This window comes from Kordiimonas laminariae, from assembly GCF_023008165.1.
GTDB lineage: Bacteria > Pseudomonadota > Alphaproteobacteria > Sphingomonadales > Kordiimonadaceae > Kordiimonas > Kordiimonas laminariae.
In genome coordinates, this window is record NZ_JAKQZA010000012.1 from 1 (window position 1) to 57,671 (window position 57,671).

49 protein-coding genes are annotated in these 57,671 nt (G+C 45.3%); 39 read left to right on the forward strand and 10 right to left on the reverse strand.

The features are described from left to right. The coding region (locus MF542_RS17005; protein WP_247021691.1) for a DUF4347 domain-containing protein at positions 1–1,949 on the reverse strand (1,949 nt) is incomplete at its 3' end. Between the two features lie 67 nt (positions 1,950–2,016). After that, on the reverse strand, positions 2,017–2,901 hold the full coding sequence (locus MF542_RS17010) for a sulfotransferase family protein (protein ID WP_247021693.1): 885 nt from the start codon (positions 2,899–2,901) through the stop codon (positions 2,017–2,019). Between the two features lie 497 nt (positions 2,902–3,398). Between MF542_RS17010 and MF542_RS17015 the strand changes: the two genes are divergently transcribed. The 4 genes from MF542_RS17015 to MF542_RS17030 all read left to right on the forward strand — a co-directional run bounded on the left by MF542_RS17015 (position 3,399) and on the right by MF542_RS17030 (position 5,618). Continuing rightward, entirely contained in the window at positions 3,399–3,929 is a 531-nt protein-coding gene (locus MF542_RS17015) for a phage tail protein (RefSeq protein WP_247021695.1), read from the forward strand. Positions 3,930–3,940: 11 nt separating this feature from the next. Next, positions 3,941–4,474: a phage tail protein gene (locus MF542_RS17020; protein ID WP_247021697.1), complete on the forward strand. Its 534-nt coding sequence runs from the start codon at positions 3,941–3,943 to the stop codon at positions 4,472–4,474. Positions 4,475–4,485: 11 nt separating this feature from the next. Beyond that, entirely contained in the window at positions 4,486–5,064 is a 579-nt protein-coding gene (locus MF542_RS17025; RefSeq protein WP_247021699.1) for a phage tail protein, read from the forward strand. Positions 5,065–5,132: 68 nt separating this feature from the next. Beyond that, entirely contained in the window at positions 5,133–5,618 is a 486-nt protein-coding gene (locus MF542_RS17030; RefSeq protein WP_247021701.1) for a GNAT family N-acetyltransferase, read from the forward strand. A gap of 61 nt (positions 5,619–5,679) precedes the next feature. Here the strand turns inward: MF542_RS17030 and MF542_RS17035 are convergent, their stop codons facing one another. Both MF542_RS17035 and MF542_RS17040 read right to left on the reverse strand, forming a co-directional pair. Next, complete coding sequence (locus MF542_RS17035) at positions 5,680–6,195, reverse strand: hypothetical protein (protein ID WP_247021703.1); 516 nt, start codon at positions 6,193–6,195, stop codon at positions 5,680–5,682. A 141-nt stretch (positions 6,196–6,336) separates the two neighbouring features. Continuing rightward, positions 6,337–6,813, reverse strand: coding sequence for an Lrp/AsnC family transcriptional regulator (locus tag MF542_RS17040; protein WP_247021705.1), 477 nt, complete (start codon positions 6,811–6,813; stop codon positions 6,337–6,339). Positions 6,814–6,956: 143 nt separating this feature from the next. Here MF542_RS17040 and MF542_RS17045 point away from each other — a divergent pair, with 143 nt between their 5' ends. After that, positions 6,957–7,238, forward strand: a complete 282-nt coding sequence (locus MF542_RS17045) for a hypothetical protein (RefSeq protein WP_247021707.1) — start codon at positions 6,957–6,959, stop codon at positions 7,236–7,238. Positions 7,239–7,242: 4 nt separating this feature from the next. Here MF542_RS17045 and MF542_RS17050 read toward each other — a convergent pair whose 3' ends face one another. Beyond that, positions 7,243–7,668 (reverse strand): Lrp/AsnC family transcriptional regulator, encoded by a 426-nt coding sequence (locus MF542_RS17050; protein ID WP_247021709.1) that lies wholly within the window; start codon positions 7,666–7,668, stop codon positions 7,243–7,245. Between the two features lie 146 nt (positions 7,669–7,814). Here MF542_RS17050 and hglS point away from each other — a divergent pair, with 146 nt between their 5' ends. The 13 genes from hglS to MF542_RS17115 all read left to right on the forward strand — a co-directional run bounded on the left by hglS (position 7,815) and on the right by MF542_RS17115 (position 26,304). Next, positions 7,815–9,215 carry a 2-oxoadipate dioxygenase/decarboxylase HglS gene (gene hglS / locus MF542_RS17055; protein ID WP_247021711.1) on the forward strand — a complete coding sequence of 467 codons (1,401 nt, stop codon included), beginning with the start codon at positions 7,815–7,817 and terminating at the stop codon, positions 9,213–9,215. 2 nt (positions 9,216–9,217) lie between these two features. After that, positions 9,218–10,639 (forward strand): FAD-binding oxidoreductase, encoded by a 1,422-nt coding sequence (locus MF542_RS17060; protein ID WP_343265089.1) that lies wholly within the window; start codon positions 9,218–9,220, stop codon positions 10,637–10,639. Between the two features lie 217 nt (positions 10,640–10,856). Then, complete coding sequence (locus MF542_RS17065; protein ID WP_247021715.1) at positions 10,857–11,948, forward strand: saccharopine dehydrogenase; 1,092 nt, start codon at positions 10,857–10,859, stop codon at positions 11,946–11,948. Positions 11,949–11,970: 22 nt separating this feature from the next. Beyond that, positions 11,971–13,125: a saccharopine dehydrogenase family protein gene (locus tag MF542_RS17070; RefSeq protein ID WP_247021717.1), complete on the forward strand. Its 1,155-nt coding sequence runs from the start codon at positions 11,971–11,973 to the stop codon at positions 13,123–13,125. 32 nt (positions 13,126–13,157) lie between these two features. After that, complete coding sequence (gene amaB, locus MF542_RS17075) at positions 13,158–14,669, forward strand: L-piperidine-6-carboxylate dehydrogenase (RefSeq protein ID WP_247021719.1); 1,512 nt, start codon at positions 13,158–13,160, stop codon at positions 14,667–14,669. 242 nt (positions 14,670–14,911) lie between these two features. Beyond that, on the forward strand, positions 14,912–15,820 hold the full coding sequence (locus MF542_RS17080; protein ID WP_247021721.1) for an ABC transporter ATP-binding protein: 909 nt from the start codon (positions 14,912–14,914) through the stop codon (positions 15,818–15,820). Positions 15,821–15,844: 24 nt separating this feature from the next. Beyond that, positions 15,845–19,438 (forward strand): ABC transporter permease/M1 family aminopeptidase, encoded by a 3,594-nt coding sequence (locus MF542_RS17085; RefSeq protein WP_247021723.1) that lies wholly within the window; start codon positions 15,845–15,847, stop codon positions 19,436–19,438. Between the two features lie 122 nt (positions 19,439–19,560). Further along, positions 19,561–19,893 carry an ArsR/SmtB family transcription factor gene (locus tag MF542_RS17090; RefSeq protein WP_247021725.1) on the forward strand — a complete coding sequence of 111 codons (333 nt, stop codon included), beginning with the start codon at positions 19,561–19,563 and terminating at the stop codon, positions 19,891–19,893. A gap of 12 nt (positions 19,894–19,905) precedes the next feature. Then, positions 19,906–20,976, forward strand: coding sequence for an ACR3 family arsenite efflux transporter (gene arsB, locus MF542_RS17095; protein ID WP_281501760.1), 1,071 nt, complete (start codon positions 19,906–19,908; stop codon positions 20,974–20,976). 26 nt (positions 20,977–21,002) lie between these two features. Continuing rightward, positions 21,003–21,722 (forward strand): arsenical resistance protein ArsH, encoded by a 720-nt coding sequence (arsH, locus tag MF542_RS17100; protein ID WP_343265072.1) that lies wholly within the window; start codon positions 21,003–21,005, stop codon positions 21,720–21,722. A 93-nt stretch (positions 21,723–21,815) separates the two neighbouring features. Beyond that, a complete protein-coding gene (locus tag MF542_RS17105) occupies positions 21,816–22,562 on the forward strand; it encodes a substrate-binding periplasmic protein (protein ID WP_247021726.1) in 747 nt (248 codons plus the stop codon). 297 nt (positions 22,563–22,859) lie between these two features. Further along, complete coding sequence (locus MF542_RS17110) at positions 22,860–25,262, forward strand: TonB-dependent receptor (protein WP_247021728.1); 2,403 nt, start codon at positions 22,860–22,862, stop codon at positions 25,260–25,262. Between the two features lie 121 nt (positions 25,263–25,383). Next, positions 25,384–26,304: a diacylglycerol/lipid kinase family protein gene (locus MF542_RS17115; RefSeq protein ID WP_247021730.1), complete on the forward strand. Its 921-nt coding sequence runs from the start codon at positions 25,384–25,386 to the stop codon at positions 26,302–26,304. Here MF542_RS17115 and MF542_RS17120 read toward each other — a convergent pair. Next, on the reverse strand, positions 26,288–26,656 hold the full coding sequence (locus tag MF542_RS17120) for a DUF2794 domain-containing protein (protein WP_247021732.1): 369 nt from the start codon (positions 26,654–26,656) through the stop codon (positions 26,288–26,290). The two genes, MF542_RS17115 and MF542_RS17120, sit on opposite strands and share 17 nt — an antisense overlap. Before the next feature lie 168 nt (positions 26,657–26,824). On the opposite strand from MF542_RS17120, the gene MF542_RS17125 reads away from it, so the two are divergent. The 9 genes from MF542_RS17125 to MF542_RS17165 all read left to right on the forward strand — a co-directional run bounded on the left by MF542_RS17125 (position 26,825) and on the right by MF542_RS17165 (position 36,427). Beyond that, a complete protein-coding gene (locus MF542_RS17125; RefSeq protein WP_247021734.1) occupies positions 26,825–27,505 on the forward strand; it encodes a head GIN domain-containing protein in 681 nt (226 codons plus the stop codon). Between the two features lie 24 nt (positions 27,506–27,529). Continuing rightward, complete coding sequence (locus MF542_RS17130; protein ID WP_247021736.1) at positions 27,530–28,225, forward strand: head GIN domain-containing protein; 696 nt, start codon at positions 27,530–27,532, stop codon at positions 28,223–28,225. A 314-nt stretch (positions 28,226–28,539) separates the two neighbouring features. Continuing rightward, positions 28,540–29,229 carry a glutathione S-transferase N-terminal domain-containing protein gene (locus tag MF542_RS17135; RefSeq protein ID WP_247021738.1) on the forward strand — a complete coding sequence of 230 codons (690 nt, stop codon included), beginning with the start codon at positions 28,540–28,542 and terminating at the stop codon, positions 29,227–29,229. Positions 29,230–29,319: 90 nt separating this feature from the next. Next, complete coding sequence (locus MF542_RS17140; RefSeq protein WP_343265091.1) at positions 29,320–30,255, forward strand: ABC transporter ATP-binding protein; 936 nt, start codon at positions 29,320–29,322, stop codon at positions 30,253–30,255. 2 nt (positions 30,256–30,257) lie between these two features. Further along, a complete protein-coding gene (locus MF542_RS17145) occupies positions 30,258–30,992 on the forward strand; it encodes an ABC transporter permease subunit (RefSeq protein WP_247021742.1) in 735 nt (244 codons plus the stop codon). Between the two features lies 1 nt (position 30,993). Next, positions 30,994–32,817: a Gldg family protein gene (locus tag MF542_RS17150; protein ID WP_247021744.1), complete on the forward strand. Its 1,824-nt coding sequence runs from the start codon at positions 30,994–30,996 to the stop codon at positions 32,815–32,817. Between the two features lie 22 nt (positions 32,818–32,839). Then, the gene (locus MF542_RS17155; RefSeq protein WP_247021746.1) at positions 32,840–33,859 is read left to right on the forward strand and encodes a DUF4340 domain-containing protein; all 1,020 of its coding nucleotides are present in this window, start codon (positions 32,840–32,842) and stop codon (positions 33,857–33,859) included. A gap of 121 nt (positions 33,860–33,980) precedes the next feature. Next, positions 33,981–35,873 (forward strand): molecular chaperone HtpG, encoded by a 1,893-nt coding sequence (gene htpG, locus MF542_RS17160; protein WP_247021748.1) that lies wholly within the window; start codon positions 33,981–33,983, stop codon positions 35,871–35,873. 131 nt (positions 35,874–36,004) lie between these two features. Then, entirely contained in the window at positions 36,005–36,427 is a 423-nt protein-coding gene (locus MF542_RS17165; RefSeq protein WP_247021750.1) for a BLUF domain-containing protein, read from the forward strand. A gap of 3 nt (positions 36,428–36,430) precedes the next feature. Here MF542_RS17165 and MF542_RS17170 read toward each other — a convergent pair whose 3' ends face one another. From MF542_RS17170 to MF542_RS17180, 3 genes are read right to left on the reverse strand one after another with little or no spacing between them, the layout of a single operon-like run. Further along, complete coding sequence (locus MF542_RS17170) at positions 36,431–37,717, reverse strand: HlyC/CorC family transporter (RefSeq protein WP_247021752.1); 1,287 nt, start codon at positions 37,715–37,717, stop codon at positions 36,431–36,433. Positions 37,718–37,746: 29 nt separating this feature from the next. Then, a complete protein-coding gene (aroB, locus tag MF542_RS17175; RefSeq protein WP_247021754.1) occupies positions 37,747–38,886 on the reverse strand; it encodes a 3-dehydroquinate synthase in 1,140 nt (379 codons plus the stop codon). After that, on the reverse strand, positions 38,887–39,465 hold the full coding sequence (locus MF542_RS17180; RefSeq protein WP_247021756.1) for a shikimate kinase: 579 nt from the start codon (positions 39,463–39,465) through the stop codon (positions 38,887–38,889). A gap of 149 nt (positions 39,466–39,614) precedes the next feature. Here MF542_RS17180 and MF542_RS17185 point away from each other — a divergent pair, with 149 nt between their 5' ends. From MF542_RS17185 to MF542_RS17215, 7 genes are all read left to right on the forward strand, one after another. Continuing rightward, positions 39,615–40,823: a CaiB/BaiF CoA transferase family protein gene (locus tag MF542_RS17185; protein ID WP_247021758.1), complete on the forward strand. Its 1,209-nt coding sequence runs from the start codon at positions 39,615–39,617 to the stop codon at positions 40,821–40,823. Between the two features lie 161 nt (positions 40,824–40,984). Continuing rightward, positions 40,985–41,125 (forward strand): hypothetical protein, encoded by a 141-nt coding sequence (locus MF542_RS17190; protein ID WP_247021760.1) that lies wholly within the window; start codon positions 40,985–40,987, stop codon positions 41,123–41,125. Then, positions 41,106–43,124, forward strand: coding sequence for a hypothetical protein (locus MF542_RS17195; protein WP_247021762.1), 2,019 nt, complete (start codon positions 41,106–41,108; stop codon positions 43,122–43,124). The genes MF542_RS17190 and MF542_RS17195 overlap by 20 nt, the downstream gene beginning before the upstream one ends. 5 nt (positions 43,125–43,129) lie before the next feature. Then, on the forward strand, positions 43,130–44,029 hold the full coding sequence (xerD, locus tag MF542_RS17200; RefSeq protein ID WP_281501761.1) for a site-specific tyrosine recombinase XerD: 900 nt from the start codon (positions 43,130–43,132) through the stop codon (positions 44,027–44,029). A gap of 181 nt (positions 44,030–44,210) precedes the next feature. Continuing rightward, complete coding sequence (locus tag MF542_RS17205) at positions 44,211–45,164, forward strand: acetyl-CoA carboxylase carboxyltransferase subunit alpha (RefSeq protein ID WP_343265094.1); 954 nt, start codon at positions 44,211–44,213, stop codon at positions 45,162–45,164. A gap of 354 nt (positions 45,165–45,518) precedes the next feature. Beyond that, positions 45,519–47,351, forward strand: coding sequence for a ribonucleoside-diphosphate reductase subunit alpha (locus MF542_RS17210; RefSeq protein WP_247021766.1), 1,833 nt, complete (start codon positions 45,519–45,521; stop codon positions 47,349–47,351). Positions 47,352–47,703: 352 nt separating this feature from the next. Next, entirely contained in the window at positions 47,704–48,315 is a 612-nt protein-coding gene (locus MF542_RS17215; protein WP_247021795.1) for a response regulator transcription factor, read from the forward strand. Here the strand turns inward: MF542_RS17215 and MF542_RS17220 are convergent. Next, positions 48,312–49,781, reverse strand: coding sequence for an esterase/lipase family protein (locus MF542_RS17220; protein WP_247021768.1), 1,470 nt, complete (start codon positions 49,779–49,781; stop codon positions 48,312–48,314). The genes MF542_RS17215 and MF542_RS17220 overlap by 4 nt on opposite strands. 325 nt (positions 49,782–50,106) lie before the next feature. Between MF542_RS17220 and MF542_RS17225 the strand changes: the two genes are divergently transcribed. The 5 genes from MF542_RS17225 to MF542_RS17245 all read left to right on the forward strand — a co-directional run bounded on the left by MF542_RS17225 (position 50,107) and on the right by MF542_RS17245 (position 57,318). Next, entirely contained in the window at positions 50,107–51,093 is a 987-nt protein-coding gene (locus tag MF542_RS17225) for a ribonucleotide-diphosphate reductase subunit beta (protein ID WP_247021770.1), read from the forward strand. 208 nt (positions 51,094–51,301) lie between these two features. Beyond that, positions 51,302–52,594, forward strand: a complete 1,293-nt coding sequence (locus MF542_RS17230) for a tyrosine-type recombinase/integrase (RefSeq protein WP_247021772.1) — start codon at positions 51,302–51,304, stop codon at positions 52,592–52,594. A 17-nt stretch (positions 52,595–52,611) separates the two neighbouring features. Then, complete coding sequence (locus MF542_RS17235; protein ID WP_247021774.1) at positions 52,612–54,447, forward strand: hypothetical protein; 1,836 nt, start codon at positions 52,612–52,614, stop codon at positions 54,445–54,447. Further along, a complete protein-coding gene (locus MF542_RS17240) occupies positions 54,447–56,864 on the forward strand; it encodes a hypothetical protein (protein WP_247021776.1) in 2,418 nt (805 codons plus the stop codon). The genes MF542_RS17235 and MF542_RS17240 overlap by 1 nt, the downstream gene beginning before the upstream one ends. Continuing rightward, positions 56,851–57,318 (forward strand): hypothetical protein, encoded by a 468-nt coding sequence (locus MF542_RS17245; protein ID WP_247021778.1) that lies wholly within the window; start codon positions 56,851–56,853, stop codon positions 57,316–57,318. The genes MF542_RS17240 and MF542_RS17245 overlap by 14 nt, the downstream gene beginning before the upstream one ends. Positions 57,319–57,671: the final 353 nt, after the last annotated feature.

The following is a 57,671-nucleotide window of genomic DNA, read 5'->3' on the forward strand; positions in this document are numbered from 1 at the left end:
GTTCCTGCGGAAGCCGTGAGTGTTACGGTAATGCTGGCGCTGTCTATATCACTTAATACTGTAGTGCCTAGATCGATGTTGCTTTGTGTATCTTCTGTAACGGTGACTGCAGCAGGCAGAGTTGCAACAGCAGGGTCATCATTTACCGCTGTTACATCAGCGTTAACCGTACCGAGCGCTACATCACCGGAACCATTTCCATCGTTTGCTGTGAGGGTGAAAGTGGACGTATCGCCACCATTGTCATTAAGGGCTGGTGTCCACTGAATGTTGGATGCCGTATCCAGATAGGTATCAATATCATCTGGTGCACCAACCAGTGTAATAGTGGTTGAGTTTACAAGTGTTTCTACAACACCGCCGCCAACGCCAGCACCATCACCAGGGGCGCTGAACGTACCTTCGCTGGCTGTGATGGTGACTGTGATGCTAGCACTGTCAACGTCTGTGAAATCCACAGCGGACAGGTTTACATTAGATGCTGTATCTTCAAGGAAGCCAATATCGCTTGGGATACCTATGGCGGTTGGATCATCATTTACTGCACTGATGGTGATATTCACCGTATCTGCAGTGCCATTTTCAGTACCATCATTTGGCGTTACTGTAAGAGTGGCCGTTGTTGTGTCATTGGATGCAGTTGTGAAGGTAATATGTGATGTATCATTCAGATAGGCATTAAGCGCTGCTGCTGATCCCTGAAGGGTCATGGAAGCTGTACCAGAATTTGTAATGGTCACACTGTCGAACGTCCCGTTTCCATCAACTGATGCAAGCGTACCGCGATCAACAGCGAGTGTTATTGTAATCGGGTCATCGCCGTCTGCATCAGAGATGTTATAGGCGGAAAGATCAATCGCTGTTGCTACATCTTCTGTCGCGGTATCATCCGCTGGCGTACCACCTAGTGCCGGAGCGGTGTTAGCTGCACCGATAGCGCTAATGTTTAAGTTGTCAACCGAAAAGTAACCACTGCCATCATTAACAGAAACATACAGTGTGGTTATGTTTGATGAAAAGCCGGATAGATCAACTGTCACGCCCGTAAAATTGGCAATTGCGCTTGTTGTAATAGTGTCGCCAAGATTTGAGGTAATGGTAAAGGTGTCGGATGCTCCAGAAACGTTGAAAACATATATACTTGTTCCAGTGAAGGTGTAACCACCACTAAAACTGAGAGCAGCCTGACTTTCTCCTGCGCTGGTGTATATGCGTCCGACTGAGTAACCTGTACTGAAATCGCTGCCATCAACAACAAGTGTATAACCGCTGTCTGTTACCGTGGCGTTGATGGTGTTTGATCCGCCACCATAGCTACCTGTCACTCCCGCTGTTGAGAAATCGATGGTACCGGGAACCGCAAGTACCGACGAGAAATCTTGCAAGGCATCGCTATCAATAGCGAGCTCCGTTTCTACTTCACCAACTTTGATTTCCAAATCCCAGTCAGCATCATTTGTGGCTGAACCAGTTAAATCATCAGAAGCGGCAATATCTGCGCCTGTTAGTGTTGAAAGTGTGTTGAGAAATGTTGTTCCTTCGCCGCTATCACCAATGCGGCAGCCATAAAGTAGCAGATCTGCATTTTCTCCGAGCGAAGACCGAATGCTTGATAGAAGGTCTGTATGCTCACTAAGTGTTGTTTCATTTATGACGTCATCGCCTAATAAGATTGTTCCAGAACCACCGTGGGAAACAATCTGAAGTGACGTGATATTTTCAAAGGCAGATAAAGCGTCTGCCAGAGCATCTGCACTATCTACCAGAATAGCTTCTGCTTCAGGTGCAATATTTGCTGCGAGGTCTTCCCAACCATCAACCGTGGTATCGATAACCACAACTGTTTTACCCGTATTGTGAATTTCAAGCTCTGTAGTTTCAGAGATGAGTGGGTTCGTAGTTTGATCTAGGCCGTTATTGTTACGGTTGAAAATAGAGGTATCAGGCATCGTGTCCTCGTGGAATTAAATCTATCAACAATTATAAAATGAACTAAAACTCAGATTTGCTAGTGGTTCAGCCAGTATCGACTTGTTGTTTCAAGGGAATGGCGTCATTAGCGTTGGTTTTTGCGCTTATAACATTTGCTGCGCTGCCTGCTGGTTCGCGCCAAAAACTCATGCCTTCATATTTTTTAAAAACATCTGGCGGCAAAATGGTGCGGCGTGGTTTGAATTCAACTTTTGGCTGAACAGTATGTAAGCCTTCCATACCGAGCGCCTGATCGAACTGAGGTGCATCAAATTGTACGTCTTCAAAATTATGACCTTCAAACCATTCTTCACCAACAAAGTTGTAAATGAGCCGTAAAGTTTGTTCCGGCGCTTTGGTCAACAGCTCATAATCTACTACGAGCAAACGTTCGGCTTGTTCTCCGTAATAGGCTTCCTTAAGGGCCGTCCAAGCATGACCAACAAGCCTGTTATGCTGAGATAACGCTTCTGTTCGACTATAGACCGTGGCCCGTTCGGCATCGTTGGCAAACATCTTGGTGTTTTCATAGGGGTTCTTACGGAAAACTCTTTCAAGGCTATCTAGCACCCAAGGCACATCTCGTACGCAGGCTATTACTTTAGCGCGCGGAAATATATCTGCGATCAAGGGCATGCGAGCTGTCCAGGTTCGGTTGGTGTCAAAGAACACTTCTCGGTCAGTGGTAGTTTCGCAGAAAGTTTTGATAACAGATTTTAAAATTGCAGGGCGTTGTTCTTCACCGAGTAGAAGAGAGACTTCTGTGCCAGTGCCCATAAGGGCTAAGTTCGAAGAAATAAGAGGCGCCAATGCGCTCGACATTGAAGCGTGAAAGTTCGGGTTTTGACGTAATAAAGCTGAAAGCAGTGTGGAGCCTGATCTGGGCAATCCTGCAATCAGATGTATCGATTTATCTAAGTGATCCGACACAAATATTCCTATCCATACATCAGCATGTTTATTGATATACCCCGAGGTATATGGGTTTTTCAAAGATAGGGTTTTACAGAGAATAAGGTTGCAAAATAAAATGCAAGTTAAGTAGCGAAGTTAAAATATCTCGCACACTGTGTACTTCTAATCCAAGTTCCCCCATCACATGAACTATTTTCATATTATGCTCAAATGAGCGGTATTGAAAGAGCTAATTAACATTAAACTCAAATTAATGTGAGGCCTCGAGATTATGGGATTTTGTATGGAATTTAATCCTTGATCATGGACGCTGCGGCTGAAATGGAAAAACATTTAGAGGATTTTTTTCTGCCGAAATAATTGCTTGTCGGAATTAATAAAATGCATCATAAAGATGTTTGGTAATCGGTATAATTGTGTATCGAGAGTGTACCACCCTTGTTTCCAGTAGTGCTTCTATATTTTAAAACACGCTGTTTGGCGTGTTGTGAATGCTTTCTTGGAGAATTTTCATGGCAGAACCATTTATCGGGGAAATTCGCCTCTTCCCCTTCAATTTTGCGCCAGAGGATTGGGCGCAATGCGATGGCCAAATATTAGAAATTTCAGATAATACAGCTCTTTACTCGCTAGTTGGTACTAAGTATGGCGGGAATGGCACGACCACGTTTGCCTTGCCGGATTATCGAGGCAGGGTACCGTTTAATTGGGGAAACCCCGGTTGGGCCGCTTTCCCTCACGGTGCAAAAGGAGGTGTGGAAACGCATACTCTTTCACAAGTGCCGGTGCACAACCACGACATGTATGTGCAGAGAAAAGCGGGGGATGAAAATGAACCCGAGGGCAACATGATTGCGTCTGAAATTGAGATAACTGCTTCCGATACAGAAGTTCCCTTTGCAGGTACCTCGGATACCCATATGCACCCGGGTATGGTAGCAAATACAGGCAATATATCTCCTGTTCCGTTCAATAATATTCAACCCGTAACCGCCCTGAATTTCTGCATTGCGCTGAAGGGCATCTATCCACCACGCAGTTAGGGAGAGGTGAAATGGCAGAACCATACCTTGGGGAAATTCGCTTGTTTGGAGGTATCTATGTTCCAAAAAATTGGGCGTTTTGTAACGGGCAGATACTCGCTATTAATGAGTTTGATGCTTTGTTTTCATTACTTGGGACTACATATGGTGGGAATGGTAGAACAACCTTTGCTGTGCCTGATATGCGTGGTCGTGGCCCGATTCATTATGGTCAAGGGCCAGGGTTGGAAAACTATCCACTCGGCCTGAAAAAGGGTGAAGACCGAACTGTTCTTGAAATCAGCAATATGCCTGCCCATAACCATGAAATTGAAGCCGGAAGTCTTCAGATGGGTCAAGGGGGGGCAACGAATGGCTTTTTTGGCCCCGCTTCTGAAATGGACCCAAATTTTCGTGTTTATGAGAATAGCCTGACTAATGTCGCTGAGCTTGATGAGCATACATTAGCACCCTCGGGAGGCTCTAGACCCGTCGAAAACAAAGCGCCTGTTCAGGTGATTAATTATATTATCGCCCTTAAGGGCGCATATCCACCACGCAGTTAGGGAGAGATAATATGGCAGATCCATTCATTGGTGAAATCCGCATGTTTAGTGGAAATTTTGCTCCTCGAGGGTGGTTTTTTTGTGCGGGACAGTATCTGGATATAAGCCAATTTACGACGCTTTTTTCGATAATTGGCACAACTTATGGCGGCAATGGGCGGGTAGATTTTGCACTTCCTGACCTTCGAGGGCGTGTTCCTATCCATTGGGGGAATAGCCAAGGCCCGGGCCTTGATCCTTACTATCTTGGAGAGAGGACAGGTTACCCTGAACGAGCGGTTACGGCCTTAAGTATGCCGAAGCATACTCACTCGGTTTATGCTTCAGTTAATGATGCTGACCAAAAAGCCCCTACAACTGAAAGCTTGCCTGCAAAGGCTTATAGAGGGGTTGGTCCACCTCCGGCACGGGCAAAGGATATGTATGCGGTATATGATGAAAATGCTTTAACGCCTTTAAACCCAGCTGCTGTTAGTGTTGCCAGAGCGCAGAATGGTGTACAAAATACACAGTATTTTGATGCTTATCAACCATTCCAGACATGTAGCTTCATAATCAACTATGACGGCATTTATCCTCCTAGAAGCTAAGTAATCAGATTTTGTGAGTGGCCTGTGGGCCTCTCACTTTTTTGGGTAAGGAAGACATGAGATTTTAGATGTGTTTCAATCTTAGAACAGAAAACTTTCTCAAAGACGAAAGCTTTCTTCTTCAGCTGTTTATAGAGGCTCGCGCCCATATTTTCGGACCAATGCCATTGGCTCCTTCACAGAAGGAAATGCTTATACACCAGCAATTTCATACTCAACGCTTTTCCTATCAGGCAATGTTCACAGAGCCGGCGCCTAAATTCCAGATTTTAGAAAGCGATGGTAAACCAATTGGCCGACTCTATACTCATGAAACCAGTGACCGCGTACATATCATCGATATCGCTATTAGTGAGGGTGAGCGGGGTAAAGGGGTAGGTTCAAGAGTGTTATGTAGATTGTTGAAAAAAGCGCAGAAGCAAAAGAAGATGGTCTCATTGACTGTAGAAAAAGGCCGGCCAGCCATAAGGTTATATAAAAGGCTAGGTTTTGATGTAGCTTCTGAAGAAAATGGCTTACTGCAGATGCAAGTAAGACTGTCTCGCGATGAATAATGTAGAGAAATATTCAAGAAGGGGCCAAAGTAATGTGGAAGGCCTTATAGGGTTGGCTCCTCTAGAGTTTGGTTGGATCATCCATGGGGCGTAGCCATCTACGCATCGTAGGGAAACAGGCAGGGTCGTGTACATCAGGTTGTGTGTGATCTTGTTGCTTGGTCATGTCAAACCATTGGAGTAGAGCTACACCATTCATTCCCCCTGTTTTATAGTGATGACAGAGTGTTTCTGCGCTTCCTTTATACCCCTTTTTATGAAAGACAACTTCAGGAGGAATATCGCATGCCACCGCTGCGGCATATGACCAGGCTTGGCTGGCTATTTCTTCACCCATATCGTCACCAGCATCGGCAAAAGCCTCTGCTCGTCTCGTAGGTGGCATGCAGGCGATATGGCCAGCTTCATGTAGAATGTCCCCGGCATAAAGCAGTTTTCTCTTATCAATGGCTAGTTTGCTGTACTGTATCTGGATGCCGGGTAGGAAGGTATCTTCTGGCAGTGTTTTATGAATTACGGAAATGTCGATTTCTTTTAAAAACGATAGAATTTTTGTAAGATGTTCTTCATCAAACATTATGCTGTACCCGATGAAATGTTGCTTCTTTAAATTCTTAAGTATTAATCAATAAATTTCTTTATGCTCTTATAATTTGTATTTCTTTGTTTGGTATTTTTCAACCGTTTAAAGCCGTTTTTCATTTTTGACGACAGGTAATTATGCTTCAGGCGCAACATAGGTGAGCGGCAGCGCGGTGGACGACATATTGTTGACCAGACAGATGTTTGAGTTGATTTCCCGAACGCCTTTGGCCTTTGAAAGACTCTCCCAAAAGAACTCCTTATAATCAGCCACTGAGGGCACCACGATCTTGAGGAGAAAATCATAATCTCCCATCATGGTATGGCATTCAAGAACCTGAGGGTATTGGTAAGCGTAATCCGCAAAGCTTTCCAGTGAACTGCTGTCATGCTTGTTCATTTTCACATGTGCAAAAACGGTAATCCCAAGCCCGATTTTCTCCTGATCAACGATTGCAACTCTATCGCGGATATACCCCTCATCCACCATATGTTGGATACGCCTGCCACATACGGATTTGGATGATCCTATTTTCTCTGCAAGCGCACTGAGCGAAATCATGCAGTCTTGCTGTAGTTCTTCTAGGATTTTGAAATCTATCGCATTAAGCATAAACGTCCCTATTTCCTATAAATATTGGGAAAGTGTCCTGAAACAATAAAAAATACCACGACATTAGGGAAGTAAAATATGCATTTAGGCGTTATAAAATGGCTATCCAATCCAATTTGAACGCTGAGTTAAGGACACGCACAATGGTTATGGTTAGCAAAGATCGGTTTCGTTATACATTTGTCACTGAAAAGTGTGCGGAAGATCTGAATCTGTTGCTTGATAGCATGCGGACCTCGAACCTGTGGCCTTCTAGTTTGGAGACCAACCAGGATTTCAGCGGGCGTACTAAGGTGGAAATTGAATTAAGTGGTGGGCGCAATTGGCATACCATGTTCATGAAATCCATGTTCAAGCGCCGTACCAGCATTCTTTACTTTGAATGTGATGAAGAGGCGGCTCCGGTTATCAGCCTTGCCGCATAACGCCTCAGGTTTCTTTCTTCGCGGATAGCACCAGCGAGGTCGTAGTTTTATTCACGCCGTTAATGGCGCAGATAAAATCAAGAGTCTGGTCAATTTCTTCCAGTGATGGTGCTTTGATAATAGCGATTAGATCATAACTGCCGCTTACCACATAAAGCTTTTTTATCGCCTGATGGGTTTTCATCAGGCCGATGGCTTGCTGCGCATATTTTTGATCTATTGATAAAAGCACATGGGCGGAAATAAGCTTCTGCGCATAATCAGGGTGGTGCCGTACCGTGAAGCCGGAAATGATTTTCCGGTCCATCAAACGGTTGATCCGGTCTTGTACAGTGGAGCGCGAAAGCCCCAACTTTCTGGCAAGGGATGAGGTGGATTCGCGCCCATCAATTGTCAGTAGTTCCAGCAATTTTTCATCTGTAGTGTCCATGTCGTTAAAATGCCGGGTGTGCCGTTAATATGTCAATCAATAGTTTGTAATTTGTACAATATTCTTATTTCTTCTTATGAAACTGCTCCCTAAATTCCTCGCAAACCCATTAGGGGTGTTTCTATTGTTTAGTTCGAGGTTCCGTCATGAAACAACAAGCCTTTGTTCCTGCTCATGAAATTAGAGCATCTTTCACAGCTGCAATGTCTGAAATGTACCGCACTGAAGTGCCGGCATACGGCACACTTGTCGATTTGGTGGAGGAAATTAACAGGGAAACCCTGAAGGGGAACGCTGGGCTAAAACAGTCCCTCAGGCTGTCTGGTGGTCTTGAACGCCTTCAGGATGAACGCCATGGGGCCATTCGTCTTGGGAAGCCGGAAGAGCTGTCTATGATGCGCCGTGTGTTTGCGATTATGGGGATGTTGCCGGTAAGCTATTATGACCTGAGTGTCGCGGGTATTCCTGTACACTCCACAGCATTTCGTCCAGTTGATAAAATTGAGCTCGAAAAGAATCCTTTCCGTATTTTCACATCACTTTTACGCCTTGATATGATTAAGGATGAAGGCCTTCGCTCCGCTGCCGCGGCTGTTCTTGAAAAACGAGATATTTTTACGGACGGCGCATATGCACTCGTAGAAAAAGCAGAAAATGAAGGGGGGCTATGTGCTGAAGATGCGAAAGCTTTTGTTGCGGAGGTTCTTGAGACATTCCGTTGGCATAGTGAAGCTGCTGTAAGCGAAGAACTTTATGAGCGCCTACATAGTGCACACCGATTAGTTGCAGATGTAGTTTCTTTCAAAGGTCCGCATATTAACCACCTAACTCCTTGTACGCTTGATATCGATAAAGTGCAGGCGGATATGCCGAAAAAGAATATCTCCCCCAAAGCAGTTGTTGAAGGGCCGCCATCGCGCAAATGTCCGATCCTGCTGCGCCAAACATCATTTAAAGCACTGAATGAACAAGTGAATTATCAGGAAGAGGATGGTAGCTTTAAAACAGGTTCCCATACCGCACGGTTCGGTGAAATTGAACAGCGTGGCTGTGCGTTAACACCAGCAGGCCGGGCTTTATATGATGAGCTTCTTCTTAAAGCGCGCGCAGAAATTACACCGGATGCAAGTGGTGAAAATGCTGGCGTATATATAGAAAACCTGGAAAAGACCTTCGCTGATTTCCCTGATACATGGGATGAACTCCGCCGTGAAAAACTCGCATATTTTTTATATAGCCTAACTGCGAAGGCGGAAGGAGTGCAGCTAAACACAGCTGTGCCTCTGGAAGATCTTATTGCTGATGGTCTCGTTGAGTTTGCGCCAGTGATTTATGAAGATTTCCTGCCTGTAAGTGCAGCGGGTATTTTCCAATCTAACCTCGGTGATGAAGCGGCCCAGGACTTTGTCGAAGTACCGAATAAAGCGTTGTTTGAAAATGCGTTAGGCGCGAAGGTCTTGGATGAGTTTGAACTTTATGCGTCAATGGAAGAAACTTCGATTGCAGCTTGTTTTGCTGGACTTGGCTTGAAAGGACGAGCAGCATAATGATGCTGAAAGCAGAGCAAAAAGAAGCGCTGATTGGTATTCTGGGCGATACTGGTTTTGTTGAAAATAGAGCGGATAAGGCTGCCTACGAAAATGGTGCTCGTTATGATAATGGTGCAGCACTTTTTGTTGCTCGCCCACAAAATACAGAACAGGTATCAAAGCTGCTTGCTTACTGTGTGGCGGAAGAAATTTGCCTTGTGCCTCAGTCTGGTAATACTGGGCTGGTTTCTGCCTCAACGCCAGACGGCACAGGCGCACAGGCTGTTTTAAGCTTGGACCGAATGAACCAGATTGCTGATCTGGATGTTTACAATCGCAGTATCCATGTGGGTGCAGGGGTCAAACTTTCAGCCCTTAATGATGTGCTTGAGAAAGACGGAATGTTCTTTCCTATTGATTTGGGCGCTGATCCCTGTATCGGCGGAATGGTTGCGACTAACACCGGCGGTACACGTTTCGTGCGGTATGGTGATATTCGACAGAATTTGCTGGGGCTCAAAATAGTACTCGCAGATGCTGAAGGAACGATACTCGATTTCACAAATCCTATTCGTAAGAATAACACCGGGCCAGACTGGAAGCAGATGTTCGTGGGCACAAGTGGTGTGTTTGGTGTGATAACTGAATGTGTTTTGAATGTTGTTTCAAAACCGAAACAATCCTCATCTGTATTGCTTGTACCGACAGGGTTTGAGGCTGTGAATAGCTTACTTGTGAACATGGAGCGTTTGTTTGGTTCGTCTTTCACCGCCTTTGAAGGTATGTCTAAAAATGCCGTTGAAGCAGCCTTTGATCATGTGCCTTCGCTCTCAAATCCATTCCCCGGCGGAAAGGTTCCCGAATATGTCATCTTGGCAGAAGTCTCTCGTGATTGGGAGCTTATAGAAGGTGAATTACCTCTGGACGACATGTTGGAAAACGCATTAGCCAGTATTTGGGAGAAGGATCACGCGCCTCTCGCAGATGCCTTTATGGGACGCAGTGATAACATGTGGGCTATCCGCCATGCGCTTTCAGAAGGTGTGAAAAATCTAGGGCAACTTATTGCTTTTGATGTTTCTTTCAGGCGCGGTGATGTAATGGCGTTTACGGCTTATATGGCAAAGGCGCTTCCAGAAAAGTTCCCGGATGTGAAAATCTGCGATTTTGGCCATATAGGGGATGGGGGCTTGCACTTCAATTTGGTTGTCCCGAAGGACGATACCTACCTTACGTCTGTGGAGTTTGAACGTGAACTTCGGGATTGGGTTTATAGCATTACGGTTGAGAAGTTTGGTGGTAGTTTCAGCGCAGAGCACGCAGTTGGCCCAAAAAACCAGCGATATTATGATCTCTATACACCGAATTCCGTTAAAAAGCTCGCAGCAGCCTTTAAGGAAAACGCATCTGTGTTGCAACTAGGGAATACTCATTTTTCGTAAGCTAACCATATATTATAGAATGATTTTAAGGCTGCATATTGTGTAGCCTTTTTCATTTTTATCGTAAGGGAAAAGCTATTTAGGCGGAATCAAATTGCCGGAAGAAACTTTAGATAAAAACCGATTTAACGGAAATATCCTTCAATATGCCTATTTAGAGCCGACAATATGCTTCGTACACTTGATTAAAGTATAAAATAATCGAAGTGGGTGGATTATGTCAGAGTTTGAGCTGTGGTTGCGGGAAGAGTTTCGTTCAACTGAGCGCCGGACACCGCTTTTGCCTGAGGGAGCAAAAGAACTGGTTGATGCCGGGGTGAAAGTTGTTGTTGAAGAATCTGAAAAACGGATTTTCTCGAATGAAGCCTATGCTGAAGCAGGCTGCGAGCTTGTTAAAGCTGGCAGCTGGCAGCGCGCACCTCGGTCCGCTACTATTTTGGGCTTGAAGGAGCTTCCAAGCCAGCCTTGTGCGCTTAGAAATACCCATGTGTATTTTGCACACGCCTTCAAAGAACAGGCTGGCTGGCAGGATTTGCTAACACGTTTTGAAGTAGGCGGTGGAAACCTTCTTGATATCGAATATATGGTAGATGCAAATGCCCGCCGTGTTGTGGCATTTGGTTATTGGGCTGGCTACATGGGCGCTGCTCTTGCCTTGATGCAGTGGTATGACCGAAAAGCCAGGCGTTCTTCTACGATTGCTAAAGAGCTTCAGCCGTTTAATTGTGCTGATACACTTGATGGAATCATCCGTAATCTGAAAACAGAAGGTGAAGCACCAAAAGCGCTTGTTATTGGCGCAGCTGGCCGTAGCGGTAAAGGTGCTGCTGAAATCTTAGAGCGTCACGGTATTGCAGTTACAAAATGGGGCCGTAAGGAAACTGCTGATCTGGATCGCTCAGTCCTTCTTGAGCATGATATATTAGTGAACTGTTCTTTTGTGGCGGATATGATCCCACCATTTCTGCGTAAAGAAGATCTTGTTGAGGGTATGAAGCTTCAGGTTATTTCGGATGTATCATGTGATCCGTTTAGCGAATTTAATCCACTACCGCTTTATGAAGCGCCAACCCCTTGGGATGTCCCGTTTGTAACTGTAGAAAACGGTTCTGCGTCTCTTGACCTGATTGCTATTGATAATTTGCCGTCGCTTCTCCCGAAAGAAGCAAGTGATGAGTTTGCAGGCCTTCTCCTTCCTTATTTGAAGACACTTGGTAAGCCGGAAGCTGATCCTGTTTGGGCTGCTTCGAAAGCTTCATTTGATGCAGCGTGTGAACAGATGCATGCTGCAATCAAGATTGCGTCTTAAATCGGGCTAAGGAGTTTTGAGTATGACAAAAGCTGTACACTGGATTGGCGCTGGTCTTGCGTCTGCACCTGGTATTGTGTCTTTGGCTGGAAAGCTGGAGAAACTTACCGTTTGGGATATGGATACCACGCGGGCTGAACACCTGAAGGCTAGTGTTACTGGGGGTGAATTATCTGTCGCCAAACTTGATCTTAATGATGATGCATCAGTTTTGAATTTCACCAATCACCTCCATAAAGGCGATGTGGTGGTTTCCATGTTGCCAGCGTTCCTGCATGTAAGAGTGGCTGAGATCGCGCTGGCAAAAGAAGCGAACCTTGTTACATCCAGCTATCTTTCAAGTGAGATGGTACTTCTGGAAGAAAAGGCAAAAAAAGCTGGCGTTGCACTTGTGAACGAAGCTGGGCTTGATCCTGGAATTGATCATCTTTTTGCGCATGTTCTTGTGGATGCAGCGAAGGAAGCAGATGTACTTGGCCGCGGTCATCATGTGGAATTTGTTTCTCATTGTGGCGGTATTCCAGCGGAAGCGACAGAATTTACTTATAAGTTTTCATGGACGCCACTTGGTGTTCTGACTGCACTTAAGAATTCCGCCCGCTACATCTATGAAGGAAAAACCAAAGATATTTCCCGTGCTTGGGAAGCGGTGAGTGAGCTTGATATCTTGGGTGAAGTATTTGAGGTTTATCCAAACCGCAACAGCATGCCTTACATCAAGGAATATGGCCTTGATAAAGAACCGGGGCTTCATACCTTTGTGCGAGGCACTCTGCGGATGGGTGGTTGGAAAAAAGCCTGGGCTGATATTTTCACGCAAGTGGAACACGCTTCTGAGGAAGATCTTAAAGCGCTTTCAGAAAAACTATGGAATGAGCACACATATTCTGATGGTGAAGAAGATCGGGTCGTGCTTTATGTTGGCCTGAAAGTGAAAGATGAAACAGGCAGTGAGTGGCAAGCTTCGCTCGCACTTGATGAAGTGGGTAGTGGGTTAAATACCGCGATGGCACGTACAGTTTCACTCACTGTAGCTGAGGCGGTGAAAGCCGTATTAAGAGATGAATTTGAACCGGGTGTACATGCCGCGACAGAGAATGTAGCGCATGCAAAACTTTGGTTAGAGGGACTGGCTGAGAGCGGTATTAAAACCATCGCTCAGGGCATTGAAATTTAAGAAGAATAAACACTTAATTTAAGGGAAAGATGATGAACATCGAACAGATTTATGCTGATCTGGGCCTTACGGACGCAGACCTGAAAACAGGTAGTTTGAAAGTTGAAAGCCCAATCGATGGTGCTGAAATCGCAAGTGTGAAAACACACACAGAAGCTGAAGCAGATGCGATTATCGCGAAATCAAAAGCTGCGTTCAAAGAATGGCGCAATGTACCGGGCCCACGCCGCGGTGAACTTGTTCGCCTGCTTGGTGAAATTCTTCGTGAGAAGAAAGAAGCACTTGGTGCGCTCGTAAGCCTTGAATGTGGTAAAATTTACCAAGAAGGACTTGGTGAAGTTCAGGAAATGATTGATATCTGTGACTTTGCAGTTGGCCTTAGCCGCCAGCTTTATGGTCTTACAATCGCATCTGAACGCCCAGGTCACAAGATGCGTGAATATTGGCAGCCAATTGGTCCTGTTGGTATCATCAGTGCGTTCAACTTCCCTGTAGCTGTTTGGGCGTGGAATGCTGCCCTTGCACTTGTATGTGGTGATAGCACAATCTGGAAACCGTCTGAGAAAACACCAGTAACAGCTATCGCATGTCAAAAACTGTTTGATGAAGCTGTGAAGCGTTTTGGCGATGATGCGCCTGAAGGCCTTTCTCAGGTTCTTGTTGGTGAGCGAGAAATTGGTGAAGTGCTTGTAAATGATAAGCGCGTACCTGTTATCTCTGCGACAGGTAGCTGTGCGATGGGTCGTATCGTTGGCCCTAAAGTGGCTGCACGTTTTGGCCGCAGCATTCTTGAGCTTGGTGGTAACAATGCAATTATCGTGGCACCGTCAGCTGACCTGAACCTTGCTTATCAAGGCATTCTGTTTGGAGCAGTTGGTACATGCGGCCAGCGCTGTACATCAACACGCCGTATCTTCGTGCATGAAGATGTGTATGACGAACTGGTGCCACGCCTGAAGAAAGGCTACGAAGGCCTGTCTATTGGTAGCCCGCTTGATGATAAAACACTGGTTGGCCCGCTGATTGATGAACAGTCATTTAACGCTTTTGAAGCAGCGCTTGAGCTTGCCCAGAAAAATGGTGGTGAGATCACTGGCGGTGGCCGTGCGCTCGCAAGCGAATACCCGAATGCATACTATGTAAATCCAGCCATTGTTGAGATGACAGGTAACGTAGATAACGTGCAGGAAGAAACATTTGCACCAATCCTTTATGTGTTCAAATACACGGATCTTGAAGAAGCAATTGCACGCCAGAATGATGTGCCGCAGGGCCTTTCTTCAGCGATCTTTACACGTGATATTCTTGAAGCAGAAATCTTCACATCTGAAAGCGGTAGTGATTGCGGTATCGCTAACGTAAACATCGGTACATCCGGTGCTGAAATCGGCGGTGCATTCGGCGGTGAAAAAGAGACTGGCGGCGGCCGTGAAAGTGGTTCCGATGCTTGGAAAGCGTACATGCGCCGTATGACAAGCACACTCAATTACTCAAAAGAATTGCCTCTTGCGCAGGGCATCACATTTGGTGGTGATGACGAATAGTCGCCACCTGAATTAAAGATTCTGCCACTTAAGGCCACTTTCCGATCCACTCTCCGGGAAGTGGCCTTTTTTTGTGAATTGACAAATTATTATTGTTTTACGATAAGGTATTTTAATTGCAACTTTGGTTGTAAGGTTTTTGAAAAACAATAGACTGCTATAGCAGTAGGATGGCCAAGAATAAGTAAAGAGTATGCTGGAAAACCAGCCGCGGCCCGGGCACAGTACAGAGAGGATACAAAATGCTGTCGATTAAAAATTTGAGCCACACCTATCCAAATGGTGTGAAGGCTCTTAATAACTTGAATCTGGAAGTTCCTAAGGGAATGTTTGGTCTGTTGGGGCCAAATGGCGCTGGTAAATCTAGCTTAATGCGCACAATTTCCACCCTTCAGCAGCCAACAGAAGGCAGCATTACATTTGGTGGTGTGGATGTGCTCAAAGAACCTGATGCACTTCGCCGTGTTCTTGGTTATCTGCCGCAAGATTTTGGTGTGTATCCACGTACATCTGCTTATGACATGCTTGATCATATGGCGGTGCTTAAGGGTATCACGAATAAAAAAGAACGTAAGGAAGTGGTGGAAGGTCTATTGAACCAGACTAACCTTTTTGCGGCTCGTAAGAAAAACCTCAGCACTTATTCAGGTGGTATGCGCCAGCGCTTTGGTATTGCTCAGGCGCTGATCGGTGATCCTCAATTGATTATTGTGGATGAGCCAACAGCAGGCCTTGATCCTGAAGAACGTAACCGTTTCCACAACCTTCTTGCAGAAATTGGTGAAAATGTTGTGGTTATTCTTTCCACACATATTGTGGAAGATGTTGCTGATCTTTGCCCGAATATGGTGATTATCAACAGCGGTACGATTGTAGCGGGCGGTAAGCCAGGTGACTTGATCGCAGGCCTTAATGGCAAAATCTGGAAGAAAGCAATCAAGCGCACTGAAGTGGATGCCTTTAAAAAAAGCCATGCAGTTATCTCAAGCCGCCTTGTGGCTGGTGATACGGTTATCCGTGTACTTTCTGAAGGTGAACCAACTGGTGGGTTTGACCAAGTTGAGGCCGACCTTGAGGATGTTTACTTCTCCAAGCTTTATGAAAGCCGTAACGGTAATGCTGGTGCCACACCAGCATCTGCTGCAGCATAAATTGAGCATTTAGGGAGAGTTTCCATGTTGTTGCGAATAGCAGCGAATGAATTTCGCTATATGTTCAAATCACCTCAGACGATTGTGACCTTTGCAATCTTCTTCCTGTTGCCGTTTATGGCGATGGTATTTAGCGATAATGTTCAGATTGGTGCCGGTGGTAATGTAAAGGTGAATTCACCTTTCGCTATCGCCCAGATCAATTTGATCCTGAACTTGTTTTCAGTATTTGTAGCCCCTGCCTTTATGGCAAATGCCGTATTGAAAGACAGTGAAAACAAGATGGACGGCATTTTGTTTTCTACGCCGATTACCAAAGAAGCTTATCTCTTTGGCCGTTTTATCGGTGCGTTTCTTGCGATGTTTGTGGCTATGTCTGGCACACCTATCGGTATGGCGATTGGTAGTGCGTGGCCAACACTTGATCCAGAAACAGTATTACCATTCAGCTTCGGGAATTATGCATATACGTTTTTTGCGTTAACGGGCCCTACTCTTCTTGTGATGGGATCACTGTTTTTCGCTATTGCGGTAATGACGCGTAGTTTGATGGGAACGTACCTGATCGCGATGGGTGTGTTGATCCTCTATTTCATTAGCGCAAGATTTTTCCGTGAGCCTGAGATGCGGGAAATTATGGCGATTGTTGATCCGTTCCTGATCCGAGGTATGCAAGAGGTAACGCGTTACTGGACAGCGGTTGAGCGTAATACCTTGCTGTTAACATATGAAGGTTTGATCCTTACGAACCGTTTAATTTGGTTTGCCGTAAGTGGTGGTCTTGTTGCACTTGCTTATGGCACGTTCAGCTTCCGCAAGCCTGCAAAACTGCCTAAAGAAAAGAAGGCTAAAAAGCAGGATCAGCCGAAGGTTGCTACAGCGCCTAGGCTGACACCTGCATGGACAAGGTCTACCTATTTCTCGCAGTTTATGATGCGGACCAAGTTTGAAGTTGGGTCAGTGGTAAAAAGCTTACCGTTTATGATTATCATTGGCTTTAGCTTATTCATGATGATCTCAGCACTCATTAACAGAAATGTTGGGTATGGTCTCGATGCGCTGCCGGTAACACGGTTGATGATTAATGCCGTACAAGGTGGTTTGGGCGTTGGTTTAATCATTGTATTGATCTTCTATAGCGCAGATATCATCTGGCGTGAACGTCATTCCGGCGTGCATGAAATCGTTGATGCATCACCAATTCCGAGCAATATTTTCGTTGCCAGTAAGCTGGTGTCCCTTGCTGTGGTGTTGGCGATTATCCTATCAGTTGGGGTTGTTCTTGCGATTGGAGTACAGATTCTTTCTGGTTACGGTGAGATTGACCTGAGCCTTTACATGCAACGCGGTATTTACCGAGCTCTTCTTGGGTTTGTTTTGATTGCTGTTCTATCATCATTCTTGCAGGTAATCGCGAAAAACCGTTTTGTTGGTATGATGCTGATGATGCTCTATTTCATCAGTACACTTATCCTGTCCAGCATGGGTTTCGAACATCCACTTTACCTGTTCGGTTCAGGCATAACTGCACCAATGTCGGATATGAATGGTAATGGTCGCTTCCTGAGCGGTGATAACTGGATCAATCTGTATTGGTCGTTCTTCTCGGTTATTCTGATCATGCTTAGTTATATGCTTTGGAACCGGGGTACATTGCAGCCGATCAAACTACGCCTTCGTGCACTTCGCGGTTTCAAAAAACCTGTGCCAGCGGTTGTGGCAATCTTGGCTCTTATCGGTTTTGCGGCATCGGGTAATTATATTTACTATAATACCAATGTTCTTAATGATTACCTGACTGGTGATGATATTGAAGAGCTACGCGCAGCATATGAGGAAAAGTACCGTCAGTATGAAGATCTTCCAATGCCGCGTATTGTCGATGTGAAAATCGATGTGGATCTTTACCCGTACAAGCGCCGGGTGGAAACACGTGGTAAGCAGGTTCTGAAGAACAAAACTGGTGAAGTTATCAACACAGTTCATATGGTGTTCCCGAACGGCTTGGATGAAATTCCGATGGTAGAGCTTGAAGGTGGTTCTATTGAAAGCATCGACGAAGATTATGGTTATTATATCTTCAAGATGGATGAACCTATCCAGCCGGGTGAAGAGCGGAAGCTTGCTTTCGAAACCATCATCCAGCAGCGTGGATTCCGCCATTCAGGTGCGGATGTAACGTTGGTTCGTAATGGTACTTTCATCAACAATGGTAACATTACACCAACAATTGGCTTCAGCCGTGGTTTGATGATTCAAGACCGTAATACCCGCCGCAAGCGGGGGCTTGAACCATTACCGCGTACGCCAAAGCTTGAAGATGAAAGCCAGTATAGCACTAACTATATCTCCAGCGATTCTGATTTTGTGACATTTGAAACAACTGTTTCAACGGTTGCTGACCAGATCGCTGTGGCACCTGGTTATCTTCAAAAGGAGTGGGCAGAAGGTGATCGCCGTTATTTCCACTATACGATGGATGCGCCGATCCTGAATTTCTACAGCTATCTCTCAGCTGATTATACAGTTGTAAGGGATGAAGTAGACGGTGTTGATATCGAAGTGTATCACCATGCACCTCACACCTATAATGTGAACCGCATGATTGAAAGTGTGAAAGATAGCATTCGCTATTTCAGTAAAGCTTTCAGCCCGTATCAGCATAAGCAGCTTCGTATTCTGGAATTCCCGGCATACCGCTCATTTGCTCAGGCATTCCCGAATACAGTACCGTATTCAGAAGGTATCGGCTTTATTGCTGATTTGTCTGACCCGAATGCGATTGATCTTGCGTATTATGTGACAGCACACGAAGTGGCACACCAGTGGTGGGCGCATCAGGTGATGTCTGCCAATACACAGGGTGGTACGGTACTTGTGGAAACACTGGCGCAGTATGGTGCAATGTTGGTGATGGAACAGAAATATGGTCCTCACCAGATGCGTAAATTCCTGAAGTATGAGCTTGATCGTTATCTTCGTGGTCGTTCCAGCGATCCTGAAGGTGAATTGCCGCTATACCGTGTTGAAAACCAGCAGTATATCCATTACCGCAAGGGTTCAGTGGTTATGTATGCTCTTAAGGATTATCTCGGTGAAGAGGTGGTAAACCGTGCACTATCACGTTTGATCGAAGAGCGTGGTTTCAGCGGTGAGCCTTATGCGACAACGCTTGATCTGCTCCGTATTCTCAAGGAAGAAGCAGGGCCAGAACATGAGCAGCTGATTGAAGATCTGTTTGAGAGAATTACTCTCTTTGATTTGAAGGCTGATGGTGTGACGGTTACTCCGATGGAAGACGGTAAGTATAAGGTTGTTATGACTGTTGATGCAGCGAAATTTGAAGCTGATAATGTAGGTAACGAAACAGACCTTACACTGAACGATCTTGTTGATATTGGTGTCTTCACTGCACGCCCTGATGATGAAGGTTTTGGTGCTGAAAATGTGCTTTACCTTCAGAAGCAACGTATTACCGCAGACACCAAGACCATTGAAATTATCGTGGACGGTAAACCAGCATTTGTGGGCATTGACCCATACAATAAACTGGTGGACCGTAACTCAAACGATAACATCAAGGAAGTTGTGGAAGAGCAGTTGGTGGATGCAGGTTAGTATCCTTTCTATATGCTAGAAAAAGAACCCTCGGCCAGAAATGGCCGGGGGTTTTGTATTTTATGGCTGTGCTACAGTTATTTTGAACTTGCATAAATTAATATATCCAATATTCTGGATATATGGATAAAAGTGATTCTTTAAAAGCGTTAAATGCTCTGTCTAACGAGACACGGCTTGATGTATTCCGCCTTCTGGTAAAGGCGGGTGAAGCTGGTATGCCAGCTGGTGCAATTTCGGAAGAGCTAGGTATTGTACAAAACACAATGTCTTCCGGTCTTTCTATTCTCGTCGCAGCAGGGCTTATCCGTGGTGATCGGGAAGGGCGGTCTATCCGTTATTACGCGGAGATGGACGGCATGCGCGGCTTACTCGCGTTTTTGATGGCAGACTGTTGTGGCGGCAATCCAGAAACCTGTGCGCCGCTTCTTAGTGAATTAACCCCCAAGTGTTGATCGGATTTACTCATGGCAACTGATACTGTTATGCCAACTGAAGCGCCTGCTGGCGGCATTGGTTTCTTTGAAAAGTGGCTTTCTCTGTGGGTGGCGATTTGTATTGCTGCGGGCATTGGGTTGGGTAGCTTTTTCCCAGACGTTTTTGAAGTTCTTGCAAGCCTTGAATATGCCTCAGTGAACCTTGTGGTAGCTGTACTTATCTGGGCAATGGTTTATCCGATGATGGTGAATGTGGATTTCGCCAGCCTACGGTATATTGGAGATCGTCCTAAAGGCCTTGTGGTTACTATTCTTGTAAACTGGCTAGTGAAGCCCTTCAGCATGGCAGCCCTTGGTGTGTTGTTCTTTGAAGGCGTGTTCGCGGATATGATCAGCCCCTCGGACGCGCAGGAATATATCGCTGGTCTCATTCTTCTGGGTGCTGCGCCTTGTACGGCGATGGTGTTTGTCTGGAGTCAGATGACAAAAGGGGATGCGACATACACCTTGGTGCAGGTTTCTGTAAATGATGTGATTATGATCTTCGCCTTCGCCCCGATCGTGGCATTCTTGCTGGGCGTGACAGATATCACTGTGCCGTGGGATACGCTTCTGATCTCTGTGGTGCTTTATGTGATTATTCCGCTTGCGGCAGGCGCTCTTACCCGGAAGATGTTGATCAAAGAGGATGGTAATACGTCTGCCGTTGATAAATTCACAGGTTCAGTGAAGCCTTTCTCAATCATCGGCTTATTAGGTACCGTCGTATTGCTCTTTGGTTTTCAGGGGCAGGTTATTTTAGAAAGACCCGTTCTGATAGCCATTATTGCTGTTCCGCTTCTTATACAGTCCTACGGCATTTTTATTATTGCATACGGTGCAGCTTGGTTGTGGCGCATTCCGTTTAATGTTGCGGCACCTTGTGCACTTATCGGTACATCCAACTTTTTTGAACTTGCTGTTGCGGTGGCTATCAGCCTCTTCGGACTTCATTCTGGTGCGGCGCTCGCAACCGTGGTCGGTGTGCTTGTGGAAGTGCCGGTAATGCTGTCGCTTGTTGCACTTGCAAACGCAACACGTGGTTATTTTGCGGCTGAATAATCTGCGTTTTGGTTAGGAGTTTGATCATGTCTGAAGTTGATATGCCGAATATTCACGAAGATAGTTGGAAGGCTATTGATGAAACGGCATTGTTTACTCCTGATCAGGTAGGGCATAAGCCTAGAATTCTGCTGCTTTATGGATCGCTTAGAAAGCGTTCGTTTAGCCGGTTGGTGACAGAAGAAGCTGCTCGCATTCTAGAGCGTTTCGGGGCTGAGGTAAAAACCTTCAATCCAAGTGGGCTACCACTTCCTGATGATGATGTGGATGAAAGCCACGAAAAGGTTCAGGAACTGCGCGATTTGGTGCAGTGGAGTGAAGGCATGGTGTGGTGTTCACCAGAGCGCCACGGCAGCATGACAGGGATTATGAAGTCTCAAATTGATTGGATACCGCTTTCTCTTGGTGCTGTAAGACCAACACAGGGTAAAACATTAGCTGTTATGCAGGTGTGCGGTGGTTCACAGTCCTTCAATGCTGTGAACCAGCTCCGCATCCTTGGGCGCTGGATGCGCATGATTACTATTCCGAACCAATCTTCTGTAGCGAAAGCTTTTCTTGAGTTTGATGATAACGATCGCATGAAACCTTCTGGTTATTACGACCGTATTGTGGATGTGATGGAAGAACTGGTTAAATTCACGCTGCTGACACGTGGCCGTTCTGATTATCTGGTGGATAGATACAGTGAGCGTAAAGAAAGCGCTGAAGAGCTAATGGCTAGAGTGAATCAGCGTAAATTGTAGGCATTTTGCAATCTAAGCCATGTAAACGATCCTTGCATTTCAGGTGTGAGTTAGACAGTATCACGCGGTTGTTCGGTGGTCAGGGATCGTTTCATGTTGAAGGCTTTTCAGCTTTTCTTTTCTATGATGTCTTTGCTTGTGCTGGAGTACACAGCACATGCAGATGATAAAATTACTATCGCTATTGATGGCGGTATCCCTCCTTATGTTTACCCTGATAGTAAAGAGGGTATCGACGTTGATATCATAAGGAAAGCTGCGGAACTTGGTGGGCTTTCAATTGATTTTCTCGTCTCTCCCTATAACCGGGTTGAGCGCCTTTTAATTGATAAGAAGGTGCAGGCTGCTGTTAGTTATACTCCGAATTCAGAGTACGGGGCCGTTTCCATGCCTATTCGGTATTGGCATGATGGGCTTATCATTCGGCGTGGTGTGGATTTCTCCAGAGAGAACTGGGGAAACCTGAAATGGGGAACTTTCCCCGCCGTAGAAGCTTCTTTGGGTGAAGAAATCAGAGAGTTGTTGCCTTACCTAAAAACAGCAGAAATTATTGATAATACTCCGCAAGCCACCCGAATGATGCATGCAGGCCGGATGGATGCATATGTGGGGGATTTGGTGGCGTTTAAACATTATTTTGAAGGCCTGCGATCTGAAGAGGGTGGCGAAGATTTTGAAGTTATCCAGATTTACAAGCCTGTTCCCTATTATCTGATGTTTGTGAAACCTGCTAACAGAGACGCCTTTAACCGTGGTTTAAAAACTCTAAAAGATAGCGGCCAGTATGATTGGATTTGGGCGAAGCATATCTTGTTTGGCATTCAATCGGCGCAATTTTAAGCTCTGTTTTCTCGTAAAAATAGCATTATTTATTGGTTTAAACCCTATAGGTTATAGCCTTAGTGTGATTATATAACCTTTGATTGTGTACTTTGTTGCGCAATTGTCACAAAATGTGAAACATATGTAAAAAACAAGGGTGTATATTCTTATATTGTGTCGTAATTCATTGGCGCTACCTTATTTTCCCTCGCATAGTTTTTCCGTGATGCACCGCTTGGTGGGGAGTGGCCGAATGGCGTGTATCTGTGTGCATAAAAATGAAAAACTAAAAACAAACTAAGAAGGTAGGATCCTATGAAAAAGCATACAGCTGTCTGCATGAAAAGTGTTTCAGCGATTGCGTTGATGGCAACTGGTTTAATAGCCCCCTCTGTTGCCGCTCAGGATGAATATTCGCTCGAAGAAATCGTTGTAACAGCAACAAAACGCGCGTCCAGTATTCAAGACGTTCCATTCTCTATTAATGCCCAGTCACAGGCCGATATTCAGCGTTCCGGTGCGAAAAACATTGAGGACCTTTCAAGGAATATTGCTGGTCTTACGATCCAGAATTTAGGCCCTGGCCAAAGTCAGGTTTCCATCCGCGGTGTATCTGCGGGGCAGATTGTGCGTGACCAACCGGGTGTTAAAGAACAGGTTGGTGTGTATCTGGATGAATCTGTAATTTCACTCTCACTATTTACCCCAGATTTGGATTTTTATGATCTGAACCGTGTTGAAACACTTCGTGGTCCTCAAGGGACTTTATTCGGTTCTGGTTCTATTGGTGGTACGATCCGTTACATCACAAACCAGCCAAATGTTGAAGAATTTGAAGGCAGTGCTGAAATCGACTTGAACCAGGTTGACGGTGGCGGTTTTGGTGGTTCCGCTAAGGGTATGATCAACGTGCCGTTTGGTGATGGTTTAGGTGCGTTCCGTGCTGTTGCATACCACACTGAATATGGTGGCTATATTGATGCAATCCGTGAAGGTGGTACGATTGATGAAAATGTAAACAGTGGCAACCGCACGGGTGGTCGTTTGGCATTTACATTCAAACCTTCAGATACGGTGACTATTACCCCTCGCATTATTTATCAAGAGATTGATACAGATGGCTTTAACCGTCAGGAAGTATTTAATCTCTATGCAAATCCATTCACAGATGCATCTGCTGAAGGTGGCCGCGCACCGGTAACTTTTGAAGAACGCCAGCAGTTCCTTCTGCTTGATGAAGGTTTCAAAGATGAAACATTAATTGCAGATTTGAATATTGAAGTTGGGTTTGATGGCTTTGATGTAACAGCAATTTCAAGTTATACGGACCGTGACATTCTTGTAAGCCGTGATGCAAGCGCGCTTACAGGTAGTGTATCTGTAGATCTTGGTTTCCCTGATGAAGCTGTTCTGCTCCCATCCAACCTTCGTGATTCCACAAAAGTAGAACAGTTCACTCAAGAACTTCGTTTCTCGTCAAATGGTGATGGACCATTCCAGTGGATTATTGGTGGTTTCTATTCAAACACAGACCGTTTCTATCAGCAGTTCCTTCCAACACCAGGCTATGATGCATTCACAGATCAAGTATTAGGTGCTGGTACAGCTGAGGCAACACGTGCTGGCGTTGGCCCTGCGGATTCTCCGTTCTTCTCTGAACTACCGTATACGCTTGAACAAATCGCAGTATTTGGTGAAGTAAGCTACGATGTAACTGACCGCTTAAATATTACTGTGGGTGGCCGTTACTATGATTATGATGAAGAACGTGAAATTGATCAGGTTGGTCTCTTTGGATCTGGAACTGTGGATCAGGTAGATTCTACATCTTCCAATGGTTTTACACCTCGTTTCCTTTTGAGCTATGACCTGACTGAAGAAGTAACTTTGAATGCACAGGCATCTAAAGGCTTCCGTCTTGGTGGTGTAAATGATCCACTGAACACCCCGCTATGTAACCCGGAAGATCTGGATACATTCGGTAGTTTCCAGAACTATGATGATGAAACGCTTTGGAACTATGAAGTAGGTGTGAAAGTTAATACTGGTAATATCTCCTTCAATGCTGCTGCCTTCTATAACGATATCTCCAATCTTCAGGTAACACTTGATGCGGGCTCATGTTCTTCTCGTATTACCTTTAACGTTGAAGAGGCTCACACACTTGGTGTGGAGGCCGAATTCAAGGCACGTCTGTTTGATGGCTTTGATGTATCTTTCGCAGGTAGTGTTCTAGAGGCTGAGTTTGACTCTACTGTAACAAGCGCTGGTGCTGTGCTTGGCGGCGTGCGTGAAGGTAACCGCCTGGCGTCAACACCAGAATATAACTTTGGTACAACAGCAAGCTATACATTCCCGTTCGAGATTGCGGGTGACGGTGTTGAAGCATATGTAGCGGGTACATTCTCTGTACGCGGCAGTATCTTCACTCAGCCATCTGATCAGGAAGCGTCTGGTGATTTCGTATCGAACCTAGCGTTTGGTGGCGCTCCTGGCACGGATGTGACATCCGTAGACCTTGAGCTGGATTCATATAAAACTGCGAACCTGAGCTTCGGTATTTTCAAAGATGAATGGGAATTTGTTCTCTATGTGAATAACATCTTTGATGAAAACGCAAACCTCTCGTTTGATCGTGAGCGTGGTGGCCGTGCCCGCCTTGGCTTCCGTACGAACCAACCACGTACATTTGGTGCAGTTTACCGCATCAATTTTTAAATAGGTTGAATAGAAAAATAAGAGGGCGGTACCAATTGGTGCCGCCTTTTTCTTTTGCCAGTTTCATGCTCATGTAATAGTTGCTTGTATCAATTCAGGAAATATAGATGCGGGAAATACTATGCCCAAAAATCCATATATTGCCGTTATCAGTAATCCTGCCGCTGGACAGCGGAGTGGGCCTTTTCTGTGGGGGGTGATTAATCGCCTGAAGAAGAAAGGCGCTAAAGTTGATCTTATTGTAACTGAGGCGCCAGGCCATGCTGTGAAATTAGCAGCTGATTTGAGTACCGAGGGCAGCGTAGATTTAATAGTAGCTGCAGGTGGTGATGGTACGCTTAGAGAAGTGGCTGAAGGGTTAAACGGTAGCGATGTACCGCTTGGTATTATTCCGGCTGGTACAGCTAATGTAATGGCGCGGGAACTCGGCTATATGAAAAAAGGCATAAAATCCGTTAAGCGCGTTTCTAAAATCCTTCTGAAAAATCGAACACGTCCTGTTTATCCGTTTCAACTTACTCATGAAGGTAAAAGAACCATCGGCCTTTGTTGGCTGGGAGCCGGGTTTGATGCTGCGGTTCTGCAGTATGTGAACCCGTGGATGAAATCAAAGATTGGCAGGGCTGCGTTTGCACCGGCTATGATCACAACCATGATTAAAGAACCTCGTAAGCCTTCGGTGCCGTGGCAATCTAGTGATGTCACTGGGATGGCAGGTTGGATTATCCTTGCAAATATCGCGAAATATGCTGGGCCTTTTGTGCTTACTGAGAAAACGGCGGTGGATCAGCGGGGATTAGCCTGGTTGCGGTTTAAAAAGGCCGGGGCGATTGCTCGTCTTGTTGACCAAATACTATTACCTTTCAAGTCTCTCGATGTTCGAGGTGAAACACAAGAACTGTTGTCAGAGCAGGTAATAATTGGTGATGGTAATACACCTATTCAATTGGATGGTGATTTGATCGGGTTTGGCCCGGTATCGATTCAGCCGCAGGAAAAGCCGATCATGTTCAAGGCAGGGAAAGTTAATTTACGCTCTTGAACAGTTGCCGATCAAAATATTTGAGCATTGTCTTTAAATCTTTACCGCGTTTTAAAATCTGGTTGTTCATCCCCAGGATACGCCACATACCTTGTTTTCCGGCAAGTGCTGGTTCTTTGATAATACGGTAAAGCGGCATTTCACTTGCTCTGCGGTGGATTGAGAAAATTGCCATGTCGTCTAGGTGATCAATTGCATAATCATGCCATTCACAGGCAGCAACCATTTTGCCATACACATTCAGGATTTGATTAAGTTCTTGCCGCATAAAATACACGGTTTTTGAAGGCTTTTTTATCGAGCTATGAGATTGCTCAAAGGCAGGGTGAAATGATGCGCTAGTTTCGTCCATGGATGCTCCTTTGTATTAAATTTGCTCTAAAATGCGATAATACGCAAGAAAACTGCGATAAGTGGGGTTTAAATCCGGTTGACCCATCCCTATCTCAGTGGGATAAATAAGAAGGCCGATAAAAAAAGTAACAGTACGGCTCAAACACATATTGCGAGGATAAGACCCATGAAGAATAACGTATTCTTACGTCGTAGCTTGTTTGGTATGGCTGCAGCTGGTGTAGTTGCCGCGTCATTCATTTCAACAGGTGGTAATGCGACTTATGCCGATATGGCTTCTGAAACCAGAGATCTGGAAGAATTCACAAAAATTACCATCCTTGGTGCTGCTGAACTGGATGTTACAGCTGGCAAAAGCCAGGAAGTAACCGTGCGCACGGAGGATGATTTCCTTAAGGAAGTTCTGACGTATGTGAAGAATGGTACTCTTTACATTGATATGCGGGAGAAAGACCGCCGTCGCCGCTTCTGGGATAATGTTGATGTAGAAGTAAACATCAATGTTGAAAACCTTGAAGGCATTGAAGTGCTAGGCGCGATTGATGGTGACTTCAGTGATATTGATGCTGAAAACTTTGATATTGAAATCAAAGGTGCAGCCGACCTGGATATTGAAGGTACCTGCGGTACCCTTAACCTTGATGTAAAAGGCGCAGGCGACATTAATGCCAAGAACTTTGAGTGTTCAAGCGTTGAAGTGCAGGTAAAAGGCGCTGGTTCTGCGAGCGTTTACGCAAAAGAAGATATTGATGCCGATGTAAGCGGTGTTGGTTCGATTTCTATTTATGGCGAGCCGGCAAAGGTGCGTAAGCACGTTGGCGGTATCGGTTCAATCAGCATTAAATAACCAGCGACATTGAGGGGAAATACAATGAAATTCATCAAATCAGCAGCAGTGGTTGCAGCACTATCAGCTGTTTCTTTAACAGCAATGGCACGAGACGTAGCAGAGCAATCACGAAATGTAGGTTCTTTCACTGAGGTAACTCTTAAAGGATCTATGGATGCGGAAATCACTGTAGGTAAAGAGCGCTCAGTACGTGTGATTGCCGATGGTGATATTATTGACCGAGTTATCACCGAAGTGCGCGGTGACACACTTTACCTTGAAATGGAAAAGGGTTCCTACCGTAATATCAAAAAACTGGAAGTGATCATTACTGTACCAAAGCTTGAAGCTGCGGGCATCTATGGTTCGGGTGATATGAGCATTGAAAACGCAAAAGCTGATAGCTTCGAGCTTGACCTTAAAGGATCTGGCGATGCTGTGCTTTCTGGCGCTGAATTCGGAGAGTTCACAATCGATCTAGCTGGTTCTGGCGACATTAATGTTGAAGGTTCATGTAGTGGCCTGAAGCTTGATCTTCGTGGCTCTGGCGATGTATCTGCACGCCGTATGGAATGTGAAAATGCAGATGTTGATCTTCGTGGTTCCGGCGATATCAGCTTTTATGCATCAAAGCAGGCTGGTGTATCTGTGCGCGGTTCCGGCGATGTTGATGTTTACGGTCAGCCGAGTAATGTACGTTCAAACGTGCGCGGTTCTGGCGACGTAAATATTCGCTAAGCGATATATAAATATTCAAGAAAAAGCCTCTGCCAGTTTGGTAGGGGCTTTTTTATTGTACTGTTATAAACTAACGAAATAGAGCTATCTTTAAATGGCCTTAATTGGGCCTCGCTCAGGCCTTATTGGGGCTTCTATATATAGCTGTTGGCCTCGACTGGCCCAGCTAGCGGTTTCATGAACCTATGCCCCCTTATGACCGTACAAAACACAGCTGGGCCAGCTTTTCTCATCTATTCACTAAAGCGTTAGTTCTTCTTAGTTTTGTATAGCTCTATTGTGTTGGCTTATTTGTGGTAAGCTGGAGAGAATCCATGAAATTATATGAATTATGTGGTGAGAACAGGCAGGTATGTTTTGGGCCATATGTATGGCGCACCAAATATTTTCTCGCACATAAAGGCCTTTCTTATGAAACTGTGCCGTTGCGTTTTGTTGAAAAATCACAAATCGACGGTGAGGGTGCTCAGCGTTTTCCAACACTCGAAGATGGCGGCAAGCTGGTTGGTGATAGCTTTGAAATTGCACAGTATCTGGATGAAGCATATCCAGAAAATAAGATTTTTGGTTCAGAAGCAGAACTTGCTCAGGCCCATTCGCTTCAGGCATCTATCAACAGCATTGTGTTGTTCGGGATTTTCACTTGCGTTGCAGTAGATGTATGGAAACAGCTTGATGAGGCTTCTCAGGCCTATTTCCGGGACACAAGAGAAAAGGCAGTTGGGCAAAGCCTAGAGGATTTCGTATCGGGCCGTGAAACACGCGTTGAGGATTTCCGTAAGCAGCTTGATTTCCTACGGGCTCCTCTGGCGTCTTTCCCATACCTTAGTGGTAATCAGCCGGGTTGGCTTGATTATACGCTGATGGGTACTTTCATGTGGGCGCATACGGTTTCAGATTTCCAGCTTCTTGAAGAAAGTGATCCACTATACCAGTGGCGCGAACGGATGCTTGATCTATGGGATGGTAAATTCCGGGATGTGCCAAGGGCTGTGGCGCAATAACTTGCATGTTGGCGGGAATAGCTCTATCAAGAATCTCAATATTGATAATTAGTTTCATAGTGAAGAGCTGGGGATTTGCTGATGGATGTTTTGTTAGAAGCAAAACAACTGACAAAGCAATTTGGTGGGCTGGTTGCCGTCGACGGAATAGACCTTTCTGTAAAGAAGGGTGAAGTGCTGGGTTTTCTAGGGCCAAACGGTGCTGGTAAAACCACCACTATGAAAATGCTCACAGGCTTTCTCGCGCCAACAAGCGGGGAGGCCTCTGTGTGTGGGGAAACCGTTACTACCGGTAATGTAAAAGCCCGGGCTAAAATTGGCTACCTACCTGAAGGCGCGCCTCTTTACGGTGATATGACACCACGTGGGTTCCTGAGTTTTATGGCTGAAGCCAGACATATCCCAAAAGCTGAAATAGCGGATGTGGTGGAAAGTGCGGCTGGCGCCGTGCATCTTCACAGCGTTATGGAACAGCGTATTGAAACCCTTTCCAAGGGTTATAAGCGCAGGGTAGGGCTTGCTGCTGCAATTCTTCACGCGCCAGATGTTCTTATTCTTGATGAACCAACAGATGGTCTGGACCCAAACCAGAAGCACGAAGTGCGCCGATTGATTGAGGCAATGTCTGTTGACCGTTCGATTATTATCTCCACGCATATTCTTGAGGAAGTCGAAGCTATTTGCCACCGGGCTGTAGTGATTAATAAGGGCCGTATTGTTGCGGATGGCACGCCGACTGATCTCAAGAACCAGTCAGAATATAAAAACGCTGTTGTTATGCTGGTGCCAAAGGAGCAAGCAGAAAGGGCTGCCGCTGCTCTTAAGGGGTTAAGATTCATTGAACGAATTGAGGCTGCAAAGCAGGGTGATAACGTTCGTATGACCATTCTTGGCAAAGGACGCGGAGATATAGCAGAATCTATTTCTGATATCGCAGCCGTCAGCAATTGGCAGATTACGGAATTTTCTGTTGATCCGGGCCGGCTTGATGATGTGTTCCGCAGGCTGACAGAGGGGGAAGTATAACAATGCATATTTCCACCATCATAAAACGAGAGTTTGCCAGCTATTTTGCAACACCAGTTGCCTATGTGTTTCTGGTTATCTTCCTTGTTTTGCAGGGTATGTTTACTTTTTACATGGGCGCTTTTTATGAGCGTGAGCAGGCAGATTTAGTTTCATTTTTCACCTATCAACCTTGGTTGTTTCTGTTTTTGATGCCTGCCATTGGCATGCGACTATGGGCAGAAGAACGGAAAAGTGGCACTTTTGAACTACTACTCACGCTGCCAGTACCTTTGAGCGCAATTGTAATAGGTAAGTATTTGGCAGCCTTTCTGTTTGCAGCTTTTGCTCTTTTGCTGACATTCCCTATCTGGGTGACAGTGAATTGGCTGGGCGATCCAGATAACGGTGTAATTATTACTGGTTATCTTGGGTCTTTGCTCGTGGCTGGAAGTTTCCTTGCGATTGGCGCTGCGATGTCAGCTACAACAAAAAACCAAGTGGTAGCTTTCATCTTATCTGTATGTGCTTGTTTCTTCTTTATGGTTTCAGGCTTACCTATGGTGCTCGATGCATTCAGTAGCTGGGCACCTGAACCAATTGTTCTTGCTATTTCAAATCTAAGCCTTCTTACTCATTTTGATAATTTGCAAAAGGGTGTGATTGTAGCCAGTGATTTGGTTTATTTTGGAGCGCTGATTTTTGGATGGCTCTGGGTGAATCGTGTAGTGATCGAAAGTAAGAGAGAGGCGGGTTAACATGTCCAAGTTGTTGAGCCGTACATCTATTCAGTTTCTGCTTGCGGTTTTGATGTTCTTGTCGGTCACAGTGCTGGCTGATCGCTACTTACGAGCGTTTCGTGTCGATCTTACGGAGGGTGGTCTATATACCTTAACAGAAGGTACAGAAACCCTGTTGGCGGAAACTCAGGATTCCGTGTCTATGGAGTTTTATTTCTCCCGCACCCTAGCTACACCGTACCCTCAGCTTTTGAATTACGGGAAACGCGTCGAAGATATGCTCAGGGCTTTTTCCGTGGCGAGCAGTGGTCAAATCACTCTTTCTATTATTGACCCAAAACCCTTTTCTGAAGAAGAAGATGATGCGGTTGCCGCTGGCCTTAAGGGCATTCCAATGGGGGATGGTTCAGTCTTTTACCTTGGGTTGAAGGTGGCGAATGATCTGGATGGTGAAGCCATTATACCTTTCTTTACGGAAGAGCGGGAAAACTTCCTTGAGTATGATTTGGTGAAATTGCTTGTTTCTCTTGGAAACGAGAATAAGAAAACGCTCGCGCTTCTCACCAGCTTACCGATGCAGTTTGGCGCAGGAGGTGCACAAGCAGCTCTTTCCGGGCAGGGGCAACCCTATGTCATATATCAGCAGCTTCAGGAATTCTTCGATGTTTCCATGTTAGCTGCGGATTTTACGACCCTTCCAGATAGTACCGATGTGTTGATGGTGGTGCATCCGCCAGTTCTTACTGATGATCAGTTGTTTGCAATTGATCAGTTTGTACTGTCCGGTGGTCGTGCACTCGTGTTTCTTGATCCGCATTCGGAAGCGATGGATCCACGTGCCGTAACGCCACAAGCATCAAATCTTGGCCCACTCCTTAAAGCTTGGGGTGCTGAGATGCCAGAAGGTATGGTGGTTGGCGATGCGTCCTTGGCTCAACGTGTTCAGGTAGGCGGGTACGGACCGGATTCTATTAAAGACTATCTCTTCTGGCTCGGCATAAAGAAAGATTTCTTGTCGGCGGTCGATATTGTTGCAGGTTCTGTAGATAATCTGAATCTAGCCAGCAGCGGTGTGTTACTGCCAGTTGAAGGGGCTTCTACACGGTTTGATCCTCTTGTTAGTACAAGCGCTGTGGCGATGCTCTATGATGCGCAGCGTGCAACAGGACAACCGGACCCAGACGCTTTGCTGGGTGATTTTGTGGCAGACGGTAATAGTTATGCTCTGGTAGCTCGTTTGACAGGAGCTACAAAAACAGCATTTCCCGAAAAAGCGGAAGCTGGCATTACAGATGGCACGATTAATATCGTGGTAGGTGCTGATGTTGATCTGTTTGAGGATCGTTTTTGGGTGCAACTTCAGGAGTTGTTGGGGCAGAGAATTGTAGTGCCGCTTGCAGGTAATGGCAGTTTTATCCTTAACCTTGCCGATCATATTTCAGGCAGTGATTCTTTGCTCGAGCTGCGTGGACGAGGTGTGATGAAGCGCCCGTTTGGTGTTGTTGATCGGCTCCGGAAAAATGCAGAGGCAAAATACCTGGCAGAAGAGCGTATACTTCAGGAGCGCCTGCAGGTAGCAGAGCAACGTATTGCGGAACTTGAGGCACAACAGCCTGAAGGCTCTACAGTTTTCTCGAGTGAGCAAGAAGCGGAAATCGACTCCTTTAGGGATCAACTTCTTGAAACACGTAAGGAATTGAGGACAGTGAACCGTAATCTGCATGAAGAGATTGACGGCCTTGGAAAGTTGCTTGCCTTCATAAATATTGCTTTCGTGCCGATTATTATTGTCCTTTTCGTGCTTCTAAGGCTATTCATACGCCGCCGTAGGGCTGCTGTATAGAATTCAAAACGGACAAGGGCCAATGTCTGAAAGACTGACGAATATTTTAGGGTATCTCACACTCTTCGCAATTTTGGGTGCGATTTGGGTGCTGTTTGGAGAAGATCCTTCAAAAGAGCAGGGCGCTCGCAACGAACCAACTTTCTCAACTGTCGATCAAAAAATTAATGATGTTGAGGAAATTAATATCATTTCTGAGAAAGGGCAGGTTTCATTAGCCCGCACTAATGATGGTTGGGTTGTTAAAAGCAGAGATGCATATCAGGCTGATGGTGAAAAAGTTCGTGTCTTTTTGAGAGGGATTGCAAAATCTGAACGTAGAGAGCCAAAGACTTCCAACCAAAGCCGCTTTGACGTTCTTGGTTTAGGCTCAAAGGCAAAGACGGTTTCCCTTAAGGCCGCAGGCGGTGCAACTGTTCTTGAGTTTGCAATGGGGAAGCGTAAGGCAAATGCAACGAGTGGCCGTTCGTTAACCTACATCTATCAAGATACAGATACGCGTAGTTGGTTGGTCTCTGAGTTGGCAGAAGCTCAGGTCGACTCTGCCTGGTGGCTTGATCATTCTCTTTTCCGGTTTGATGATGCACGAGTGAGCGACGTAACGGTAAATGGTGTGTGGTTAACGCGTAAATTTGGTGATCAGGACTTTAAGCTTCAGGGTGTAAAAGCTAATGAGCAAGCACTGCCGAATTGGCAGTTACATTCACCAGCTCGTGCTATCGCAGATTTCACTTTTACTGATGCTAAAAAGCTTGGGAATCCGCTTGCCGAGCCGTTCGCAAAGGCTGTGCTGAATACATATGACGGTATGGTGGTAAACGTGGATATTTACCAGATGGATGAAGGTCGTTGGGCCAAAATATCAGCAGCATATGATGATACCCTTCGACTGGATCAGGCAGGGCTGAAAACGGCTGCGGAAGTACAAGCCGAAATTGCCTCTATTATGGCTGCAACACGCGAATGGGTGTTTAAGCTATCTGAGATTGACGCCGGTACTTTATCCTCCGTTCGGGCTGATTTTGTTAGTAATAAGCAATAAGCAGCATTATTTCATTCTAATGTAGGGGCTTGACGGTCCCTTATTTTTTCTTAAATGAAGAGCAGAAATTTGCGTCATACAAAGGCGTCACAAGTTAAATAATAAAGGTTCAAAATAAACAATGTCTGAAACGGTGAATAAGAAAACCGAAAAAATGGGTTTTGAGGCAGAGGTTTCCCGCCTTCTGCATATGATGGTTCACTCTGTTTATTCTGATAGAGAAATCTTCCTTCGTGAGCTGGTATCAAATGCGTCTGACGCGTGCGACAAATTGCGTTACGGGGTTCTCACAGATGCTTCTTTGAAAACAGATGGGAATGATTTTGGTATCGCCATCGTTGCGGATGCTGAAGCAAAAACCATTACTGTTTCAGATAATGGTATTGGTATGAACCGCGACGATTTGATTGCAAACCTCGGTACCATCGCGCGTTCAGGCACAGCCAATTTTGTTGACCAGTTAACGGGTGACAGCAAAAAAGATGTGCAGCTTATTGGCCAGTTTGGTGTTGGCTTCTACAGCGTATTTATGGTGGCTGGTGATGTTTCGGTAACGACGCGGAAAGCCGGTGAGGACACTGCTTGGCGCTGGGTCAGTAAGGGCGAAGGTTCTTACGAAATTGAAGAAGCTTCCAAGGAACATCAGGGAACAGAGATTGTTCTGCACATCAAAGATGATGCTGCAGAATTCCTTGAGCAGCACCGCCTGAGCAATATTGTCACTACATACAGTGATCATATCGAGGTGCCGATCACGCTTGCCATCAAAGGCAAAGAAGAAGCTGACGCAGAAGCGAAGATTGTGAACGAAGGTTCTGCTATTTGGGCGCGCCCGAAATCAGATATCACAGACGAGCAGTATACAGAGTTTTACCGTCACGTAGGCCACGCCTTTGATGAGCCTGTGCACCGCCTTCACTATAAAGTGGAAGGTATGCAGGAATATACTGTGCTTCTCTATGTCCCAACACAGAAGCCGATGGACCTGTTTGATCCAGCGCGTAAAAACCGTGTGAAGCTTTATGTGAAGAAGGTTTTCATCTCTGACGATTCCGCCGACATTCTGCCAGGTTGGCTCCGATTTATGCGCGGTGTTGTTGATAGCCAGGATTTGCCGCTTAATGTGAGCCGCGAGATGCTGCAGAACAACCCTGTTGTCAGTCGTATGTCGAAAGCCATTACCAAGAAGGTTCTTGGTGAATTTGAGAAAATGGCTGAAAAAGAAGCCGCGAAATTTGAAAACATCTGGGCCGAATTTGGTGGTGTGATCAAAGAAGGAATCTATGAAGATTTTGAACGTCGTGATCAAATTCTAAAGCTATCTCGTTTTAAATCTACTTCTGCTGAAGGCTGGACAACACTTGCTGATTATGTATCCCGCATGAAAGACAAGCAGGATAAGATTTATTATATCACTGGCACGGATGAAGAAGCATTGAAGCGCAGCCCGCAGCTTGAAGGTTTCAAAGCACGCGGCATTGAAGTGCTGCTCCTCGCTGATGCTGTGGATGATTTCTGGCTGCAGATGGTACCTGACTTTGAGGGTAAAGGCTTTGCTTCTATCACGCGCGGAACGAGCGATCTCGATGATATCGCAGGTGTGGAAAAGAGAGTTGAAGAGCAAGCGCCAGAGGGTGAGCTTACAACGCTTATCACTCTGATGAAGGAAGTTCTCGGCGACAAAGTATCTGATGTTCGGGCGTCTAACCGCCTTACTGATACGTCTTCCTGCCTAGTGGCAAGTGATACAGGTATGGATATGGCGATGGAGCGTATGCTTAAAGCTCATAACCAGCTTGATGCAGTAACAGCAAAAGTGCTTGAAATTAATCCGAGCCACGGCCTGATCAGAAAGCTTGCGAAGAAAGCAGGCGAAAAAGGCGCGATGGATACACTCGCTGATCCTGTTTGGCTTGTGCTTGATCAGGCTAAAATCCTGGAAGGTGATGCGCTTGATGATGCAGCGGCCTTCGCTCGCCGTCTGTCTGCTGCCATGGAAGCTGGTCTCGCGTAATAGGTCTGTTCATTAGAGATTTTGAAGCCTCGGTTTTCCGAGGCTTTTCTTTAGTCTTAATTAATACTAATTTAGTAATGAATGTGGTAAAATTCATCAAATACAAACGCTTAGTAATTGTGAGGCAACTCATGGGTGAAGCTTGTAAAGGGTTACATAAATTACTGTATGTGAGTGAACGCGATTTTTCGGTTCCATGTGATCTGGAACGCATTCTGAAAAATGCTCGACAGGTTAACAGAGAAAACGGCATAACAGGTGCTCTCTGGTATGACGGCAAGCAGTTTGTTCAGTGGTTGGAAGGCCCTAAAATAGCTGTTGAGAACGTCTATGCCCACATTCTCGACGCACGACAGCATAAAAATGTACGAACAGTTTACTTTGAGCCAACTTTGAAGCGTATCTACGCCGAGTGGTATATGGGGTATTATGGCGATTTCCGGGAAGACCCAGAAATTATGAATGTGCTCTCTAGAGATACCGGGGCAACCCTTTCAACGGATATGATGGTAAATCCAGCTTTGTGGCAAACTGAAGAAAGGCTGCCTGATTAGTAACTACCGGGTTTTCTTGATCCGCACACCCGTTATCTGGTTGCGAGATCGGGCGGTAATTTCAAACTGGAAGCCATCAAAGGTATATTGTTTACCCACGATCGGAATTGCTTCTGCATAGTGAATCACAAGCCCAGCGATCGTTGTTGCATCTTCGTCAGATAGATCCCAATCAAACATACGGTTCAGGTCACGGATGGAAACCGTACCTTCACTTTGAACGGTGCCGTCCGCCAACGTGCGTACGCCAGGGACTTCGAAATCATGCTCATCAGCAATATCGCCAACAATTTCTTCAAGGATATCTTCGAGGGTCACCAGTCCTTGAATGTCGCCGTACTCGTCAACAACCAATGCAAAATGCGCCTTGCGTTCAAGGAAGGCATTCAACTGTTCCTTAAGCGTTGTGGTTTCCGGTACAAACCAGGGCTTGGTCATGATGCGTTTGGCATTGAAACGGTGCATTTGCCCATTTGAGCGGCGAATAGCGCGCAGCACATCTTTGGCATGCAGGACACCAACGATATTTTCGACACTGCCTTCGTAAACCGGCAGGCGGGTGTAGGGGCTGCGAACAACAGCAGAGATAATATCCTGTGATTTTTCAGCTAGATCGATGGTTTGCATGCTGGAACGGTGCACCATTACGTCTTCAATCGTAACATCTTCCAGGTCTAGGATGGAGCCAAGCATGTGCTTGTCTTCTTTTACCAAACCGCCTTCCTGACCGTGGAGATCAATAGCACCGCGCAGCTCGTCCTGTGCGGATAGGGCGTGGCCCATCTCGGAAATATCAGCGCCAAAAAGCTTCAGGGTCAGGCGTACAATCTGGCGCACCATAGCAACGATGGGAGAAAAGACCGTAACGATAATATTGATAAACCAGGCCACGCTCAGAGCCATCTTATCGGGGTTCGCGATCGCGTATGATTTTGGCAGTACTTCGGCGAAGATAAGAACGAGAAGTGTCATCACCAGTGTGGCATATACTACGCCTTCTTCGCCTGCGATTTTGATAAGAAGGCTGGTCGCGAGCGCTGAAGCCAGAATGTTCACTAGGTTGTTGCCAAGCAGGATAGCGCCAATCAGTTTTTCCTTATCATCTATAAGTTTGGCAACTCGTGTTGCGCGTTTGTCTCCGCCGCGCATAAGTTGGTGAATACGAGCTTTAGAGGCAGCGGTTAGTGCGGTTTCTGAACCTGAGAAAAAACCCGAAAGCAACAGAAGCACAAAAATAATGCCTGCAGTTATCCAGAAGGCTGTATCAAACACCGTTGCCGCATCTTCCATGAAGCATGCTCCTGCTTTTCTTAAATAGATTATTTGCCGTTGATGGAGTTTTGCAGAACCGCTTCTACAAGATCAAGGTCTATCCCGCGACGCATCTCAGCTTTACCAATACCGCCAACGATAAAGCCAATATCACCTGCTTCAGCTTTTTTATCCTTGGTCATGTGCGCCATCAGGGTTTTAGCATCAAGCTCAACACCGATCTCGGAAGCAAAAGCCTTCATACCTACGGATTTAAGATGTTTTACGAGCCTGCTTTTTTCGCTTGTTTCAGCGAGGCCAAGTTTTGCGGATAGATCAAGCGCCATCACCATGCCAATACCCACACCTTCACCGTGAAGGAGGGTGCCATCATATCCGCATTCCGCTTCAAGGGCATGGCCGAAGGTATGGCCTAGATTGAGAAGGGCGCGTTTCCCGCTTTCCCGTTCGTCTTCAGCAACAATACGTGCTTTGGCCGTGCAGCTTTCTTTAATAGCGTAAATCTGTGCTGCCAGTTGTTGGTTGCTGTTTTCACCGCTTATTAGCGCATGGCCATTTTCTTCAAGCCATTCAAAAAAGTCTGGGTCATCAATAAGGCCGTATTTTACCACTTCTGCATAACCAGCCTGTACTTCACGTTTTGGAAGTGTGTTTAATACATAAGGGTCAATCACCACTGCTTTTGGCTGGTGGAACGCGCCTACTAGGTTTTTGCCGTACGGAGTGTTGATACCGGTTTTGCCGCCTACGCTGCTATCGACCTGCGAAAGTAGTGTTGTTGGTACCTGAATGAAATTAATGCCACGCAGAACTGAAGCTGCAGTGAAGCCTGCTAGGTCGCCGATAACGCCGCCACCCAGTGCCAGAATAATATCTTTGCGCTCTATGCCTGCGCTGAGCATATCATTAAGTAGTTTTTCAAAAACACTGAAATTCTTGGTACCTTCACCAGGCGTAAGAGTGAACCATTTCTGGCTGATATCTTCCCGATCCAGCGTCGCTGTTACTTGTTTTTTATAAAACCCTGCAACTGTCTCTTCGGTTACAACAAATACACGTTTGTTCTTCAGGTGAGGAGAAACATAGCCACCGAGCTCAGAGAGGGCACCGCCTTTAATGATAATATCATATGACCGATCACCGAGAGGTAGATGAATGATCGCTTGCTGGTCGGTATCTTGTGTCATTTAGCGGACTTCCCTGTCGTTGAGTGCTTTCAGAATATTATCAACGACTGTTTCATGTGGCCCAGCGCCGGACATCACTTTCAAATCAGCTTTGTCGTAAAGCGGGGAACGCTCGTTGGCGAGCTTGGTCAAAATCTCTTTTGGGTCACCTTGTTTGAGAAGTGGGCGTGTATCTCTGCGGCCAGTTCGTTCCACTAGCGTATCGATGTCTGCGTCCAGCCAGATGCTCAGGCCTTTATCTTTGATCATGCGGCGAGTTTCCTGATTGATAAAAGCACCGCCGCCCGTGGCAATAACTTGTGGTGTGCCATCAAGAAGGCGGGAAATTACGCGGCGTTCGCCAGCACGGAAATCTTCTTCTCCATATTCTTCAAAAATCTCAGAAATCGTCATGTCGGCAGCTTTTTCAATTTCATGGTCTGAATCCACAAAATCCATACCAAGTTTTTTCGCTAAGCGTCTGCCAACAGTGGTTTTACCAACACCCATCAGGCCCACAAGCACAATGGTGCGGTCCACTCCAAGAGCGCTTGGATTGATAACACTTGTTTGTCTGAAATGTTTGCGTCGTCTAGGCATACTTGCCTTTTATAAGCCCGCCCCGGTTTGACCAAGTGTTTTTTTTGAAACCATTTTTAAAAACTGATGGGCATTTGAGTGGTTATTTGCTTTTTGATAAATTGAATATAATTCAAGTAATAAATGAAAAGTGATGTGAGGGGGAGATCATGATTAAAGAGTTTTCGCTGCAAAAACCGCTTGAGGGCGTAAAAGTAATCGAACTATCCACAATGATCACAGCCTCGCTTGCGACCATGATGCTCGCTGATCAGGGAGCAGAAGTCATTAAGGTTGAAGCCATCACAGGTGATCCTCTCCGGCTACTCGGTACCAGTAGCAATGGTATATCTGCCATGTTTAATAACTGTAACCGAGGCAAGAAATCTGTTGCGGTTGATCTAAAGGATAATGCCGCTCAAGCTGCAGTTCGCACACTTATGAAAGATGCAGATGTTGTGATCCATAATTTCAGGCCCGGTGTGATGGACCGCTTGGGCCTAGGGAGTGAACAGCTTCGCACCGATAATCCATCACTCATCTTTGTTGAGATTAATGGTTTTGGAAAAGATGGCCCTCTCGCGAATGCACCAGCTTATGATAGTGTTATTCAGGCACTTAGCGGTTTAACGGCCGTACAATCAGACGGTGGCCGTCCTGGGTTTATGAAAACACTGCTTTGCGACAAGGTAACGGCCTATACTGCGTGGCAGGCGATTACTGCAGCTTTATATGTTCGGGAACGTTCAGAAGATCAGCAAGGCCAGCATATAGATATCTCCATGCTTCACGCCATGTTAGCTTTCATGTGGCCTGACTGTATGGCAAATGAAACCTTCCTTGATGATGGTATTCCTAAGTCTCCTAATATTGCAGACGTGTTCTGGGTAACAACCGTTCAGGACGGCCATATATCTATTATGGCTGCTACAGATGATCAGTGGGCGGGCGTGTTCCGTATCCTTGGGAAACCTGAACTGATAGATGATCCACGCTATGCAGACCTCTATGGTCGGGTGAAGCATATTGGTGAACTAAGGGAAATAATGAATGCAGGTTTTGCTAAATTTACACTGAAGGAGTTATTGGCACGGCTAAAAGATGAAGATGTGCCTGGGACAGAATGTCTGGATAGGGAAAAGGCTATAACCCACCCACAAGTAACTGCGCTTGAACTTGTAGAAGAGCATGCTTGTAGTGTTATGGGGAATCTTCGAGCTGTTGCGCCGCCAATTTCTTTTGAAGGTAAGCGAGGGTTGTCTGGATTACCTGCGCCAAAATTGGGCCTTCATACGAGAGAGTGCCTGATGACTGCAGGGTTATCTGAAGATCAAATCAAAGCCTTTGAAGCAGAGAAACGCATCTTTGTAGCTAGTTGAGCATTTTAAAATTCCTTAATTCAGCCATAGTGATGTTTTAACCTCTAAACTATCGGAGGTGTGATCGTTCTTTTTAAAGCCTTAGCCTAGACTCGCGGTCATGCATCCTTTAAGAGGTTGAATAAGCTATTTTATAAGGTTCGGCATTTAAGGTTTTATTGATGTCCAGATTGACACAAATTTTGTTGGTGGCAGGAGCTGTACTGTTGGTTGGTGGTGCCGTGTTTTTAATGACATGGGATATCCCAGCACCGTCTGAAAAGGTGACGAAAACATTAAATAATGATCGCTTCCCTTCTTAATAAAACTTCTCGTATCGCAATCGCGTTTAGTGTTGTCGGTATGATGGCAGCAAGCAGCGTGCTTGCGCAAGATGAAGCCGAAGAGAAAAAGCCACAGGAAACACCTGCGGTGGAAACCGCTGAGCCTAAAACTCAGAACAGGTTTTTTCTTGGTGGCCGTCCTGCACTGAAACGGCAGGTAGGTCCCTCTATAGGGAAGCCAAAATCAATACTGCCTCAGCCATTCGTACCCAAAGGTAGTGTTAAAGTGCCGCCGGCTCCTGCTTTATCATCTGATATAGCGGAAGGCGAAAAGCTTGCTCTAGTAAATGCTGAGCAACAGGAAACCCAGCAGGGTGAATTGCCACAGGTACAGGATCTTCAGGACGCATCATTACCTGCTGATGACTTTTCTGAAGCATCGCTGGCGCTTTTTGATCCGTCTGGTATGGATGCCTCTGGAGAGGCGGGTAACGGTTTTTCTGCCGATTTCTGGCAAGGTTATGACCGCGCATCTTATAAAGAACGATTAAAAGATTTTGAAAACGCTGCAGGTTCTCCTGCGCTTGTGTCTATTGCTAACAAGCTTGTTCTTTCCGCAGTGCCAGTTGACCCGGTTGAGGATGAAGCTGTGATTGTTGAATTTATTTCAGCACGTCTGGATCTTTTGCAAAAGCTTGGAAATGCCGAAGGATATAGCGCGCTTCTTGCAGCATTGCCTGCCGGCCGTGATTGGACGGCGCTTGCAAGGTATTTTACCAATGCTTACCTCGTAAAAGGTAATGTGGCGGACGCTTGCATACTGGCAAGTCAGCAGCGTGAAACTGATAACGACGCTTACTGGCTTCGGATGACCGCTTTTTGTAAAGCGATTGAAGGCAACCGTACTGCGGTGGACTTTGAGCTAGGAATTCTTGAGGAAGTATCTCAGGTTCAGCCAACCTTTTATCAATTGATTGATAAAATTCTGGTGGAGGCTGAATTGCAATCATCAGGTGGAGTGTCTACAAAAGTCGACTTAACTGCACCGCTACAGGTTGATCTTCTTGAGGCTAGTATGGCCCGCCTTGCCGGTGTTGGTGTGCCTGAATTAGCACTAGAGAATGTAAATCCACTTGCGGTTGCTGCCATTCTTTCCAATCCCAATGTTGCGGGGGCTGTGAAAGCTGATTTGATGGGGCTTGCTGTTCGCGAAGGCTGGGCAACTGGCGATGTGTATGCGCAGTTTGCGCGTGCTTATCAACTAACACCTGATGAAGTTGAAGCAGCAAACCAGCTAGCAGTGGATGATCCTCGGTTTTCTATTGATGCGGTTCTTGGTAATCAGGCTGGAAATATAAAGAACCCCGAGGAACGTGCAAACGCACTGAAGCTCGCGTGGGAACGTTCTGTTCGTCAAAAATATGCATCGGTAGCGGGTGGTGGCCTTGTAGCTCTTTCTACGGATACTGCGCCAAACGCGGGCAATATTGAGACGGTTGGTATTTTGGCACGTGCGGCTCTTGTATCGGGTGATCTAGATGCTGCAAACGGTTGGTATCGTGCCGTAAGAGCGCAGTCGGCAGGTGCAAATGATGCTGCAGATATGCTGCTTGTTGAGTTGGCACCTTTGGTGGCGTTGCTGACAAGCGATGATTTCAATGCAGGCTTTCTGGAAGGTTGGTGGCAAGCACTAGAAGCTGACGAGAAGCGTTTTGAAAAAGCAAATTTGATGTTCACGCTTGTTGAAGCCCTTGGGCATACTGTCCCTGAGAATATGTGGACTCGCCTTGAAGAAGGACCAGCTGTTTATGGCGGGCAAACCCCTTCTCCTGCGCTGTGGCGTAAATTTCTGATTACGGCAAATGGCGGTGATAAACCAAAGACGCTTGCGCTTGCTTACCGCTTACTCTCTGAAGGTGGCCCTGCTGGTGTACCTGCGGCACTTGCTGGTTCTTTGGTTGGTAATCTAGTGGCGCTTGGCTTGAATGACGAAGCAAGGCTTATCGCGACAGAAATGCTAATTTCTCAAGGTATCTAAGCCATATGAGTGATCGGGAAATTCTGGCGCAATTTCTGGAAATGTTAGCGGCAGAAAAGGGTAGAGCGCAGAATAGCCTGAAGGCCTATGAGCGTGATCTGAGCCATTTTCTTGAAAACTCCAATACTGGTTTTATGAATGCGTCTGCAGAGAATATCAGAGAATATCTGGCATTCCTGCATGCAGAAGGCATGAAAGCTGGAACTGTTGCACGCAGGCTTTCAGCCATTCGGCAACTATATCTCTTTATGTACCGTGATGGGCTTCGCGCTGATAACCCGGCAACGAATATTGAGAGCCCCAAGCTTGATCAACCACTCCCTAAAGTGCTGTCAGAAACTGATGTAGATAGATTGTTGGATACAGCCGAGCAACAGGCTCAGTCTGGCAAAATGGAAGATCAAAGGCTTCATGCGTTGATGGAAACACTTTATGCGACAGGCCTGAGGGTGAGCGAGCTTGTCACGCTGCCTAGACGAGCGGTGGGGACAGATACCACCATGATTATGGTGCGCGGTAAAGGAGGGCGGGAGCGGATGGTCCCGCTTGGTAATAAGGCTCGACTTGCACTGCTTTCATATTTGAAATCATTGAATGAGACTAAAAAAGAAGAAAGCGGATATCTGTTTCCGTCACGCGGGAAAGAGGGGCATCTTACTCGCCGCAGGCTTGGACAGCTTATCAAAGATTTGGCGGTGGCGGCGGGTATTATGCCTTCAAGTGTAAGCCCACATAAACTGCGGCATGCTTTTGCGACACACTTGCTCGCACATGGTGCTGATCTGCGTGCTGTACAGCAAATGTTGGGGCACGCCGATATTTCCACGACGCAAATTTACACCCATGTGCTTGAAGAAAGGTTGAAAAATCTGGTTTTAACCAAACATCCATTAAGTGATGGATAAGTGGTTATTCTGCTTTACCGTTACGGAATAGTGGCATTGTCTTGAAATGCGTTGACGTTTACGTAAACATTTGAAGGCTTGACATAGAGCGCTGCATCAAGGATTTTGCGCGCAAATTGAAAACGTGCTTTACTGTTCTAAACAACAGGGGCGCAAAATGAGTAAGGATACGGGCGATATGATGACGTTTCTTGAGTTTGAAAAACCGATCGCTGAACTTGAAGGTAAAATCCGCGAGCTAAGGAGCTTTGCAGGTGGTGCCGGGCAGGTTGATATTTCCTCAGAGGTTGGTCAGCTTGAAACAAAGCTCAGTAAACTTCTTAAAGAAACATACGCAGGTCTTTCGCCAAGCCAGAAAATTCAGGTGGCACGTCATCCAGAACGCCCACACTTCCAAGATATTGTGGGTCATCTTTTTGAAGACTTCACACCGCTTGCTGGTGACCGGGCTTTTGGTGAAGATGAAGCGCTTCTTGGTGGTCTTGCGCGTTTCCGCGGTCAGGCATGTGTTGTAATGGGTCATGAAAAAGGGTCCGACACGGAAAGCCGTATCCGCCATAATTTTGGTATGGCACGTCCTGAAGGATACCGTAAAGCTATTCGCCTTATGGATATGGCTGAACGTTTTAATCTACCCGTACTGACACTTGTGGACACATCCGGTGCATACCCGGGTGTAGGTGCTGAGGAACGTGGTCAGGCAGAAGCGATCGCCCGCTCGACAGATAAATGTCTGCAGGTTGGTACGCCGCTTGTGACATGTATCGTCGGTGAAGGCGGTTCTGGTGGCGCTGTGGCAATTGCTGCGGCCAATAAAGTATTGATGATGGAGCATGCTGTTTACAGTGTGATTTCCCCAGAGGGCTGTGCGTCTATTCTGTGGCGTACAAACGAAAAAGCAGCCGATGCAGCTAACGCTCTTAAGATCACGGCTCAGGACCTCTTAAATCTGGGTGTAATTGATGGTGTGGTAGCAGAGCCGCTTGGTGGTGCGCACCGCGATCCGTCACGTGCAATGAACATGCTGGGTGATACCCTTGAAGATGCTCTCAGAGACATGGCGGGTGTATCTGGTGACCGTTTACGCGAACTTCGCAGAGAGAAATTCCTCGCTATGGGTAATGCAGGCTTATAAAGCTGACGAATCGGCGGAATCAAACAGGTTTCGAGAAGGCTGGGCACTAGATTTAGTGCTCGGCCTTTTTTCATGTTACTAAAAAATTACAAGATATTGTGGGCCTTCAGAAGTTTTTACACTTTATCTTGACGGCGAGAATCTCCCACCGTATTCTGTGTGCGTTACGAGGTTGGAGCGACTCGAAGGGGCTAATTTGGAGTCTTCCAAACCAGTAGTTTAGTGAAAATTATATAATAAAGTCAGTCTGTTCGACTTTTGTTCTTGTATCAGTTACAATGAAACCATTGTTTCTGTGAACGGTTGAGGATTGTCTTATATCGGGCGAATGTGTCCTAGGGAGATACGGGCAAAATGTTTGAGGTTACCCATTTCGAACACGGTGGTGCGGTTACTGTTGATCGCAGTCGAGATGACCTTCTTACAGAATTTGGTAAGGAGACACTGAAGGACAGATATCTGATGCCGGGGGAAAGCTATCAGGATTTGTTCGCGCGTGTTGCTTCTTTCTATGGCGACGATGCTGCTCATTCGCAGCGCCTGTATGATTATATCTCCAAATTGTGGTTCATGCCTGCAACTCCTGTTCTATCGAATGGTGGTACAACACGCGGCCTTCCTATCAGTTGTTTCCTTAACGAAGCACAAGATAAACTTGGATCGATTGTTGACCTGTGGACAGAAAATGTGTGGCTTGCTTCCCGTGGCGGCGGTATCGGTTCCTATTGGGGTAATCTGCGCTCTATTGGTGAAACTGTAGGCGGTGTTGGTAAAACAAGCGGTATCGTACCTTTCGTACGCGTTATGGATAGCCTGACACTGGCGATTTCTCAAGGTTCACTGCGCCGTGGTTCTGCTGCGATTTATCTGCCTGTAAGCCATCCTGAAATTGAAGAGTTTACCGAACTTCGCCGCCCAACAGGTGGTGACCCGAACCGTAAAACGCCAAACCTGCACCATGGTGTGTTGTTAACTGATGCGTTTATGCGTGCGGTTGAAGCTGATGAAGAATGGGCGCTTACAAGCCCAAAAGATGGCCACGTTGTACGTACAGTGAACGCACGAGCGCTTTGGATCCGCATCCTTACTGCGCGGGTTGAAACCGGTGAGCCGTATATCATTTATTCCGATACTGTGAATAACCAGATGCCTGAGCACCATAAGCTCGCTGGTCTTACAGTAAAAACATCAAACTTGTGTGCTGAAATTACGCTCCCAACTGGTGTTGACCACCTTGGTAATGAGCGTACAGCGGTTTGTTGTTTATCAAGCCTGAACCTTGAGCACTATAAAGAATGGAAAGACGACAAGAACTTCGTTCCTGATGTAATGCGGTTCCTTGATAACGTTCTGCAGGACTTTATTGACCGTGCACCAAGTGAAATGGCGAAAGCTCGCTACAGTGCTATGCGTGAACGTTCTGTTGGCCTTGGTGTTATGGGTTTCCATAGCTTCCTTCAGAACAATATGATCCCATTTGAAAGCTCTATGGCGAAGTCCTGGAACTTTAATATCTTCAAGCATATTCAGGCTGAAGCAAACCGTGCTTCTGAAATGCTTGCGTTTGAGCGCGGCCCGTGCCCTGATGCAGCTGATTATGGCATTATGGAGCGTTTCTCCAATAAAACAGCGATTGCGCCAACGGCTTCTATTTCCACAATTTGTGGCGGTGCGAGCCCAGGCATTGAGCCGATCGCGGCCAACAGTTATAACCAGAAAACACTCTCTGGAAACTTCATTGTGCATAACCAGGCGCTGACCAATCTTTTGGAAGAAAAAGGTCAGAACACTGAAGAGGTCTGGACAAGTATTACAGTGAATGAAGGTTCTGTTCAGCACCTTACATTCCTGACTGATGATGAAAAAGCTGTCTTTAAGACGGCATTTGAACTTGATCAGCGCTGGGTCGTTGAACTTGCAGCTGACCGGGCCGAGTATATCTCTCAGGCTCAGTCTGTGAATATCTTCTTGCCAGCGGATGTGCACAAGCGTGATTTGCATCAAATTCACTTCCAGGCATGGAAGAAAGGTTTGAAGAGTCTTTATTACTGTCGTTCTAAATCAATTCAGCGGGCTGAGGTTGTTGCAACCGGCTCAACTGAAAAGAAGCTTACTGAAGAGCAGTTACAATTAGCTGCCGCAGCGAATTCTTCGACAGATTATGAAGAATGTCTCGCCTGCCAGTAAAACCTTAAAACATATTTAAGAACAAAGCCTTCTGATTTTCGGAAGGCTTTTTTTATGGGTGTTTTTCTCTTTCTGTCTCATCAAAATGTGAAACCAATATTTTGTCGTATTGGTACATAATGACTCTTTTTATTGAGTCTCATTCATCATTAATGTTATGGTGGTATATAAGCTGATTATATACACTATATAGTTTATATTTTGATAAACTATAGTTTGTTTTTCTATTGAACTATTTTGGTCACAAAAGGCCACAAAAAAGTGAATCAGACTTTAAATGCTGTATGGGGAATATAGCGGCATATTGGGGGCGTCAATATCCCGGAGGGAGGAAGGGAGCGTTGCCTTGAAGGTGTTGATTATAGATAAGGCTGATATTTACCGTATAGGCTTAGTTAGCCTTTTGCGTGATATGAATTGTTTCTCTGATGTCATTGAGCTTGAAGACGAAATTGAGCTTATTGATTTGGTTAGTCAACTCGATGAAATTTCTCTTGTAATTTTGAATCCAGAGTTTTCTGAATATCCTGCAATTAGTAGTGTGAGTTATGTTTGCCGTTTGATGCCTAAAGCAAAGGTTATGTTGATCTCTGATGAGGAAGATTTGATCTGTGATGGTGTGGAGGTGATTGATCGAAAACAACCAGCCTTTGCCTTAAAATCACTTATCAATGGCGAATTAAAAAAACGGCGTAGTACACTAGAAAAAATAGATGTATTCGGCGTGGATCAATCTATCCGGGATGCGCGCCATAGTATTTTCTCAGGTTTATCGCAGCGACGTTTGCAGGTGTTGAAGTTAATTGCGGATGGTCATAGCAACAGAGAGATTTCTGCAATGCTTGGCCTGAAGGAAGGGACGGTGAGAGCCCATGCTCATGCAGTGCTTAAACGCCTAGGGGTAGAGAGCCGCACACAGGCAGCTCTCATGTACCGTAATGTAAGCGGCATTGCAGCCCCTTAAGGCTTTAATGGATACCCGAGTGGCGTACCGGAAGGCCTTGGTTCTACAAGTAACCAATATAGCATGTTGTTGATGAACACCTTTGATTGGGTCAATCCGATATGGTCGTATGGCAGGATCATCACATTGTCAAAGGCGATAGGTGATCTGAGCTTTGGGGTCCAAACACTTAAATTTCCATCTTCTCGCTCATCCATTAAGGCAGAATAACGCACAACGGTGCCATCGCCGGGCATTTCAGAAAGCGTTATGAATTTCCGTTTTTCGGCATCAAACGCAACGGTGCGCATGGTTGGATCAACATCACCCAGTACCAGATCAAAAAGAAGACGTTCTGGAGGTGCTGCTGGAATATCGATAGCTTCAGTGAAACGTCTTGCTTCTTCCAAGTGTGTTTTGAGTGTGTGGTGAGCGATCCTACGCCGTTCTTCTGCGCTTTCAATTTCAGGGAATAACCGAGCAAAAGTTTTATCCATTTTAGGATCCAGCAGGCCCCACTGGTATCTCTCCCATGTTTTAATATCATAAAGGGAGCCTAGAGGCCTGTTTTCCATATCAACCACTGTGTTGTGCCTGTCGCGAGGCAGTAGTTGGTACAGAGAGGCGAATGAACCTAAAACACCCTGGTTGTAGAACGGTAGAAAAGGCCAGCCGAAGTTTTTACCATTTACAAGTTCGGTAAGAGCGTGAACCGAGCCTGCGTTCGGTGTGCCAATAAGAATAACCCGTTCTACGCCCAGTGAACCCGACCAATCCAGAATGGGGGCGGAGCCATCTTCAGGCAAACCCTGTTCACCGTACCTCAGCATAAAGCGGGTGAGGAGGCCCCCCATAGAGTGGGCAACGATATCAACCTTTACATCTGCATCTTCAATCCCGTAACGAGTCTCATAAATACGGGCGGTATGTTCCCTTACAGACTGGATAAACCGAAAGAGGCGTTTGGAATTTTCCGCATTCGAAAGGCGCCAATCATAATCAAACTGAAAGGCTGTATAGTGGGTATCATCGTAAATTTCATCATTGGCGTCCCCGATTTGCTTTTCGCGGTATCCACCAATGCTAAGGGCTTCGATAATCTGGGCATATGCTTTGATTTTCAGAGGAATGCCTAAAAGCTGTAGTTTAATTTCCTCAAGTGCGCCGTTTGGTTCCACATGGCTCCAGTTGGTTAATGAGCCGTCTGGATAAATATAGGGCGCGGTAATACGTTTCAGGCCTTCGTCTTTTTGCGGGTCTGCGGCGCCTGAAACAAAAGCCCCCCAAACGACTTGATCATCCCGAATATCTTTTAACTTGGAACCAAGAATGCCTGGAATAACAATAACCGGATTCCGGTATGGAGTTTGTTGGGCTGCTTTTTGATTGTAAGTAAGTTCCAGCGCTGGCTCTTTGATTGAAGAGGAACATGCTGACAGCACAGCTAATAAAGCGATAAGTGCAAATGGCTGTATAAACTTAAACATGGATTTTTCCTGCGAATTGGCCCCACTGGTTACTATCCCCCAGAGTTTTAAAACTAGCGCTGAAAGTCAATTAATAATTCTCCTGCTGAATGAACTGTTTCTATGCGAAAAACGTATAGTTCTATGAAACTGAGTCGCTTTTATAGGGCGTTGAATGCTCTGTTTTTTGCCCTTTGATATAGAAAAGTGATGCCACCGTAAAAATGGCGTCAAGAGCAAATATTGTGTTTCTTCGTTTCACATACACTAATTGAGGGGTTATAGTGACCAATAAATCGGTTTGTTTGCGCCTTGGGGCTAAGGCGCTATTAGGGGAATTAGCTAAATGGCTGACGGTGGTACTTTTGAAAGAACAGGGCTTCTCGAAGAACGGCATGTTTATAAACCGTTCCGGTATCCTTGGGCGTATGAAGCGTGGTTGAAGCAGCAACAGGTTCATTGGTTGCCTGAAGAAGTGCCGCTTGCTGAAGATGTGCGTGATTGGGCACAAAAGCTGTCAGAGCCAGAGAAGAACTTGCTTACGCAGATTTTCCGCTTTTTCACCCAAAGCGATATCGAAGTGAACAACTGTTACATGAAGCACTATACAAAGGTGTTTATGCCGACAGAGGTTCAGATGATGTTGTCTGCTTTCTCAAATATGGAAACAATCCATATTGCTGCATACAGCCACCTTCTTGATACCATTGGTATGCCAGAAAGTGAATATTCTGCATTCCTTAAATATAAGGAAATGAAGGATAAATATGATTACATGCAGCAGTTTAACAGCGATGATCTTCGCTCAACTGCCATAACGCTTGCTGTGTTTGGTGCCTTCACTGAAGGCCTGCAGTTGTTCGCAAGTTTTGCAATGCTGCTTAATTTCCCACGTTTCAATAAAATGAAGGGTATGGGCCAGATTGTAACCTGGTCAGTACGGGATGAAAGTCTGCACTGCGAGAGTATTATCAAGCTCTTTAAAACCTTGATGGAAGAGCAGCCGCATCTTTGGGATGATCAGATGCGTAATGATTTGCGTACGGCCTGTAAAACCATCGTAGAGCACGAGGATGCCTTCATTGACCTGTCATTTGGGCTTGGTCCGGTTGAAGGCCTAGAGGCACAAGAAGTGAAAGATTATATTCGCTATATTGCTGATCGCCGCCTACAGCAGCTTGGGTTAGAGGCTGAATATCATATTGAAGCGAACCCGTTGCCGTGGCTGGATAGTATGCTGAATGCGGTTGAGCACACAAACTTCTTTGAAAACCGCGCGACCGAATATTCTAAAGCAGCAACCCAAGGCACATGGGAAGATGTCTGGGATTAATTGATAATAGTGTTCACTAATAAAAAGGGTTACATGAGATTTTACTCGTGTAGCCCTTATTTTCTGCGGGCTGCAGTACCAACTTACCAGTACTCTTCAATCTTGAAAGAAAAGTGGAAAATCGATCGATAAAATTGTTCGAATTTGTTCACTATTTTTTATAAGATACTGAAATAGCGTTACTTTTACTGAACTTAGTTGTGAGGGGGTGACGCTGAGACTTGGTAGTTATATTCCACAAGAGCCTTTTGAAGGGCTCTCAAAACAAGAAATAGCGGAAATAGACCTGCCTGAAGGTTTTCCATTTCTTCTTTGTGCATCTGATTGCCAGGTTGATCGGGTTTCATTCCATTATTTTTTGAGTAGGTATCGTGGAGTGAAGGTCTATCGCTCCAACGTAAAGCACTCTCACCCTCTGTATTTTCGAACTCATTTGTCAGTAGGAAGTTTAAGAACTGCAGCTGATAACATTAGGCTATGGCTGGGGTATCTAAGTTATATAGGTAAAGTACTAACTGAAGGTAGCGTGAGCGATTTTAAGGCCTTTGTAAACGGTTATGCAATTACTCGAAACCGCATTACAGGTCAGCTGCTGTCAAGGTCAACTGTTAGGGCTAGAATTGGACATATTAGAGACTTTATTCTCTTTACCAACTATCTGGGTGTTACTGATATCGACCCGAACGAAATCAGCCCAGATAAAATTGGAGTTTCTGGGAGAGATATAGCTCCGAGAATTAGAGTCATTACTTATGAAGAATGGAAAAAACTTCGCCACTGCCTAGGTGGGTTGCCAGAGGATAGTGCCTCTCCGCAAGAGCTGTGTCGTGATCGTTTAGTATTTGAAACTATGATCCACACAGGACTACGTGTCACAGAAGTAATCAGTCTAACGGCGCCTCAGATATTGGCTTTGGAATGCGAGCTACCTCGAGTCGATGAGGCTAGAGAAATGGAAGCTGTTTCGCTCTACTTGACAAAAGTTAAAGGTGGACCAAGACGTGCTCGTACGGTTTTGTTCCCGGTGTGGTTGGTCAGAAATTTGTTGATTTATATTGATGATGAACGACGCCAATCTGCTGCCGCCTTTCGACAGAATAATAAGAAAGCTGCTCCAAATAACTTGTTTTTAAATCATTCCCATAGTCGGCGTAATCCAGGTGGTGCGCTTAAGCCTGGGCGACTAAAGGGTATGATTAAAGAGTACTGTATTCAAGCCGATTTATTGCGCGAAGTTGAATACCTAAATATGGGCACTGGGGAATATAGAACCAACCTCATATCGAAGTTTTCCGCACATGATCTTCGGCATACTGCGGCGGTTTGGAGATATGTCGCTGCTGTACAGACCGGTGATAGGGCTCCTATGAAAACGGTCCAAATTTTATTGGGCCATAAGTCAGAGGCTACTACAGCCAACATTTACCTTCAGATATCTAGCCAGTTTGAAGCGACAGTTTCTGACACATCATTAAATTTTTTTAGAGGTTTATCTAGTTGATTACATAGAAAGGTACTTTGGATTTGAAAGAGATTTTTGCTCAATTTAATCGAGTGGTTGATTTTAAAGAGGGAAGGAATACACGGATTATTATGGAGGCAGATGGGCCTCTGATTGAAATTTTTGACCCAAGAAAAAATCAGGAACGGTTAATAATCCATGAATTAAAAATTTGGTCAAAAATACCGGGGTTGATGGATATAGTTTTGAAGCAATTTCAGGAGCATATTACTAGCCCGACAGTAGATTCTACTATGACCCGTGTTGAATATGCGAAAAGAAGCCAGAAGTTTGCAGAATGGCTAATAGTTGAAGAATTAGAATGTCTGGAGATTGGTGATCTCTCTGTAAGTTTGTTGAATGATTATGTGAATTTTCTCATTACTAAATATGATTCAGCAACAGCGACCCTTCTCTATCACCCTGTTAGATCTCTTTACAATTATATACTCAGTGATCGTACTTTAGACACCGTAAGAGACCCATATCTATTTGCACCGCGTAATCCGTTTTGGCGTCATGCATCGCGAGGAGGCGCTATAGATGTAATTCCAGATCCTGTTTTTGCAGATATGCTGAAACTGGCCAAAATAGATTGTCAAAAGATAATTAGCCGACAGAAAGCGTTTTGGAAATATTGTGAAAAAAACGAACCGATTGATGAGGCGAGAAAGCTTTCTTCTACTTTTGAAGTCGCACACCATATTTTAGATAGATACGGCACTCGACTACCTTCAAAGAAAGAGTTTAAGTCTACGGATAAAACATTGATGTGTAGACTTAGTGGGAAGGCGGGTGTCTGTGGCTATAAAGATGTAGTATCTCTTATCCACCCCACACTATATGATTTATTACCGTTTATTGTTGTTTTGGCGGTGTATACTCAATTCAATCTAAGTGTGATGCTTGCGTTGAATCTAGATGATATTGATTTCTTTAAGGATAATTCGGGGAAAAGCGACGACCAACGCGTGTTGATTTCTGGCTATAAAGGTCGAGCGCGACGTATGCAACGTCGCTCGTTTGTAATGGATGATGAGTTCGATAACCCAGGAAATATCATTAACTTTCTGAAAAGATATACTCAAAACATCCGTCCATATCTAGATCGTAAAGTGCAAAATAGAGTGTTTGCTTTTTGGTCGTTGAAGAAAGGTCAAACGGCAGGTTCCTATCCAGCTGTTTTTGAAGATAGTCGTACTAAAGAGGCTGTGTCAGATGGCCGTTTTCCGACGGCTTATAAAACTTATTGGCGGAAGAAAGGGCAAGAGTTTTCATATAATTACTCTAGCATTCGGCCCACAGCGTTAAATTTATTTTATCGAGCTTATAACGGAGATATTGTAGCAACAGCGACGTTAGCAAATCATCAACAGCTAGAAACTTTTGTTACGAACTACCAATCATCGTCAGCTATCGCCATCAATGATTCCAAAATGTCTCAAGCGCTCTTGCTGAGAGAGAGAATGTTGGCAACTGAAGGTAAGTTCGATCCTACCCGACAATCAGGTGATGAGGGTGTCGATGCTGTCACGCCAGGTTTTCGGTGTTTAGACCCTTTAGAAAGTCCAATGCCTGGACAGAAAAGTAATCGATTGTGTACAGCTTATGGAAGTTGTCCTGCATGCCCTCTCGCAAGTGTTGATGTAAAGAGCGCCATTAGTTTGGCGCGATTAATTCAATTAGAACAGCAATATATAGATGCTCGTGAAAAATTAGAGGTTCTTTATTGGAGAGATAAATATCAGCCTCAATTAGATACCCTACAAACATACTGGTTGAAGATGTTTAGTGTCGATGTTTTTGATCGAGCAAAAGCCCTAGAAGTAAGAACATTGGCGGAGATAGTTTGATGCAAAAAAAAGCTGTAGAGCGAGTATTATCAAACCAAATAGAAGCAAGTGTTACGCAGCGCAAACAAGACAGACAGGCGGATGAGCATAGAAAGTATCGCGAGCGAAGACATGAGTTAATTGAGAAAAAGAAAAAATTAGAGTTGGGTATTGAATATGCGAGGGCGCAAGGTGCCGCAGTTTCTGAAGTAATGGAACTGCAGAAAGAGTTTGTTGAAGTTACTCGTTTACTGAATACAAAGTACAAGACAATAGCTGCACAAGCGAAAAAGCGCACTGTTACAAAGTTTGATAATTTAGTACAGCAAGAGTTCGATGGGCCATTGCTTACTCTAGAGGACCTAAAATATCCGGAAAAACTAAAAGAAGGTTATGTAACTAAATATAGCCGATGGGAACATGCATCGTGGTATTTTGAAGATCCAACAACTCAAAAGGATAGCTTTAGGAGAGTCGTCAACTTCGACTGTAGAGTGGGTGACCAGCATTTAACAGACAAGCAATTTAGTAAGCTTGTTGAGGCATTTAAAGTTGCTATGTTTGTTCGAATCCATGGCGGGTTAAGTAAAAAATTTAAACCTGAAACTTTAGCAGAACGCGCTGGTGGATATAGACTTTTCGCTCAGTGGCTCTTGGAATGGACTGAAATAAAAGATCTGTCGGAAGTTACAAGAGAAGTTGCGGATCAATACCTAGATTATATCATTCAAAGTAAAGTTAATCTTAGCGATGGTTCAGACCTTTCGGTCCATATGATCCAATACAGGGTGCAAGCTATATTTGATATGTTTGAAACGAAGACGTTTTTGGACATGAGTAATGTACCAAGTTTACCAGAAAACCCTTACCCAGGGGAAACACCTCATAATATCGGAAGGCGTCTAGCCTATAAGGCAATTGGTTTAATACAGCCTTTGCCCAAAAAAGATTTTATAAACATCATGAATACAGCTCTATGGTATTTAGATGGACCAGCCAAAGATATTTTGCGGATGGTAAGGAAGGTTAAAGAAGGCCTTAGAAAACCAAGAAGAGTGCCTCTTGGTAAAAAAAAAGAAAATGCGCTTAGAGAAGCATTGCTGGCAGACTTTGAATTTACAGCCCTAGCAGCAAATGGAATAGATGTATGGCGAAATCACCTTGACGATGATGAGCTTTATGTCGGTGTAAAGACCGCAAGATCTGCGATAATGTCAGCAACAGAGGTAGCTGATAATCTAGTTTATAGCGTTTATGCGTGCACCAGTATTATTTTACAAGGTTTGACTGGTTGCAGAGCAAGTGAAATTGCGGGTTTTAAAGCAAATGGACGAAATGCCGATACATTGCTACCAAACTGCATCCGACTTGCATTCGATCAATCCGGTAAAATAGAACAGTTTTATTTAAGAGGAGATCTTTTTAAGACAACTAGCAGAAAAGAATCTGTTGAGTGGTTAATAGGAGCTCGTCCGGTTGGGGCTAAAGATCTACCTCCAGCTGTTAGGGCTGTGAAACTGGCATATGATTTATCATGCCTATTGAAAACACAGCCAAGTGAGTGGGATAACTCAGTAGAGCCTAGTGGGGAAAGTTCCCTTTCCATAGAAACCCCATTATTTTGCCAGCGGAAAAATAGTGCAAGATCTATCTTTATGATAGAGAGTTTTGATCATTGGAAGCCTCTTGGCATTAACTCATTGTTAAAGGCTTTTTGTGGGCAGTATGTGGATGCACGTTATCTGCAAGGAGATAGAATTCTTCGTACCCACGCATGGAGAAAAACATTTGCGCAGTTTATCTATGCACTAGACCCAATGCTTGCTCCGGCGCTTAGTCAGCATTTTAAGCATCTAAAAATAGCTATGACTATGGAAGCCTATATTACAAATGATCCTGTAATATTGGACTTTATGAAAAGTGAAAGAGCTAGAAATAGTGCTCGGGTCTTATATGAAATAAGTACTGGCAAGAAACCAGCTGCAGGTCGAATGGCTTCAAGAATAGAAGAACTTCGGACATTTGTGGAGAGTGTTTCAGAAGAAAAGCCTGAAGATGAAATTGTTCAGGAACTGGCAACTGTGCTTGAGAAAGAACATCTAAGTTTTTGGTTTCTTGAATGGGGAAGTTGTGGAATAGCTTTTAATCCTCTTCAGGCAAACTGCCATGCGGAATCCAATACAATTAAGTGGTCAAACATTAGTCCGAATTTCAAGTTTAGAGATTTGGATGTTTGTATGAGTTGTAAAAGACTGTTGATTATGCCGGAGCATAAAAGGTTCTGGCAAGACAGGCTGGATCTTCTTCAGAAAAATAAATCCTTCGTTGATGAGAATATCCCCTCTATCCAAAGCAATTTAATCGAAAAACGACTTCGACAAGCTCAGGGAATTGTGAAGCAATTAAACAAAGCGGAGATAGCCAATGGCGCGAAATAAGAAACGTGGTCCGAGGGGGAGTGCCGAAGCGGATTATTGGGCAGCTTTGGAGCGGTTAAAGTCTGAAGCACCGTCGCATCCGAAATTACAGAAATTACAAAAAGAAGGAAGGTTGGAGATTAATGCCTCTGCTGTCGCAGTTGAAGCCAATAGATCTCGCACGCCAATTTCCAGTGAAAATGGTAGATTTCCTGAAATTCGAAAAGCAATAATTGAGGCACAAGCTCCCAAGGAGGAAGGACCGAGAAGCCCAACGGCTTTTGTAAAGTATCAAAGGAAGAAGAATACCGAGTTGAGGGAGCAAAATAGAAACCTGGAGAGTCAACTTGCCCTAATGGTTGCTAAAAATATTCAACTAGAGGAGCGTTTAGAGGATGCAAACAGAGAAGTTGCGCAGATCAAAAAAATAAAGAAATCAAAGCCATATGAGGTTTTGAATTTCATGGATCAATGAAAATAGTATCAAAGCTTGGACGAAGTTTGCTGGGGATCATATGTCACCTTACATTTCTTCCACGTGGTCTACCCTGTGTACGTTGAGGATGTGGACAGCAGTATGCCACAGTAAACGGCAGGATTGATCTTGCCCGGCTAAGCTGTAACGACCGCCATGGATAATGAGATAACTAATCAATTCTTTATCGTTGGGTTGTTTTTCTTTTACCCTTAAGCGCTTAAGAATTAGTTCCATTAAGCTCGGCGTCTTGCTTAAGTGCATCTCTATCATTGGTATAAGTTCAGACAATGATAGGAGCTTTTCTCCATCAAGCAAGTAGCTCCGATCGAGTGTTCGGATCATAGTACCAT

Bases quoted from the DNA above. Each gene is read 5' to 3' on its own strand.
- hglS (WP_247021711.1), top strand. From the start codon at position 7,815: ATGAAACAACAAGCCTTTGTTCCTGCTCATGAAATTAGAGCATCTTTC.
- amaB (WP_247021719.1), top strand. From the start codon at position 13,158: ATGAACATCGAACAGATTTATGCTGATCTGGGCCTTACGGACGCAGAC.
- MF542_RS17090 (WP_247021725.1), top strand. From the start codon at position 19,561: ATGGATAAAAGTGATTCTTTAAAAGCGTTAAATGCTCTGTCTAACGAG.
- MF542_RS17060 (WP_343265089.1), top strand. From the start codon at position 9,218: ATGCTGAAAGCAGAGCAAAAAGAAGCGCTGATTGGTATTCTGGGCGAT.
- MF542_RS17025 (WP_247021699.1), top strand. From the start codon at position 4,486: ATGGCAGATCCATTCATTGGTGAAATCCGCATGTTTAGTGGAAATTTT.
- MF542_RS17205 (WP_343265094.1), top strand. From the start codon at position 44,211: ATGACGTTTCTTGAGTTTGAAAAACCGATCGCTGAACTTGAAGGTAAA.
- arsB (WP_281501760.1), top strand. From the start codon at position 19,906: ATGGCAACTGATACTGTTATGCCAACTGAAGCGCCTGCTGGCGGCATT.
- MF542_RS17170 (WP_247021752.1), bottom strand. From the start codon at position 37,717: ATGGAAGATGCGGCAACGGTGTTTGATACAGCCTTCTGGATAACTGCA.
- MF542_RS17035 (WP_247021703.1), bottom strand. From the start codon at position 6,195: ATGTTTGATGAAGAACATCTTACAAAAATTCTATCGTTTTTAAAAGAA.
- MF542_RS17085 (WP_247021723.1), top strand. From the start codon at position 15,845: ATGTTGTTGCGAATAGCAGCGAATGAATTTCGCTATATGTTCAAATCA.
- MF542_RS17210 (WP_247021766.1), top strand. From the start codon at position 45,519: ATGTTTGAGGTTACCCATTTCGAACACGGTGGTGCGGTTACTGTTGAT.
- MF542_RS17165 (WP_247021750.1), top strand. From the start codon at position 36,005: ATGGGTGAAGCTTGTAAAGGGTTACATAAATTACTGTATGTGAGTGAA.
- MF542_RS17150 (WP_247021744.1), top strand. From the start codon at position 30,994: ATGTCCAAGTTGTTGAGCCGTACATCTATTCAGTTTCTGCTTGCGGTT.
- MF542_RS17185 (WP_247021758.1), top strand. From the start codon at position 39,615: ATGATTAAAGAGTTTTCGCTGCAAAAACCGCTTGAGGGCGTAAAAGTA.
- arsH (WP_343265072.1), top strand. From the start codon at position 21,003: ATGTCTGAAGTTGATATGCCGAATATTCACGAAGATAGTTGGAAGGCT.
- MF542_RS17050 (WP_247021709.1), bottom strand. From the start codon at position 7,668: ATGGACACTACAGATGAAAAATTGCTGGAACTACTGACAATTGATGGG.
- MF542_RS17105 (WP_247021726.1), top strand. From the start codon at position 21,816: ATGTTGAAGGCTTTTCAGCTTTTCTTTTCTATGATGTCTTTGCTTGTG.
- MF542_RS17225 (WP_247021770.1), top strand. From the start codon at position 50,107: ATGGCTGACGGTGGTACTTTTGAAAGAACAGGGCTTCTCGAAGAACGG.
- MF542_RS17120 (WP_247021732.1), bottom strand. From the start codon at position 26,656: ATGGACGAAACTAGCGCATCATTTCACCCTGCCTTTGAGCAATCTCAT.
- MF542_RS17065 (WP_247021715.1), top strand. From the start codon at position 10,857: ATGTCAGAGTTTGAGCTGTGGTTGCGGGAAGAGTTTCGTTCAACTGAG.
- MF542_RS17135 (WP_247021738.1), top strand. From the start codon at position 28,540: ATGAAATTATATGAATTATGTGGTGAGAACAGGCAGGTATGTTTTGGG.
- MF542_RS17045 (WP_247021707.1), top strand. From the start codon at position 6,957: ATGGTTATGGTTAGCAAAGATCGGTTTCGTTATACATTTGTCACTGAA.
- MF542_RS17220 (WP_247021768.1), bottom strand. From the start codon at position 49,781: ATGTTTAAGTTTATACAGCCATTTGCACTTATCGCTTTATTAGCTGTG.
- MF542_RS17020 (WP_247021697.1), top strand. From the start codon at position 3,941: ATGGCAGAACCATACCTTGGGGAAATTCGCTTGTTTGGAGGTATCTAT.
- MF542_RS17245 (WP_247021778.1), top strand. From the start codon at position 56,851: ATGGCGCGAAATAAGAAACGTGGTCCGAGGGGGAGTGCCGAAGCGGAT.
- MF542_RS17070 (WP_247021717.1), top strand. From the start codon at position 11,971: ATGACAAAAGCTGTACACTGGATTGGCGCTGGTCTTGCGTCTGCACCT.
- MF542_RS17040 (WP_247021705.1), bottom strand. From the start codon at position 6,813: ATGCTTAATGCGATAGATTTCAAAATCCTAGAAGAACTACAGCAAGAC.
- MF542_RS17240 (WP_247021776.1), top strand. From the start codon at position 54,447: ATGCAAAAAAAAGCTGTAGAGCGAGTATTATCAAACCAAATAGAAGCA.
- MF542_RS17080 (WP_247021721.1), top strand. From the start codon at position 14,912: ATGCTGTCGATTAAAAATTTGAGCCACACCTATCCAAATGGTGTGAAG.
- xerD (WP_281501761.1), top strand. From the start codon at position 43,130: ATGAGTGATCGGGAAATTCTGGCGCAATTTCTGGAAATGTTAGCGGCA.
- MF542_RS17195 (WP_247021762.1), top strand. From the start codon at position 41,106: ATGATCGCTTCCCTTCTTAATAAAACTTCTCGTATCGCAATCGCGTTT.
- MF542_RS17130 (WP_247021736.1), top strand. From the start codon at position 27,530: ATGAAATTCATCAAATCAGCAGCAGTGGTTGCAGCACTATCAGCTGTT.
- MF542_RS17030 (WP_247021701.1), top strand. From the start codon at position 5,133: ATGTGTTTCAATCTTAGAACAGAAAACTTTCTCAAAGACGAAAGCTTT.
- MF542_RS17015 (WP_247021695.1), top strand. From the start codon at position 3,399: ATGGCAGAACCATTTATCGGGGAAATTCGCCTCTTCCCCTTCAATTTT.
- MF542_RS17115 (WP_247021730.1), top strand. From the start codon at position 25,384: ATGCCCAAAAATCCATATATTGCCGTTATCAGTAATCCTGCCGCTGGA.
- MF542_RS17145 (WP_247021742.1), top strand. From the start codon at position 30,258: ATGCATATTTCCACCATCATAAAACGAGAGTTTGCCAGCTATTTTGCA.
- aroB (WP_247021754.1), bottom strand. From the start codon at position 38,886: ATGACACAAGATACCGACCAGCAAGCGATCATTCATCTACCTCTCGGT.
- MF542_RS17155 (WP_247021746.1), top strand. From the start codon at position 32,840: ATGTCTGAAAGACTGACGAATATTTTAGGGTATCTCACACTCTTCGCA.
- MF542_RS17190 (WP_247021760.1), top strand. From the start codon at position 40,985: ATGTCCAGATTGACACAAATTTTGTTGGTGGCAGGAGCTGTACTGTTG.
- MF542_RS17180 (WP_247021756.1), bottom strand. From the start codon at position 39,465: ATGCCTAGACGACGCAAACATTTCAGACAAACAAGTGTTATCAATCCA.
- MF542_RS17110 (WP_247021728.1), top strand. From the start codon at position 22,860: ATGAAAAAGCATACAGCTGTCTGCATGAAAAGTGTTTCAGCGATTGCG.
- htpG (WP_247021748.1), top strand. From the start codon at position 33,981: ATGTCTGAAACGGTGAATAAGAAAACCGAAAAAATGGGTTTTGAGGCA.
- MF542_RS17125 (WP_247021734.1), top strand. From the start codon at position 26,825: ATGAAGAATAACGTATTCTTACGTCGTAGCTTGTTTGGTATGGCTGCA.